53 protein-coding genes and 1 tRNA gene (1 of these 54 running past the window's edge) are annotated in these 57,671 nt (G+C 49.2%); 27 read left to right on the plus strand and 27 right to left on the minus strand.

The features are described 5' to 3' along the window. Window positions 1-146 precede the first annotated feature (146 nt). Complete coding sequence (locus LLG46_06470) at window positions 147-482, minus strand: hypothetical protein (GenBank protein ID MCE5322943.1); 336 nt, start codon at window positions 480-482, stop codon at window positions 147-149. Between the two features lie 227 nt (window positions 483-709). Between LLG46_06470 and LLG46_06475 the strand changes: the two genes are divergently transcribed. The 4 genes from LLG46_06475 to argC all read left to right on the plus strand — a co-directional run bounded on the left by LLG46_06475 (window position 710) and on the right by argC (window position 7,075). Then, window positions 710-1,195 (plus strand): Lrp/AsnC family transcriptional regulator, encoded by a 486-nt coding sequence (locus LLG46_06475; protein ID MCE5322944.1) that lies wholly within the window; start codon window positions 710-712, stop codon window positions 1,193-1,195. Between the two features lie 78 nt (window positions 1,196-1,273). Further along, the gene (locus LLG46_06480) at window positions 1,274-2,431 is read left to right on the plus strand and encodes an aminotransferase class I/II-fold pyridoxal phosphate-dependent enzyme (protein ID MCE5322945.1); all 1,158 of its coding nucleotides are present in this window, start codon (window positions 1,274-1,276) and stop codon (window positions 2,429-2,431) included. A gap of 317 nt (window positions 2,432-2,748) precedes the next feature. Next, entirely contained in the window at window positions 2,749-6,144 is a 3,396-nt protein-coding gene (locus tag LLG46_06485; GenBank protein ID MCE5322946.1) for a hypothetical protein, read from the plus strand. Between the two features lie 4 nt (window positions 6,145-6,148). Next, window positions 6,149-7,075 (plus strand): N-acetyl-gamma-glutamyl-phosphate reductase, encoded by a 927-nt coding sequence (gene argC / locus LLG46_06490; GenBank protein ID MCE5322947.1) that lies wholly within the window; start codon window positions 6,149-6,151, stop codon window positions 7,073-7,075. Between the two features lie 49 nt (window positions 7,076-7,124). On the opposite strand, the gene LLG46_06495 is transcribed toward argC, so the two are convergent. The 5 genes from LLG46_06495 to melA (LLG46_06515) form a co-directional block, all read right to left on the minus strand. After that, window positions 7,125-8,153 (minus strand): hypothetical protein, encoded by a 1,029-nt coding sequence (locus LLG46_06495; protein ID MCE5322948.1) that lies wholly within the window; start codon window positions 8,151-8,153, stop codon window positions 7,125-7,127. Between the two features lie 361 nt (window positions 8,154-8,514). After that, window positions 8,515-9,021, minus strand: coding sequence for a nitroreductase family protein (locus LLG46_06500; GenBank protein ID MCE5322949.1), 507 nt, complete (start codon window positions 9,019-9,021; stop codon window positions 8,515-8,517). Window positions 9,022-9,133: 112 nt separating this feature from the next. Then, window positions 9,134-10,063 carry a glucosamine-6-phosphate isomerase gene (locus LLG46_06505; protein ID MCE5322950.1) on the minus strand — a complete coding sequence of 310 codons (930 nt, stop codon included), beginning with the start codon at window positions 10,061-10,063 and terminating at the stop codon, window positions 9,134-9,136. Window positions 10,064-10,091: 28 nt separating this feature from the next. Beyond that, window positions 10,092-11,411, minus strand: a complete 1,320-nt coding sequence (gene melA / locus LLG46_06510; protein ID MCE5322951.1) for an alpha-galactosidase — start codon at window positions 11,409-11,411, stop codon at window positions 10,092-10,094. Between the two features lie 25 nt (window positions 11,412-11,436). Further along, window positions 11,437-12,753 (minus strand): alpha-galactosidase, encoded by a 1,317-nt coding sequence (gene melA / locus LLG46_06515; GenBank protein ID MCE5322952.1) that lies wholly within the window; start codon window positions 12,751-12,753, stop codon window positions 11,437-11,439. Window positions 12,754-12,994: 241 nt separating this feature from the next. On the opposite strand from melA (LLG46_06515), the gene LLG46_06520 reads away from it, so the two are divergent. The 3 genes from LLG46_06520 to pyk all read left to right on the plus strand — a co-directional run bounded on the left by LLG46_06520 (window position 12,995) and on the right by pyk (window position 16,355). Continuing rightward, a tRNA-Gln gene (locus LLG46_06520) sits at window positions 12,995-13,070 on the plus strand. A gap of 268 nt (window positions 13,071-13,338) precedes the next feature. Next, a complete protein-coding gene (locus LLG46_06525) occupies window positions 13,339-14,739 on the plus strand; it encodes an ROK family protein (GenBank protein ID MCE5322953.1) in 1,401 nt (466 codons plus the stop codon). Between the two features lie 200 nt (window positions 14,740-14,939). Further along, window positions 14,940-16,355 carry a pyruvate kinase gene (pyk, locus tag LLG46_06530; protein ID MCE5322954.1) on the plus strand — a complete coding sequence of 472 codons (1,416 nt, stop codon included), beginning with the start codon at window positions 14,940-14,942 and terminating at the stop codon, window positions 16,353-16,355. A 168-nt stretch (window positions 16,356-16,523) separates the two neighbouring features. On the opposite strand, the gene LLG46_06535 is transcribed toward pyk, so the two are convergent. From LLG46_06535 to LLG46_06550, 4 genes are all read right to left on the minus strand, one after another. Next, on the minus strand, window positions 16,524-16,859 hold the full coding sequence (locus LLG46_06535) for a hypothetical protein (GenBank protein ID MCE5322955.1): 336 nt from the start codon (window positions 16,857-16,859) through the stop codon (window positions 16,524-16,526). Window positions 16,860-16,967: 108 nt separating this feature from the next. Next, window positions 16,968-18,599 (minus strand): hypothetical protein, encoded by a 1,632-nt coding sequence (locus tag LLG46_06540; GenBank protein ID MCE5322956.1) that lies wholly within the window; start codon window positions 18,597-18,599, stop codon window positions 16,968-16,970. Window positions 18,600-18,618: 19 nt separating this feature from the next. Then, window positions 18,619-19,299 carry a hypothetical protein gene (locus LLG46_06545; GenBank protein MCE5322957.1) on the minus strand — a complete coding sequence of 227 codons (681 nt, stop codon included), beginning with the start codon at window positions 19,297-19,299 and terminating at the stop codon, window positions 18,619-18,621. Beyond that, window positions 19,296-19,889 carry a sigma-70 family RNA polymerase sigma factor gene (locus LLG46_06550; protein ID MCE5322958.1) on the minus strand — a complete coding sequence of 198 codons (594 nt, stop codon included), beginning with the start codon at window positions 19,887-19,889 and terminating at the stop codon, window positions 19,296-19,298. The genes LLG46_06545 and LLG46_06550 overlap by 4 nt, the downstream gene beginning before the upstream one ends. 158 nt (window positions 19,890-20,047) lie before the next feature. Here LLG46_06550 and LLG46_06555 point away from each other — a divergent pair, with 158 nt between their 5' ends. From LLG46_06555 to LLG46_06565, 3 genes are all read left to right on the plus strand, one after another. Continuing rightward, window positions 20,048-21,037 (plus strand): hypothetical protein, encoded by a 990-nt coding sequence (locus LLG46_06555; GenBank protein MCE5322959.1) that lies wholly within the window; start codon window positions 20,048-20,050, stop codon window positions 21,035-21,037. 78 nt (window positions 21,038-21,115) lie between these two features. Continuing rightward, window positions 21,116-21,454, plus strand: coding sequence for a hypothetical protein (locus LLG46_06560; protein MCE5322960.1), 339 nt, complete (start codon window positions 21,116-21,118; stop codon window positions 21,452-21,454). 194 nt (window positions 21,455-21,648) lie between these two features. Further along, window positions 21,649-22,305, plus strand: a complete 657-nt coding sequence (locus LLG46_06565) for an MBL fold metallo-hydrolase (protein MCE5322961.1) — start codon at window positions 21,649-21,651, stop codon at window positions 22,303-22,305. Between the two features lies 1 nt (window position 22,306). Here LLG46_06565 and LLG46_06570 read toward each other — a convergent pair whose 3' ends face one another. Further along, window positions 22,307-22,807, minus strand: a complete 501-nt coding sequence (locus tag LLG46_06570) for a hypothetical protein (protein MCE5322962.1) — start codon at window positions 22,805-22,807, stop codon at window positions 22,307-22,309. A gap of 94 nt (window positions 22,808-22,901) precedes the next feature. Between LLG46_06570 and LLG46_06575 the strand changes: the two genes are divergently transcribed. The 6 genes from LLG46_06575 to LLG46_06600 all read left to right on the plus strand — a co-directional run bounded on the left by LLG46_06575 (window position 22,902) and on the right by LLG46_06600 (window position 31,397). Beyond that, window positions 22,902-24,641: an NAD+ synthase gene (locus LLG46_06575; GenBank protein ID MCE5322963.1), complete on the plus strand. Its 1,740-nt coding sequence runs from the start codon at window positions 22,902-22,904 to the stop codon at window positions 24,639-24,641. A gap of 533 nt (window positions 24,642-25,174) precedes the next feature. Then, complete coding sequence (locus tag LLG46_06580) at window positions 25,175-26,164, plus strand: LacI family transcriptional regulator (GenBank protein ID MCE5322964.1); 990 nt, start codon at window positions 25,175-25,177, stop codon at window positions 26,162-26,164. 101 nt (window positions 26,165-26,265) lie between these two features. Further along, the gene (locus LLG46_06585; GenBank protein MCE5322965.1) at window positions 26,266-27,489 is read left to right on the plus strand and encodes an ArgE/DapE family deacylase; all 1,224 of its coding nucleotides are present in this window, start codon (window positions 26,266-26,268) and stop codon (window positions 27,487-27,489) included. 221 nt (window positions 27,490-27,710) lie between these two features. After that, entirely contained in the window at window positions 27,711-28,784 is a 1,074-nt protein-coding gene (locus LLG46_06590) for a Gfo/Idh/MocA family oxidoreductase (GenBank protein MCE5322966.1), read from the plus strand. Window positions 28,785-28,796: 12 nt separating this feature from the next. Beyond that, a complete protein-coding gene (locus LLG46_06595) occupies window positions 28,797-30,164 on the plus strand; it encodes an aspartate aminotransferase family protein (GenBank protein ID MCE5322967.1) in 1,368 nt (455 codons plus the stop codon). A gap of 45 nt (window positions 30,165-30,209) precedes the next feature. Continuing rightward, on the plus strand, window positions 30,210-31,397 hold the full coding sequence (locus tag LLG46_06600) for a Glu/Leu/Phe/Val dehydrogenase (GenBank protein MCE5322968.1): 1,188 nt from the start codon (window positions 30,210-30,212) through the stop codon (window positions 31,395-31,397). Window position 31,398: 1 nt separating this feature from the next. On the opposite strand, the gene LLG46_06605 is transcribed toward LLG46_06600, so the two are convergent. Together LLG46_06605 and LLG46_06610 are read right to left on the minus strand one after the other, a co-directional pair. Next, a complete protein-coding gene (locus LLG46_06605; protein MCE5322969.1) occupies window positions 31,399-32,181 on the minus strand; it encodes an alpha/beta hydrolase in 783 nt (260 codons plus the stop codon). A gap of 174 nt (window positions 32,182-32,355) precedes the next feature. Next, the gene (locus tag LLG46_06610) at window positions 32,356-33,534 is read right to left on the minus strand and encodes a hypothetical protein (GenBank protein MCE5322970.1); all 1,179 of its coding nucleotides are present in this window, start codon (window positions 33,532-33,534) and stop codon (window positions 32,356-32,358) included. A 349-nt stretch (window positions 33,535-33,883) separates the two neighbouring features. Between LLG46_06610 and LLG46_06615 the strand changes: the two genes are divergently transcribed. The 8 genes from LLG46_06615 to LLG46_06650 all read left to right on the plus strand — a co-directional run bounded on the left by LLG46_06615 (window position 33,884) and on the right by LLG46_06650 (window position 42,128). Continuing rightward, a complete protein-coding gene (locus tag LLG46_06615) occupies window positions 33,884-35,173 on the plus strand; it encodes an oligosaccharide flippase family protein (GenBank protein ID MCE5322971.1) in 1,290 nt (429 codons plus the stop codon). Beyond that, window positions 35,170-35,727: an acyltransferase gene (locus LLG46_06620; GenBank protein MCE5322972.1), complete on the plus strand. Its 558-nt coding sequence runs from the start codon at window positions 35,170-35,172 to the stop codon at window positions 35,725-35,727. The genes LLG46_06615 and LLG46_06620 overlap by 4 nt, the downstream gene beginning before the upstream one ends. Window positions 35,728-35,778: 51 nt before the next feature. Beyond that, the gene (locus tag LLG46_06625) at window positions 35,779-36,354 is read left to right on the plus strand and encodes an acyltransferase (protein ID MCE5322973.1); all 576 of its coding nucleotides are present in this window, start codon (window positions 35,779-35,781) and stop codon (window positions 36,352-36,354) included. Next, window positions 36,351-37,568 carry a glycosyltransferase family 4 protein gene (locus tag LLG46_06630; GenBank protein ID MCE5322974.1) on the plus strand — a complete coding sequence of 406 codons (1,218 nt, stop codon included), beginning with the start codon at window positions 36,351-36,353 and terminating at the stop codon, window positions 37,566-37,568. The genes LLG46_06625 and LLG46_06630 overlap by 4 nt, the downstream gene beginning before the upstream one ends. After that, window positions 37,565-38,971 (plus strand): O-antigen ligase family protein, encoded by a 1,407-nt coding sequence (locus tag LLG46_06635; protein ID MCE5322975.1) that lies wholly within the window; start codon window positions 37,565-37,567, stop codon window positions 38,969-38,971. Before LLG46_06630 ends, LLG46_06635 begins: the two co-directional genes overlap by 4 nt. Then, window positions 38,968-40,041, plus strand: coding sequence for a glycosyltransferase (locus LLG46_06640; protein ID MCE5322976.1), 1,074 nt, complete (start codon window positions 38,968-38,970; stop codon window positions 40,039-40,041). The genes LLG46_06635 and LLG46_06640 overlap by 4 nt, the downstream gene beginning before the upstream one ends. Window positions 40,042-40,161: 120 nt before the next feature. Beyond that, entirely contained in the window at window positions 40,162-41,427 is a 1,266-nt protein-coding gene (locus LLG46_06645; GenBank protein MCE5322977.1) for a glycosyltransferase family 4 protein, read from the plus strand. Next, on the plus strand, window positions 41,424-42,128 hold the full coding sequence (locus LLG46_06650) for a sugar transferase (protein ID MCE5322978.1): 705 nt from the start codon (window positions 41,424-41,426) through the stop codon (window positions 42,126-42,128). The genes LLG46_06645 and LLG46_06650 overlap by 4 nt, the downstream gene beginning before the upstream one ends. A gap of 47 nt (window positions 42,129-42,175) precedes the next feature. Here the strand turns inward: LLG46_06650 and LLG46_06655 are convergent, their stop codons facing one another. Then, window positions 42,176-42,988, minus strand: coding sequence for a YjbH domain-containing protein (locus LLG46_06655; GenBank protein ID MCE5322979.1), 813 nt, complete (start codon window positions 42,986-42,988; stop codon window positions 42,176-42,178). Window positions 42,989-43,225: 237 nt separating this feature from the next. On the opposite strand from LLG46_06655, the gene LLG46_06660 reads away from it, so the two are divergent. Genes LLG46_06660 through gmhB form a run of 3 tightly spaced genes read left to right on the plus strand, consistent with a single transcriptional unit; the run spans window position 43,226 to window position 45,339 of the window. Beyond that, a complete protein-coding gene (locus LLG46_06660) occupies window positions 43,226-44,203 on the plus strand; it encodes a GHMP kinase (protein ID MCE5322980.1) in 978 nt (325 codons plus the stop codon). A gap of 9 nt (window positions 44,204-44,212) precedes the next feature. Next, a complete protein-coding gene (locus LLG46_06665; protein ID MCE5322981.1) occupies window positions 44,213-44,773 on the plus strand; it encodes an SIS domain-containing protein in 561 nt (186 codons plus the stop codon). Window positions 44,774-44,778: 5 nt separating this feature from the next. After that, complete coding sequence (gene gmhB, locus LLG46_06670; GenBank protein ID MCE5322982.1) at window positions 44,779-45,339, plus strand: D-glycero-beta-D-manno-heptose 1,7-bisphosphate 7-phosphatase; 561 nt, start codon at window positions 44,779-44,781, stop codon at window positions 45,337-45,339. A gap of 19 nt (window positions 45,340-45,358) precedes the next feature. Here the strand turns inward: gmhB and LLG46_06675 are convergent, their stop codons facing one another. From LLG46_06675 to LLG46_06735, 13 genes are all read right to left on the minus strand, one after another. Beyond that, window positions 45,359-45,925, minus strand: a complete 567-nt coding sequence (locus LLG46_06675) for a Fe-S-containing hydro-lyase (GenBank protein ID MCE5322983.1) — start codon at window positions 45,923-45,925, stop codon at window positions 45,359-45,361. Continuing rightward, complete coding sequence (locus LLG46_06680; protein ID MCE5322984.1) at window positions 45,925-46,767, minus strand: fumarate hydratase; 843 nt, start codon at window positions 46,765-46,767, stop codon at window positions 45,925-45,927. Before LLG46_06680 ends, LLG46_06675 begins: the two co-directional genes overlap by 1 nt. Window positions 46,768-46,778: 11 nt before the next feature. Further along, on the minus strand, window positions 46,779-47,555 hold the full coding sequence (locus tag LLG46_06685) for a prepilin-type N-terminal cleavage/methylation domain-containing protein (protein MCE5322985.1): 777 nt from the start codon (window positions 47,553-47,555) through the stop codon (window positions 46,779-46,781). Continuing rightward, the gene (locus LLG46_06690) at window positions 47,552-48,193 is read right to left on the minus strand and encodes a hypothetical protein (protein ID MCE5322986.1); all 642 of its coding nucleotides are present in this window, start codon (window positions 48,191-48,193) and stop codon (window positions 47,552-47,554) included. The genes LLG46_06685 and LLG46_06690 overlap by 4 nt, the downstream gene beginning before the upstream one ends. A gap of 15 nt (window positions 48,194-48,208) precedes the next feature. Beyond that, a complete protein-coding gene (locus LLG46_06695; protein ID MCE5322987.1) occupies window positions 48,209-49,861 on the minus strand; it encodes an NADH-quinone oxidoreductase subunit N in 1,653 nt (550 codons plus the stop codon). 70 nt (window positions 49,862-49,931) lie between these two features. Beyond that, complete coding sequence (locus LLG46_06700; protein MCE5322988.1) at window positions 49,932-51,473, minus strand: NADH-quinone oxidoreductase subunit M; 1,542 nt, start codon at window positions 51,471-51,473, stop codon at window positions 49,932-49,934. Then, window positions 51,440-53,512, minus strand: a complete 2,073-nt coding sequence (gene nuoL / locus LLG46_06705; protein ID MCE5322989.1) for an NADH-quinone oxidoreductase subunit L — start codon at window positions 53,510-53,512, stop codon at window positions 51,440-51,442. Before nuoL ends, LLG46_06700 begins: the two co-directional genes overlap by 34 nt. Before the next feature lie 75 nt (window positions 53,513-53,587). Continuing rightward, window positions 53,588-53,995, minus strand: a complete 408-nt coding sequence (locus tag LLG46_06710; protein ID MCE5322990.1) for a hypothetical protein — start codon at window positions 53,993-53,995, stop codon at window positions 53,588-53,590. Window positions 53,996-54,045: 50 nt separating this feature from the next. Then, window positions 54,046-54,264, minus strand: a complete 219-nt coding sequence (locus LLG46_06715; GenBank protein ID MCE5322991.1) for a type II toxin-antitoxin system HicB family antitoxin — start codon at window positions 54,262-54,264, stop codon at window positions 54,046-54,048. 120 nt (window positions 54,265-54,384) lie between these two features. Next, the gene (locus tag LLG46_06720; protein MCE5322992.1) at window positions 54,385-55,857 is read right to left on the minus strand and encodes a DUF2029 domain-containing protein; all 1,473 of its coding nucleotides are present in this window, start codon (window positions 55,855-55,857) and stop codon (window positions 54,385-54,387) included. 110 nt (window positions 55,858-55,967) lie between these two features. Beyond that, window positions 55,968-56,801: a YjbH domain-containing protein gene (locus LLG46_06725; GenBank protein ID MCE5322993.1), complete on the minus strand. Its 834-nt coding sequence runs from the start codon at window positions 56,799-56,801 to the stop codon at window positions 55,968-55,970. 23 nt (window positions 56,802-56,824) lie between these two features. Next, window positions 56,825-57,130 (minus strand): NADH-quinone oxidoreductase subunit NuoK, encoded by a 306-nt coding sequence (gene nuoK, locus LLG46_06730; GenBank protein MCE5322994.1) that lies wholly within the window; start codon window positions 57,128-57,130, stop codon window positions 56,825-56,827. 10 nt (window positions 57,131-57,140) lie between these two features. Further along, window positions 57,141-57,671, minus strand: the 3' portion of a protein-coding gene (locus LLG46_06735; GenBank protein ID MCE5322995.1) for an NADH-quinone oxidoreductase subunit J. Its footprint extends 6 nt past the window's final position; only the last 531 of its 537 coding nucleotides appear in the window; its start codon lies beyond the right edge, outside the window; it ends in the stop codon at window positions 57,141-57,143.

Here is a 57,671-nt window from a genome sequence, read left to right on the forward strand (position 1 = left end):
CCTTGCATGGTCGCCGGACGGACAGAACTACGGCATCGACAAAGACAAACGACTGTGGCTGGAGATGTGCGGCAGGTCCTATTAAGCAAAAAAGAGCGCACTGCCTATATGGCAGCCGCTCTTTTTATTGAAAATGAGTTCAGAGATTATTTTTTTGCTTCTTCCATAGCATCTATGAATTCGCGTAAACTGCTTAGCTTCTCAAGCTCGAAGTGCGCGTCAATGCATTCGTGGATGTCTATTCTGCCCATCTTTTCAAACCTTGGCTTATCTTCGGGTTTGATCTCGCTCGGGATATCATTGAGGATTCCATCTTCCCAGTCCTCCTGCTTTACAAACTGTTCACCGAGCTTCTTGCAGCGGGGGCATCGGTACTTGACATACACAAAACTGGGACCAATCAAACGAAGATAGTAGCCTGTCTGCATTACGTCCTTTGCAAGCACACGTTGTCCGCAGTTGCATTTGATCGCGGTTTTCATGTTTGAGCACACCTCCATGTTCTATCCATATTCCGGGGTTAGCTTCTTTGAGAACAGGAGAACTATCACAGGAATGAATTACATTTTCATTATATCACGCTAATCCGCCATTGCCAACTGAGCGGGGAAAGTTTCTTTATTTTTTCTACTGCTCGCGCATTTGCGAACGTTGACGCTGACGTGCCTTCAGTGGTATATTTTGATCAATATAAAAGTTAGGAACAGCTATGGACAAACAGATACTGAAGATTCTTGAGCGTGATGCCCGTACCTCCCCGGCGCAAATGGCCGTGATGCTGGGCAAGACCGAGGAGGAGATCGAAAAATCCATCAAGCAGATGGAGGAAGCCGGCATCATCAGACACTATAAGGCCATCATCGACTGGGAAAAGGCGGGTAAAGAACAGGTCTTCGCATTTATTGATGTGCGTGTCAGCCCGTCCCGCGGGGTCGGTTTTGACGATGTCGCCAGACGGGTCTATAAGTATCCTGAAGTCCATTCGGTATATCTGGTTTCGGGCGATTATGACTTGAGAGTCGTCGTCGAAGGCAAGACCATGCGCGATGTCGCATTTTTTGTTGCGGAGAAGCTCTCCACCCTTGAGGGAGTCCTTTCAACAAAGTCCAGTTTCCTGCTGAAAAAATATAAGATGGACGGTGACATTTTCGAGGAACCCGCAGCAGAAGAAGACAGATTGGCCGTCGCTCCATAAGTCGCTCATCAGTTGTCGACGCTTGATCGTCAGCAGGCAACTGATGATCGAGCATAAAAGAAACTGAGAGAGGCAGCAATGAAACCAATATCCAAAGTCGTTTGCACGACACCTGCGTCGGGAATACGCAGGTTCTTTGATATAGTATCCCAAATGCAGGATGTAATCTCGCTGGGGGTAGGCGAACCGGATTTCGACACTCCATGGCGGATAACCGAGGCCTGCATATATTCGCTCGAGCGAGGCAAGACTCACTACACCTCCAACTACGGCACCATCGAACTGCGGCGGGCTATTGCCGATTATCTGCGCAAGCACGAATATCTGTCATACAACCCCGACAATCAGATATTGATAACGGTAGGCGTAAGTGAAGGCATGGATCTTGCCATGCGCGCCATACTAAACCCAGGCGATGAGGTCATCATACCGGAACCATGCTTTGTGGCATATAAGCCTTGTGTCAGCTTTGCTGGAGGCGTGCCTGTGCCGGTCTGTTCTTATATGGAAAATGGGTTTGCGGTAGAACCGGAGCAGATCGAGGCTGCGATTACTCCAAAAACCAAAGCTGTCTGGATCAGTTACCCGACAAACCCTACCGGCGGGGTGGCTTCGCGCAATGCACTGGAGCAGATCGTCAAAATAGCAGTCAAGCATGACCTCTACATAATCTCGGATGAAATATACGACCGCCTCACTTACGACGGACGTCATACGTGTGTGCCAACCATTCCTGGAGCATACGAGCGCACGATCCTGCTCAACGGTTTTTCCAAGGCATATGCAATGACCGGCTGGCGGATTGGTTACGCATGCGGCTCACCGGATATAATTGAGGCGATGATGAAGATCCATCAATACGGCATGATGTGCGCGCCGGTGATGGCGCAGGTCGCCGCTCTGGAAGCCATAAAGAACGGTTACGAAGACAGCGAGAGCATGATCGAACAATACAGCCAGCGCAGACGGGTGATAGTACAGGGACTCAACGATGCTGGGCTTACATGCCTGATGCCCAGGGGAGCGTTCTACGTTTTCCCATCCATAAAGGAAACCGGCCTGAGTTCAGAGGAGTTCGCTGAAAAGCTCTTGTTTGAGGAAAAAGTAGCCGTTGTGCCGGGAAATGCTTTTGGTGAGTGCGGAGAAGGCCATATCCGCTGCTCGTACGCGACTTCTATAGAAAAGATCGAGCTGGCAATCGAACGTATCGCGCGTTTCGTGCGTAAATTGAAATAATCGCTTTCTGCCGGGGTGTATGTCAGCTTAACGGAATTTGTATTGAGGGTGAAACCCTCAAACTTCCACCAGAGACTCTGTCTCTGGGCTCTGCAAGGAAACCCGGTTTCCTTGACCTTCTGACCCGAACTTGATTGTCCCCCTTTTTGTGGGGGACAATCAAGTTCGAGATGGGGGTCCAGGGGCCACTCGGCTCCTGGCGGGTTCAAAGGGCAGCGCCCTTTGCGGGGGATTGGGGGCAAAGTCCCCATCTCAAGTCTCGGTAAATATGACGTATCCCCCAGCATAAGGGGAATATATCTCAAGGAAGGTCGCTTATGAAGTCAGGAAAGTTTTTCGCTCTTGCGCTTGTCTGCATGATGATGGCCGGTGTGCTTGTGCTACCCGCAGTGGCAGAAGAGCCAATCAAGGATCAGGTCAAGTGTTACACCACGTTTGACGACACATATCTCTATGTCGCCGTTTCAGTCGACTGCCCTGATATTCGGGCGACCCATTCGGCTCCAAATGCAGATGTCACCGGCGACGACAGCGTCACTGTGTTTGTCGATACCAGCGAGCAACGCTTCAGCAAAATCGGTCCTACGTGTTTTTCGATGACCGTTTCACCGGCGGGCGGCGCTCAGTTCAGGTCGGGCAGTGACTCTGGTGTGCTGGAACCAGAGACCATATGGACGTTCAAATACGGTAATAATGTGCAGGGCACTCTCAATAACGGTGACGATATTGACCAGGGCTACAGCATGGAGATGGCAATCCCATGGGCTGTGATGAACGTCAATAAGCTCTCGCCCGGCGATATGATGGGCTTCAACTTAATAGTCCGCAGGCATGGTGATAAACCCAACGACTTTGTGAGCCTTTCGCAGAATGTCAAAACTGAGGCGGATGTGCTCGACCCGGCAAAGTGGTCGAAGATAGTGTTTGCCAACTATTCCTTCGGCGTGGCGACCGCAAGTTGGGACAAGATACTCTCGGCGCGATATATCTCCCGTGCACCGCTCATAAATGGTGTGATTGCAGATAAAGAGTGGCACAAGAACACATCATACTCTATGGATATGCCCGTACCGGAGGGCTTTATATATGAGGCAAAGTTTCCGGTGCAGCCACTCATTATAGCCAGGTATGAATATAACTACCAGGCAGACAAGCGTAAAGCTGCACCCGTATCGGGCATAACAGCAGCAGACGGCATACCCGCTCTTATCGACTTTCCAATAGAAAATGCCGGGCCATGGTTCAGTTATGACAGAGTGCAGTGGCATAAACAGCAGCTTTCTGATATGATCGCGGCTGGCATTGATGTTGTTGCGCCGTTATATAGCGGCGATGCTGCAAGCCGTGCCGGATATGCTGATAAGGGTCTGGACTGCCTGGTGAGCGCACTTGAGGAACTAAGGGCTGAGGGTAAGCCTTACCCAAGAGTTGCTCCGGAACTTTGTTTGAGAGGCAATGAATCACAAAATGAGGCTTACGGTTTTATAAAGAGCTTCTTTGATCGCGTACCGAATGACTTCCGCGCGCAGGCTCAGACCACAAAACCTGGCGCTGGAAAGCTCGGTGCCATCGTGTTATTGAAACCGGATATGCCCCCCTTGCTGTCAGCATCCTGCAGCGAGCAGTTTGAGAAAGACTACGGCTGCCCGCTGGTATTTGATTCGGCTGATTTTGGTGCAATGAGCAAGGTCGTGCCTGGATTTGATAATTGCACGCTGGAAACCAATATTCCCTTTTTGTGTTCCAGAATGAATGGCGAGTTTTATGACAAACAGTGGGCATCTGCTGTAGAGAAGAAGTCGAACTGGGTGCTCTGCGACTCCTGGAACGATTTCTCCGCAGGCACAGACATCTGCTCTTCGCGCCAATATGACGGCAAATACACCGACGCCACGGCCAATAATTCAAAGCGCTTCCATGGCAATAAGGACTTCGACGCACAGTATCTCAGGGTGAGCGTGCCGCCTGTTCTCGGTTCCAAGCAGATTGCCCAGGCCGAGCTTGAGATCAAAAACATCGGCAACTCACCATGGCGGGTCTCCGAGGGCTATGCGCTGGCATACCGCTGGTATAAGAGCGGCAGATATTACGGCGAGAGCAAGGTGCGTGTGCCAATAGGCAAAGATGTTCTGCCGGGAGAGACCATTACGATAGATGCAGGAATCGCCACAGTCAACTCTCAGGGCACCGCCATTGCGGACGGCAAATGGGAGCTTCGCATCGAACTTATCAGAACGTCAGACGGCAAATGGCTCAGCGTGCTTGGCGACCAGCCGCTGGTGGTGCCGGTGACCATAGGTGAGGTTCCTGAATGGGGCGCGACATGGCTTACCTGCAAAGGTCCGGTGATGCTCGCTGCCAACCAGGACTATCCGGTGACTGTTCGAGTCTGCAACGACGGCACACAGCCATGGCTCAAAGGTACGGCAAAACTGGGATGCAAGCTCTATAAGGTGAATTATGACGGTTCCAGCGAGGAGGTTCCGATCAAGACTGTGCGCTGCATACTCACCAAGGACTGCAAACCGGGCGAGGTCGGAGAATTTTCGTTCGATCTCAATCTTGCCGGGGCTAACAAAAAGCCTATTACGCCGAGCGATCAGTCCGAGCAATGGGATTATCAGCTTCAATTCGACATATATAACGGCAAAAACTGGCTGGGCGAAAACGGCGTCCGCACATTAAGCCGCATTGTCGATATTTACGAGAAAGACTACGGTCCCAGGATAGTGGACTGCGACCTGCCGGAAACAATCGACGCAGGCAAGACATATGAAGCCAAGGTGGTCGTGCGCAATACAGGTGCGCAGAACTGGGACCGCAAGCGCACAAAGATAGGATATCATTGGTATTATCTGGACGGCTCAGAAATGCTCTGGGACGGCATCACAACCCCCATCAAGCAGAATATTCAGCCCGGCTGGCCGATTGTGGTCACAGCTCAGGTCAAAGCGCCTGAGTATGACGGCCAGTATGTGCTGGTTTGGGATGTAATGATAGATGATCAGTGGCTTTCGGCCGGACCGCTGAGCCGTGGTGGAGATATTCTGCCTGTGAGCGTGGAAGTCAGGAGTGGCAGGTTGGTTTTTGCTGACTTAAGCGGTCTTTGTGATGTTGCGCTCTCAAGCCCGGATACGGACAGGACATCAGGCGATTTCGACGGCAAGGGCTCGAGTTTTCCATCCGAGATGATCCCCCCGGACTCAGGCATGACCAAAGAAGTCAAGCGCATCTATCCGACCGGCTACAACTGGCTGAGCCAGGATCAGCCCGAGGGCAGGATCAGCTTTATGTATCCCGACAAGACTCCGGGCACCTCCGGCGCACTTGCCTGCAGCGGTCAAAAAGTGACGTTCGAGGCGGGATCATATAAGTCGTTGCACATATTGGCTGCGTCTACCAGTGGTGACACATCCGGCGATATATCGCTGGACTATGCAAAGAACCCACAGACTGTGTCACTGCAGATCAGCGATTGGAGTAAAGGGCCTTCTCATGGCGAGAAGATCGGGTTTGCCGCGAGGCATCGACACAGTCATGGGGGCGATGAAGTCGGCACTCCTTGCTATCTATACGAATATGCCGTCCCGCTTGATGAATCAAGCATACTGGCCGGAATAATGCTGCCAGAAAATCCCGATATCAAAGTGGTGGCCGTGACTCTCGAACGCGCGGAAGCTCCAGTCGCAAAACCTGATAATGCTAAGAGATAAACAGGTGAATTATAAGATATTTGTTGACGGACAAGAAGGAACCACCGGGCTGAAGATCCACGACTATCTTTCTGTGAGAAAAGATATCGAGGTACTCAAGATTGACCATGACAAGCGCAAAGACATCAATGCCAAGAGAGCGCTGTTAAATGAGGTGGACGTTGTTTTTCTTTGTCTGCCCGATGATGCAGCGCGCGAGTCGGCGTCTCTTGTTACAAATCCAAACACTCGCGTTATAGATGGAAGTACTGCTCATCGAGTCGATCCCGACTGGGTCTATGGTCTGCCGGAGCTGAATAAGCAGCAGAGAGAAAGAATACGCGAGGCCAAAAGAGTCACGGTTCCTGGTTGCCATGCAACTGGATTCGTGATTGCAATGTATCCTCTTGTTTGTCAGGGTATTGTCCCAAAGGATTATCCGGTTGTATGTCATTCCATTACAGGCTATAGCGGCGGCGGACGATCATTGATAGCGCAGTATGAAACAGCCACAACCGACCCGAAAGCGCCAAAGCATTATGCACTTGGACTGAACCATAAACACCTTCCCGAGATGCAAAAGGTTGTCGGCTTGGATAACCCGCCGGTTTTTACTCCCACTGTGGCGGATTACTATAATGGCATGACAGTCTCGATTCCGCTGATTCCGCGACTGTTAAGTAGGGTTGTCACACCAAGCGATGTGGCAGAAATTTTATCAGAATATTATGCAGACGAGAAATTCATACAGGTAATGCCAGCCGACCAAGACAGTATCGATACACTCGGCTGTAATGGCACAAACAGGGTTGAGCTGTTTGTTTTCGGTAATAAAGATCGGATTTTGCTGATTTCAAGGCTGGATAATCTTGGCAAAGGAGCCTCTGGGGCTGCAGTTCAGAATATGAACATTATGCTGGGTGTTGACGAGTCAGCAGGCATTGCTTGCTAACACAATGAAGGTATTGTAACCCAGTTGATCCCAAAGGCATTGTGTATTCTCATGCACTTCGACGTCTGGCAAACCCTGCCAAACCGACAATACCACACATTATTGCCAATATGCCGGCAGGCTCAGGAACTTGCGACAAGTTATAGGGAGTAAGCAGAGCGCCGGGTGTATTGGCTGCAAGTGAAGAAGTCAGGGTGTCTCCAAACTCCGACCAGGCTTCACGTCCTGATTCGTTGAAAGAGTTTTCAACTTCTGCGGTAATTTTAATCATTGTCTCCACGACAAGATAATCACCTACCGCTGCCTGCGCTGCGACATTCATCTGACCATCGACATCTGCACTTGTTGTGGAATAGTTCGTGTATCTGTCGCAGCCGAGATAGCTCTCCTGCATTCCCATTTCATATATGCTCGTTACGTCCGACCAGTCCAGATAGGAAGCCCCTCCGTTGAATGTAGAGAAATCTGCCTCGGTCAACTTGGATACAAACATAACTGCATCAACACTGGTGCTGCTCGCGTCAGCATTGTTCTCGTTTTGAAACTCGCCATTTATCGTGGCATTTGCTTCAATATCTACTATGTCTCCTGTCGAAAGTGTGCCATCCGACTGAACCTGCACCAGACGACTCATGTATGCATAACATGAGGCATACCCCCAGGTCGACGGCGGCGGATAAGATATATCATGACCCAACCATGGGACATATATGCTGTATGGCTCGGTGGGTCCTCCATAGTTTCGTGCACCTGTCCGAATGCCTATCGTGCCTGTGGCAGGGTCCACATTAGCGGTGCTCCAACCCATGCATGTCCCTGGGTTGATAATAATCCCAGTGGAGCCGGAAGTCCACCACTCGGATCCGCTCGTTAAGGACGTTGTGCCTTTACATTCCGAGGCCTCAATAGTCCAATTGCCGTAAGGACCAGGGTCGGCTTGACCCGAATCGGTTCTTGCCCCGCACTGCGTTTCGATTTCAGTGTAGCAGTAGTAAGGCCCTTCCAACGCCAGAGAGTTTGTAATGCATATCATACTAAGTATCAGCATAATGCTGAAGAATAATACAAACCTGACCATTGCCCGTCTCCCCTCTTGCTACAAATGACCATTGCAAGCTCTGCAAAAAGCGTGCCAAACTGTTATATTTAACAGCAGAGTTTCATATAGCACAAAGAATTTTTAACATTGCTTAAGCTGTAGTGTTCAATAATCTGATGGTGTTGAACATATTTTCCGCTTGATCGGGTGTTTGGCACGCATTATTCACGGGGAGCGTGAATAATGCTCTCGGAGCCCTTATTATGCGGGAAGCGCATAATAAGGGCTAGACGAAACATAGTAATAGCCGGCATATACAGCTTTTTAGCTTATGAAGTAGCCCATCTCAGGCGCAGGCACAAGATGGGCTGAATTGCAGTGGGAGCTATTGAGGATTTACTCAGCCCGTAATTACCAGGTCATCGAGTGTTTTTCGATGTTTTTCTCTGGGCACATCTGCCGGATATCCCAACGGAGTGAATATGGCCGGGACCAGATCATCAGGAATATTCAATACTTCGCGTGCTGCCTCAGGATCGAATGCTGCTATCCAACATGTGCCCAATCCCAGATCAGTGGCGGCTAGTATGAGATGGTCCATTACAATTGCGAGATCGATATCGGCATGGTTCTTATTGTCATAATTGCGAACCCACGCTTGGGATGGAACCGTGCATCCGCAGATGATAACAGGAGCCTGGACGAACCAATCAGCTTTATATATCTTTCTGAGTTCGTTTTCTCTGCCGCGCGTTTTAGCCACAATCAGTTTGAACGGCTGTATATTACATGCTGTTGGAGCCAGCCGTGCCGCATCAAGCACTTTTTGAAGTTTATCGTCTTCGACAGGCTTCGATGTGTACGCGCGCACGCTGTATCGTTTTGCTATAAGTTCGTCAAACTCCATGACAACCTCCTTTACCCGCAATTACGGACTCATACACTAACCCGCATTATTCACGAGAAACGTGAATAATGCTCTCGGAGACCCGTATTATGCGCTTTACGCATAATACGGGCTAATGCATTTCTACTTCACATCTGCCGATTCCGCCCCGGAAGTAGTTGAACTGCACATTCGGGTGCAGAGCCAGCAGAGACATAGGCACGGCGCTGTCGGCAATCTTTTTACCGATCATATATGCTGTCAGCCTCTGACCGAAGGGATTATCGTGCATACCCGCCTGCCAGATGGATATTTTCTCGGCTTTCCAGGTTTGGACGGGTCCGACACTCACAGCCTGATTCGGTACAAGGTCTACTTTTCCGCCGCCGGATGTGCGTGCATTTTGCATTACAGTCACTGGATGCAGGTCCACCACACGTGTCGAAAGCTTCAGGTATTCCTCCGGAGTCGGCGGGTTATCCTTATAAGCCCCCTCGCGCCTTACGGGGTCGTTGAACGCCCAGTGCTTGGTATCACCCTGGCCGCCCTGCATAATCGCACACCTGACTCCTTCCCAGCTCTTGACGTATTCCGCCGGGTCGGCCTTAGGGAAATGCATATTGGATGCAGGCATAGCCAGTTCAGGTTTGATCCTATTGAAACACAGTTCCTTGTCCGCCTTGGCAAACGAGAGAGGATGACCTTCGGGAGCTTCTTTGCCGTCGATTATCCACTCGTCCATTCCCCAGAAGTGACAGTCTTTGAGGTCTAGACCTATGGAGTTGACTATACGAGCAACCAAAGGTAGCTGCTCTGTAGGGCCTATGGGTCCACAGATACCTACGGGATTATCTGGTGTAGATTGCTTCCAAGCCTCAATATATTCCAGAGCCTCGGCGCAGTAGAACTCCTCGAGAGTGTCATAAAAGACGACTTTGAATCCGGGTCGGGACAAAGCGATCATATCATCTATGGTCAGCTTTGCCGCTTCATCCAGGATTGCCTGGTCAATAGTAGTATAATCCCACCAATCGGGGGCGATTTTGCTTAAAGGTCTTGCCATTTCCTTCTCCTGTGCAATAGTGTTTATCCTACTTTAGGTGCTTGAACTGCGGCAGCAATTCTTTGTTTGCCTCGAACATCTCGTCAACCATCTGCTTGGTTTCCTCCATACTCAAAACTGCCGAGGTTAATGGGTCGAAGAGAATTGCATGGAAGATCATGGTCGGGTCTCCGGCAAGGCATCCCTCGACTGCCAATTCTTCGCATCGTGCGCTGATATTGTTCAGCAGGGCAAGCTGAGCGGGCAGTGCGCCGACATGCATGGGATCAAGACCACGCTTTGACGCCAGCACAGGTACTTCGACACAGCAGCCCTCCGGCAGATTGTCTATCAGGTTGAAATTGCGCACATTGCCGTTGAACTGATACAGAGCGCCGTCACCAAACGTAGCATTGAAGATGAGAGAGGCATACTCATGACCTCTTTTGAGTTCCACAGGCTTAGCCAGTTCTTCTTTGATGTTATCACGCCACGTATCGGCAACTTTCTGATACTCATTAAGTATATACGCATGATGACCTGGATTCCAATAGGTGCCGTGCGTGCAGTATTTCTCGATTAGGTCAGGGCGCTTGCGAAACCATGCGACATACTCGGAGTTATGTCCACTGGACTCCGTGACATAATAACCCAAGTGTTTGAACATTTCATTGCGCACCTGCTCAGTATTCCATATCTCCGGTTTTTTGAGAGCCTCACGCAATAGAGGGTATGCGTCTTTGCCGTTCCACTTGTAATCGAGATACCATGCCTGATGGTTGATTCCTGCGCAGTGGTATGTGATCTCGTCTTTTGGTGCGCCGATCCACTCGGCAAGCATCTCGGCAGTGCCCTGGACACTGTGACAGAGTCCCGTGACATTTACGCTGCTGACACCCTGCATTGCCCTGCATAGCATTGCCATAGGGTTTGTATAGTTGAGCACCACAGCGTCCGGGCAGTAGCGCTCTATGTCTTTGCAGAACTCCAACATCACCGGAATCGTTCTGAGCGCCCGGAAGATGCCGGCTGGTCCGCGGGTGTCGCCGACATTGATATCGACCCCATATTTCATTGGTATCTCGATATCGCTTCTGAATACATCAACTCCACCCTGAAGTATGGTAATGACGACTCCGTCCGCTCCCTTGAGAGCCTCAGCTCGATCCGTGGTTGTTACAACCTTTGCCGGATAATCGCCTGCTTTGATGATATTGTCGACTGCAGATTTAATGAAGCTCAGACGCTCCTTGTCAATGTCCATTAATGCAATTGTGCTGTCCGCCAGTGCGGGGAATGTCAAAATGTCACGCACCAGTCCTCTGGTGAATACAAAACTGCCAGCTCCAATAAATGCGATTTTTGCCAATGTCCTATATCTCCTTACTTAAGACCTATTTGAAATGCTTGAACTGTGGAAGCCAGTTTTTATTGGCTTCAAACATCTTATCTACCATATCTCTGATCTCCTGCATGCTGAGGATTGCAGAAGTTAGCGGATCGAATAGAATTGCCTGGAAGACCATAGTCGGGTCTCCGGCAAGAGAGCCTTCGACCGCCAGTTCTTCACATCGCGCGGTGATGTTATTTAGTAATGCAAGCTGAGCAGGCAATGGCCCAATATGGATAGGGTCGAGCCCACGCTTTGAAGCCAATACCGGAACCTCCACACAGCAGCCTTCCGGCAGGTTATCGATCAGCCCGAAATTGCGGACATTGCCGTTGAACTCGAAGAGATCACCGTCACCGAATGTGGCATTGAAGATACTGGCAGCATATTCGTTACCCCGATTGAGGTCTATCGGCTTTTCAAGCTCATTTTCTATATTGTTTCGCCAGTTGTTTTGTCGCTCAGCATATCTTCGCACTATAAGACCATGCTCACCATAGTTACCGGTACCCGATGAGCAATACTTCTCGATAAGCTCAGGCCGCTTGCGGAACCATGCTACATACTCTGAGCTGTGCCCGCTCGACTCGGTGACATAATAGCCGAGATGGATAAACATCTCATTTCGGACTTTCTCTTCATTGTATACTTCCGGCCTCTTCATAGCTTCGCGGACCAGAGGATATGCGTCCCTACCATTCCATTTGAAGTCGAGATACCATGCCTGATGGTTCAAACCCGCGCAGCGGTATGTAGTCTCTCCCTCTGGAACTCCAATCCAGCGGGCAAGTATTCCCGCCAGCGCCTGAACGCTGTGGCAAAGGCCCGTAACATTTACATTGGTAGCGCCCTGCATTGCCCGGCAGAGCATTGCCATTGGGTTGGTATAGTTAAGGACGGTTGCGCCCGGGCAGTAGCGCTCAATATCCCGGCAGATATCCAGCATCACCGGTATGGTCCTGAGCGCTCTAAAAATACCGGAGGGCCCGCGCGTATCACCGATATTTATATCGATGCCGTACTTCATAGGGATCTCGACATCGTTTCTGAAGACATCGACCCCGCCCTGAAGAATGGTAATAACAACCCCATCTGCGTCTTTTAGCGCTTCAGAGCGGTCAGTCGTGGCTATTACCTTTGCCGAGTAATTGCCGGATTCAATTATCGTGTCCACTGCGTTCTTGACAAAGTCCAATCGTTCATTATCTATATCCATAAGAGCGATTGTGGTGTCTGCAAGAGCAGGAAATGTCAGGATATCTCGTACCAGGTCTCTGGTAAAGAGAAAACTGCCAGCTCCAATAAATGCGATTTTTGCCAATGCCCCATATCTCCTTAAGCTGCTTGCTTTTTCGGCAACATACCGGACTAACTATTGTGTTGAAAACTGAATGCTCAGATTCCTTCTATTTGCAAACATGATGTAAAATTTATTGTGGCACTTTCGGCCACTATCATGCGAGACAGGAGAAGATTATACTATATCGCCACTCAGGCATGTTATCTCAAATTCTATCCAAATCTTGACGTTCATTGCTGTATATGCTACTCTATATTGGTGCTGCCGGATAGCTCAGTTGGAAGAGCGACTGACTCTGGATCAGTAGGTCCAAGGTTCGAGCCCTTGTCCGGCAGCCAAAATTATTTCTTGGAACAGTTAATATACCCTGTCGATATGATCGGCAGGGTATAGTTATTTATTAGCCAAACCGTCACCACGAAAGACAACCAGGGAAAAACGAAATATTGATCATCTGTGCTACCAGATGCAATTGGGCATACTCAGGAAGAATGAGTCGGATTGACATCGAGCTAGCCTTGACAATGTGGCGGTCTGCACGTATGATGAGTTAGATAGGCCGCCGGATCCTCCCGTGCGGTTCGCGAATCACAAGAGGGGAATACAATGAGTAAGTTTTCTCAGCTTGCAAAGCCGGCTATCGTGCCGCCTCTGCATAAAGATTTCGCCCCTGCGGCAATTGTAAACCGCGCATTTTTGCGTATGGTCGAAGAGTCGGGCGAGGGCGTGAAACTGGTTATCGCGCTTGAAAGAGGCGATGGATCAGTATCCGTATTCAACACAAAATGCTTTGCCGAAGGCTCGGCAAATTCCGACCTCAATTTGCCGTTTGCAGAACGTGTGGTCAAGACACTGCTCTGGCAGCGCGGCGGATGGAAAGTCATTGTCGGTGGACCAAAGAGTGTCGGCGAACACATAAAGAATGTGTATTCATCCACCGGAGAACGTAAATTCGACGCCGATTTTATGGGCGGAGTGTATGAGAAGCCGTTTACTGTGGAGGTAACCGACGCGGACAAGGTTCCAGCGCCCTCAGAAGGCACCATGCCCCTGGGCGGCCACCTTGACGGATGCAGAATAGGTTTCGACCTCGGCGCAAGCGACCGCAAAGTCTCCGCAGTAATTGATGGTGAGGCGGTCTACACTGAGGAAGTCAACTGGGACCCTCGCAATGCCACAGACCCGGCTTATCATTATAATGAGATCAATACTGCTCTCAAAACAGCCGCATCACATATGCCCAGGGTCGACGCGGTCGGCGGAAGCTCGGCTGGTGTATATATCAACAATCGCCCACGTGTGGCATCTCTCTTCAGGGGTGTGCCGAAAGATAAGTTCGACAAGATCGCAAGTCTGTTTATCGACCTCAAGAAAGAATGGGGTGGGATTCCGTTTGATGTGGTCAACGACGGTGAAGTCACCGCGCTTGCCGGAGCCATGTCCTTGAAAGACGATTCAGTGCTTGGCGTGGCTATGGGTTCGAGTGAAGCAGGCGGATATGTGACTCCTGCCGGCGAGATTACATCATGGCTCAATGAGGTTGCATTCATTCCGGTTGACTATGGAGACAATGCTCCCGCGGACGAATGGTCTGGTGATTTGGGCTGCGGCGCGCTGTATTTCTCTCAACAGGCCGTTTTCAGACTCGCAAAGGTTGCGGGTATCGAGATTGATGAGGGCCTGGGTCTTGCCGAGAAGCTCAGATCGGTACAGGATCTGCTAAACGCAAATGATGAGAGAGCGATCAAGATTTGGGAGAGCATCGGCGTGTTTACGGGCTATGGCATTGCGCACTATGCGATGTTCTATGAACTCAAGCATGCGCTCGTCCTTGGCCGCGTAACTTCGTTCGATGGCGGAAACATCATTCTTGCTCAGGCAAAGAAGGTTCTCGAAACCGAGTTCCCTGAACTTGCCAAAAAGATAGAACTACATCTGCCTGATGAGAAGATTCGCCGCATCGGTCAGGCTGTTGCCGCGGCAAGCCTGCCGGTTATACCGCACTGATTTTGTAGGATCACAGAAACACTTAATAAGGGGAAACATGGAATCTAATTATCGTGTTTCCCCTTTTGTGCACCTATTACCTAAGATAATGTAACACAGCCTTTGCGGTAATGTTAAGTTGTTCTTACATGCCCCGTTTGAGCTTGACTGCCCGATGTTGTTTCCCGTAGCATGAAAACAAGAAAGATTGGAGATATGTCATGCGAAGAACCAAGATTGTATGCACCATCGGACCTGCGAGCAACTCACCAGAAAAAATAATGAAGTTGATAAAGGCCGGAATGAATGTAGCCAGGCTCAACTTCTCTCACGGAACCTATGACGAACACCTTGCTCAGATAAAACTTATCCGGCGAATATCTGAAAAACTCGGCAAGACCGTCGGGATTCTTCAGGACCTCTCGGGACCCAAAATACGCATCGGCAAGATAGCCAAGGCGCCTGTCATGCTCACCGCAGGGCAGACATTTACTTTTACATCATCCGACGTCGAAGGTAACGCCGAGCATGTCACGCTACCGTTTCCAAATCTTGCAGCTCAGGTCAAAAAAGGCCAGATGATCTATGTGGACGATGCCAAACTGGAGTTTAAGGTCACCTCGACTGATGCACAAAACATAGTTACAAAGGTCGTAATAGGAGGCGAACTCTACTCGAACAAGGGCTTCACCGTGCCGGGTGCTGATTATGATGTGCCGGGTGTGACCCAAAAGGATAAAAATGATCTGCGCTTCGGCCTGGAGCATGGAGTTGACTGGGTCGCCAGTTCATTCGTGCGCTCGGCGGATGATATCAAGCCTCTGAGAAAGGTGATGAGAGAGGTCGGCAAGCGTGTGCCCGTCATTGCGAAGATAGAGCAGCCTGAGGCCGTGCGCAATATGATCAGTATTATCGAGGAATATGATGGGGTCATGGTCGCTCGTGGAGACTTGGGCATCGAGCTGCCTATAGACGAGGTGCCGACTATTCAAAAAAACATTATCCGGCACTGCAACCGTCTCGGCAAACCTGTAATCACAGCTACTCAAATGCTCGACTCGATGATCTCTAATCCACGTCCCACTCGCGCCGAGGTTACCGATGTCGCCAACGCCATCATAGACGGGACGGATGCTACCATGCTCTCCGGCGAGACGGCAATGGGCAAGTTTCCCATAGAGACTGTGCAGATGATGGACAAGATCGCGCGCAGCACTGAAAAATCGCTGGACTATAAAAGCATCACCGAAAGGCGTATGGCATATCCGACTCACGACACGACCGAGGCCATTGGTGAAGCTGCGGCCAAGCTGGCGCATGACATAAAAGTATCCGCAATCGTTACCTGCACATATGGCGGCACAACAGCCCGTCTGGTGAGCAAATATCGACCTGAGGCTCAAATTATCGCGGCTGCCTCAAATGATGAGACAGCCCGGCGTCTGGCTCTTTCTTGGGGAGTCAGCCCCATTTTTGTCGAGATGGCTAAAGACACAGATGGTTTGATCGAAAACGCCGTAGAAGCTGCATGCGATAACAAACTGGTAAAGAAAGGTGACACCGTACTGGTAATTGCGGGAGTGCCCGTGGGAATCCCCGGCAATACGAGTTTAATTAGGGTTCTGACTGTGGAATAATTAGCAAATCTTGCAAGAAAGGGTATAAATCATACGGCCCGTATGCAACCGCCCCAACCCCGGAGTGCGGTTGTAGCGGGCCGTATTGGTCTTAGCGCGCATTATTCACGAGAAACGTGAATGATGCGCAGCCCGGACCCGAAATATGCTCGACGAGCATAATTCGGGTTAGGATTTTTCTTCCCAACTCGGAATACCCTCGGATTTACTCGGTGTGCCACCTGCTTGAGTGCCGCCAGCCGGGACACCGCCGGTCACTTTGGTTCCTGTGATGCCGCCGGTTGCGGATATCTCGTCTCCACTCTCGTAAAGGTCCTCTTCATCGATATCGAATTCCAATCCAATGAATCCTCGCCTGTGGGTCTTCTCAACATCCTCTTCACTGGTAAGTCCATAAGTGCCATGTCTCGTTCGTCCCTTTTCGGGTGTTTCACCTGCCGGTGTGCCGATTTGGGCACGTTCCTGCGCTGGGGTCCTGCCTTCCATATCGCGTTCATCTGTCATAGCCAACACCCCTTTCAGGAAAGATAATGAATCCATATTGTCTTTACCCTTCAGGCATGAGAAATATGTGAGCCGGACATCATTGACTTATGGACTGACGGCGGGATGCTAATATTTACTCTGTTGATTACTACCTGATTGACCCCAGAAAAGATGAACATTTCCAGGCTGCTGTTGTGCATCATCCTTTGGCGCTACGTAAACCCTGCCCTTTTCGGGAGTGGCTGTTATGGTTACGACAAAATCGACTTTGCCGATGTCGAGATTGATTGATCCTGCAGCTATGTTGTAGGGCTTGCCGACATCAACTGAAGCTGCCAGATTAAAAGACTTTGTCAATTGATTCTCTGGATGTTTATCAAATGGAAAAGAAAAACGTCCTTGACCCGATAAACCAATTGTGCCGTCTGCATTCATTGATGGTACAATTGCTGCCTGCAGTAGATTGATCACTGCATAATTAAGGGTTTCTTTCTTTTCAACCGGCTTGTTGGCCGATGTCGTATAGCCCACAGATGCTTCAAGATTCAACGCTATAGGTGTCTGCTCGGCTCCCACACTCTCAGTGCTTGTATCATAGACTTTAGGACCTTGTTCAGTAGCAACAGTAATCTTTGCCGCCAGCTTAAGCCGGACAGGTCTGGGCAGCGCGTTTTCCGTATCCAGCGCGCGTATAACATCCTCTGCAGATGCGATGTCATCTTCTGTTCCCCGAAGGATGATCCTGTTGCCGCTTGTAGCTGTTACAGTCAGTGGAATGATTGAGCGTGACTTTATAAACGGTGCAATGTCTCCCGCATTTACATACTTTAGGTCAATTACTTCAGTGGCCGTACCAGCGGTCATACCCGGCATCATATCCAGCCTTGCACCGGCATTAAAGCCACTTGACGCATTAAGCGCATCAGGTGTAACAGCACAACCCATCGCACCATTAAACATCTGTTGTGGTTTTGCAGAAATCAGATAGATACCGTTATCTATTCTGTAGACAAGCCCGGCTGTCTTGCAGACCGATTTGAGTGCAACTTCGAGAGGTGCATTTTTCAGCACGGCTGTTACGCTAAGCGCATCCAAACCCTGATCCATAGTGTAGCTGATTCCTGAATTCTCAAAAATCGTATGCAGAACATCAGAAAGAGGCATGTTTTTTGCCTCGATATTTATTACTTTATCGAGCGAGTCTATCCAAATGCGTTTATCAGCGAATTTAGCCTTGGATGGTCTTAATATTTCCACCAAAGCCCGACGAAAAGGAACGTCTGTGGCTGAGTATGTCACCTTCACGCCTGAAACGCTCTTGTCGATGCTCCATCCGCTCTCACCAGCCTTTTGGAAAAGAGTATTCAAAGCCTCTTCAATAGGAGTGTCTTTGAAATCAACACTGACGGATTTGCCCAAGCGCGCAGGGTCGACAGTTATGATAACAACTCCGTTATCCTCTCTGTAAGTAAGCCCTGCTGTCTTTATCAAGGCATCTAGCGCAGTGCGTAAGCGCATATCACGGATGCTGAATGATTGGATATATCCGTCTACAATCGAATCGACTGCATAATTTATTCCTGTGCCACTAAAGAGTGCATCAAGAGCTTTTCGCGTCGATACATCTTTCAAATCAATTGTAATAGGTGTTTGCCATGGATCAGTTTTTTGCTTTTCCTCGGCGCCACATATTGCACAAGAAGTAAGCACAGCCAATACAACCAGCAAAACACTCAATAGGCGTATATATTTCATCATGACAATTTCTCCTTATCGGTTAATCACCGGACTCGACGTCCACGTATACCATCACCATATTTCCAGACCGCAACCCCGAGCACTGCGTGATGTTACCGGTGGCAGGGTCACGTTCGGTGGTGCTGTAACTGTAATTATCATCAGGCACTTCATTGGTTACTGCCACAATCGTGACCGGCGCTTCAACAATTGGTTCGATGGCAGGTTGGGGCTGCTTTGGTTCGTCCTTATCCACACTTGCTTGAAGCTTACTTGACGAAGGCTTACGGTCAATAATCGGCAGCCTTTTCTTCGGGATGCTGTATTTTTTCCTGGGCTCGACTCTATGTGGAACACCAGGAGATTTGTAATGAACACCGGGTTCTTTTGGCTGTTCCTGCTTTACAGTCTCCACGTCGACTTTAGGACGCGGAGCAACAATCGAGTTGGCAGGCTCGGCTGCTTTTGGCAGCCTGGGAGCCATGGCAATCTCGCTTTCTGGCGGCACCGGCTTGTTCATAATAAACAAAACGAGGACCAGCGCAGCAACAGGAATCAACCCGAATGCATAAAACCACACAGATCTGCTCTTGGACGGTCGGCGCACGATTTTTGCCATTACAGCCTGCCTGCAGTCAGGCGCCGGAGGAACATAGTCCGTGCTTTTCAAAAGCTCATGCACCTCAGCGTCATCATCAATGTTGAAATGTCCACACTTCATTGGTCTTCCTCCTTCAGACAGGCTTCCAGCTTGTCTCGAAGCAGTTTTCTTGCTTTGCAACAGCGCACTCTCGCGCTTCCAACTGAGCAGCCGAGTATCCTTGCAATCTCTTCAAAAGGTCTCTCTTCAATCTCCCGCAGCACAATAACTGCCATGTAATTTGCCGGTAACTGCGCCATGGCATTCCTTACCACCATAGCGGTCGCCACTCGGTCCGCACATGTGTACGTCCGAATGTCGACAGAACACTCGATCAAGTCATCATCAAACGACACAAGGTCCGGCTTGATGCGTCTCTTTTTCGATAGACACAAATTTACTGTGATCCTGTGCAGCCAGGTTGAAAACCCGGCCTCGCCGCGAAATTTATGCAAAAACCTCCATGCCCTGACAAATGTCTCCTGCTGAACATCCGCGGCATCTTCCATATTACACAAAATCCTGTATGCCAGGGCAAACACCCTATCCTGATGAAGAGACATCAGGCGGTCGAATGCCCCGACATCGCCTGCCCGCGCCTGCTCAACCAAGTCTGTTTCCGACATAGACAATAAGAATACCCTCGGCTTCTCTTCTATTTCCTTAGACATCTGCCACGCGGAAAATGTTAACATACACGATTTGTCTTTCACGTTTAATAAGGGCGTTCCTTCGTTTTAGCGCAATAAATGGAACATAGCTGAGCAGAATAAGCGTCTCATATAAACATAGGAAATGTGATGGTGGTTTTGTCCGAAAGGAGTATGTTATGAAAACAAAAAATGGACTAACTATGCTTGTAATGGCTGCAACACTGATAACAGCAGCCGCAAGTCCTGCTATTACGGCTACGCTTGGGACAAAAGTTATCAAAGGTGCCGCAATTGGTTTTGCCGTCACCAAAGCAGCAGGGCCGCTCGATAAATTCATAAATACCGTGACGTTCCGCCACGGAATGAAAAGTAAGCTCGCCACAAAAGTGGTGCCGATTCTCAGCGTTGGTGAAAAGGGCTATATCGGGGGAGCGCAAGTAAGCGGCCCTAAGGCCAAGGTGGACAGCGTAAAAGCAGTATTTCAGTATGAGAAAAATTTGAGCAACAATAACTATCGTGCAAAAGTGCTGCTGCCAAGCGCCAGTCTGAACCCGGTTAAACTTAACCGCGTTGCCGGTGTGGGTGTCACGGCAATAATAGATGTTGCTCTTGATGGACGGCTGAAATATAACACTGTCGGCACCGGCATCCAGGCTGGTGATGTAATCAGGGGAGCCGCTGTGCTGGTGGCCGTAAAAAATGCGGGGTCGACCATCAATAAGGCACTCAATACAATTACGTTCAATAAAGGTTCTGTGACAAAGGTTGTCCCGATGGGCAGCGTCGGTGAAAAGGCGTATTTGGGGGCGGCGCAAATCTCGGCATCGAGCAAAGTCATCGGTTCGGTAAATGCGCTCTGGCAATATGAAGACCTTTTCAGCGGCGGCAAATTCAGGGTTAAGATACTTGTCCCGACAACCTCTTCAAACCCATTGAAAATGAAGCGAGTTGACGGAGCAGGTGTTACGGCTGTTGTCGACATGGCACTCTCAGAACAAAAAGATGTCACATCAAAAAATAACTCACGTCCGACCGTAAAAGAGATATTGAAATCACGTGTCACCAACAGTGAAAAAACCAACAATGACAATGGCAAGCACAAGGGCTGGTATAAAGGCGAGCCGAACGGTCCCAAGCCTTTTGTCGACGGCGACAAAAATAAATAGCAGCAAAATGAGGAACGGCGGGCAGGCATGCGCGTCAAATACTGAAGATGGCCATCCAAATCATATGGAGGATGCAATATGAAAAAAGTATTTGTTTGTATTTGTGCGCTAGCTCTGCTTAGTGTGTCACTGTTACCAACACTTGCAGCCACAAAAAAACCTGCGCCAAAGAAGGCAGTGCCGGCTAAAACAGCCGTAGCCGCAAAATGCGTAAAGCCTGCGGCACCAGCCAGAGTTGCAAAACCGGTATGTAAGATGATAAAAGTAAAGAAAGCTCCGGTAAAGGCACTCAAGCCTGCGAAACCTGCAAAGAAGGTCATGAAGTCTGCTGCCAAGCCTATCAAGCGGACACCAAAAGCTATAAAGCCGGTAGCCAAGCCTGCAAAAAAAGCAGTTAAGGCGTCAAAAACAAAGTAGTCGTATCACGTCGCTAGACAGGCAAATTGGCTATTAGCGTTACAAGATTTGCCTGTCTATTTTGTATATTTGCCCACGCAATTCCCTCATTTTGCCCGTCGCCCGCAATGATTCTTCAAGGTTGCACTCAGGCTTGCTCGTTGACAGCCGCCCGGCTTCGTCATATAATGCCGCTGTCAGAGAGGAAACACCAGATGCAGATCCGATTTTTGGGACATTCGTCATTTCTGATAACGACAGACTCTGGAACGAGGATTCTTACGGATCCATATGATCCCAGCGCATATCCTGGGACTCTGGCTTATGATGTCTTCAGCGAGCCTGTGGATATAGTCACAATAAGCCATGAGCACAAAGATCACAACGGCATGCATTTAGTGAAGGGCAGCCCTGTTATTATTCGCGGCAGTGGCAAGTTTGGCGCCGATGATGTGGATTTCCTGGGAGTCGAGACATATCATGATAATGAAAAAGGCGCCAGACGGGGAAAAAATACGGTCTTTGTCATGAGCGCCGAGGGACTGCGCATTGCACATATGGGCGATCTGGGTCATATATTGACCGCGGATCAAGCTGCTGAGATCGGGACTGTGGATGTAGCGCTGGTCCCGGTTGGAGGGTTCTTTACAATAGATGCTGTGCAAGCAGCAAAGGTCGCATCTCAGGTCGAGGCGAAAATTGCGATCCCTATGCATTATCGCACGGCAAAATGTTCGTTCAACATTACTGGTGTAGATGAGTTTATTGAAAATAAGCCGAACGTAATTATGCCTGCCGGCTCAATTTTTGAAGTGACGAAAAAAAGCCTGCCGGGCGAACAACAGATAGTGGTGCTTGAGCCGGAATTATAGATCAGTTACCAGTCTTTATCCCGGTCGCAGTGATACTGGCTTGTTCTTTCATCTTGCCGACACATCCGGCAAGCACATCGATCATCGTTCGGCGGATGGCGTCAGCCAAGTTAGGTACATCGGCCAGCCCTTTTTCTTTGTTTACAATATCGACAGAGGCCAAGTATGTGCCGATAAGTTCATGAGAAGGGATACTCATCTCACAGATTTTGGAGCAGAATATATTGAATGCTGCATCATAATAGCCCTTGGTGTTGCCCATATTGCCTACACTGAGCCTGATGTAATCGGCTATAAGCTCGGCTCTATAAAATTGCCGTTCTGAAGCCGTAAGCATCTCGAATCGACCTCGTGTAGAATTTACACCGCGCTCAAGGGCTGCGGCTTCGTATTCCATCATCTTGTTGATGAGATCACGAGCTTCAGCAGCGCTCGGTTTGCGTAGTGTCGGACCGGATACTGCACTTGAAGTGGTCGGAGCTTTTGTTTTTAATTGTGGCACTTTACTACACCACCCTTATAAGGATTTGGGCAAGCAGCCCTATGAAGTATATCGGCGTAATTGAACTAGGACTTGAGAGCTTAGGAGAATCGAATTGAGAAGCGACCTTTCACATAGCCTGCGTATTGCTCTAGCACAGCTGAATCAGACTGTCGGTGACATCGAAGGCAACACACGTAAAATAATAGATAACATCGCACAGGCAAGACAGTGCGGCGCCGACCTGGTCGTGTTTCCGGAACTGGCCGTGACCGGGTATCCACCGGAAGACTTGCTCTTGAAGCAGGGTTTTGTGGAAGGCAATGTGGCTGCCATGGCAGACATCGCAAAAGCAACGGAGGGAATAACTGCGATTGTGGGGTTTGTGGATGTGGCAAAAGATATCTACAATGCGGCCGCGATCATACATAACGGCGAAATTGTGGGGGTTCAGCACAAATTTTTCTTGCCCAACTACGGTGTGTTTGACGAAGACCGCTATTTTCAGTCCGGTACAAAAGCGCAGGTATATACCCTAAATCAGGTGACTTTCGGCGTGGAGATATGCGAAGACGCATGGTACGCGGGCGGACCGCATACGGTTGAGTCTCTGGTGGGCGGTGCGCAGCTTATAGTCGATATCAACTCATCACCTTTTCACCACAGTAAATGGCGATCCCGCGAAAGGATGCTGTGCACGCGCGCCAGCGACAACACTTGTGCTTTCATATACTTAAATGCAGTCGGCGGACAGGATGAACTGGTCTTTGACGGCCACTCGCTGGTTGTTGGGCCGACGGGCGATGTAGTGTTCCGATGCAAGGCTTTCGAGGAGCAGCTCGCGATAGTCGATCTGGATTTGTCTCTGGTGGAGCATCAAAGGCTTGTGGACCCGCGCAGGCGCAAAGCAAAGCTCAAAGGCTCATCAGAAGTATGTGTTCCGGAAGTTATGCTGGAAAGTGCTAGAAAGATTGAGCACAACGGCAAGCTGTCCGAATCGGCCTGCCCTCCTGGCAAAGTAGAAGAAGTCTACAAAGCCCTGGTGTTGGGCACTCGTGACTATGTGAACAAGAACGGCTTCAAAGAGGTTGTGCTGGGTATGAGCGGCGGTATCGATTCGGCTCTGACAGCCTGCATTGCCGTGGATGCGCTCGGTAAGGACCGAGTAAGAACGCTGATAATGCCCTCAGTCTATTCGTCAAGCGAGACACAGTCAGACGCCGAGACCATCTCAAAAAACCTTGCTATCAGGTATGACTGGATCGCCATCTCCGACATTATGGACTCGTACAACAGGTCGCTGTCGGATGTCTTTGAGGGCACGGAAACGGGGACTGCCGAAGAGAACTTGCAGGCAAGGATCCGCGGAAACCTGCTGATGGCTCTCTCAAACAAATTTGGCCTGCTGGTGCTCACTACCGGCAACAAAAGCGAGATGGCGTGCGGCTACTCCACGCTGTATGGAGATATGGCTGGCGGATTTGCGGTCATCAAGGATGTGCCCAAGACCCTTGTCTATAAACTGGCCGCATATCGCAATTCGATATCACCCGTGATCCCTGAGACGATCATAACACGTCCGCCGTCAGCTGAACTTAAACCCGATCAGAAGGATCAGGACACACTGCCTCCATATGAAATTCTCGATCCTATAATTGATGCTTATGTGCAGGAAGACCGCAGCATAAAAGAAATAGTCGCTCTCGGATTCGACGAGGAGACAGTGCGGCGCGTAGTGAAGATGATTGACCGAAATGAATATAAACGTCGTCAGGCCGCCCCTGGGGTCAAGATTACACCCAAGGCGTTCGGACGGGACAGAAGGCTGCCTATTACCAACAGGTATAGGGAGTAGCCTCCACCCAGCCGCATGTATTGCTCAGCGGAGGCTGAGTTTCGCTGGTTTATCCATTGAGACTACTGGCTTTTGTTCTTTTTCTTCTTTATAGGCTGAGGAGAACCCAGCTCTTCAAACGAACCGCCCTTTTGTCCCGAAATTTTGTTTTGTTTGGGTTTCTTCTGCTTGGCTTTCTTATTTGCCATGGCCATGCGCTCCTTAAAGTATCTTAATCCGGGTCTCCGAGAGCATTATTCACGTTTCTCGTGAATAATGCGGGTTAATGCGCTTCTACCCTCCATGCGAAAACACAAAACAACGCTCTAATTTCTGCATTCATGCGGATAAATGAGGCTCGGCGGGAGCCTCGCCCTCCCACTCTGTTGATGTGATATGCGATCAGACGACAAACGTTACACGATCAGACGAAAACCATCTTCGGGTAATAAGCTGTTCCCAGAAACTGAGCTTGTAAGTGTTGACATTGATATCAGGTTGAGATATACTGCGCACAGTGCGCCACTGTGCAATATCAGCAAAAGGTGATAAAAGTGTCCAAGAGCAGAGTCGATCAACAAGCTATCGCAGACAGGCTCGGCATCTCGCGAAGCACAGTCACGCGCGTGCTCGGCCATGACCCGCTCCACCGCATATCGCCGGATACCAGAAAGCTGATCCTCAAGACCGCCCGCGAGATGGGATATAACCCCAGAAGACGGCGCACCGGCAATATCGCGTTTGTCGTGTGTGGAGAGATGGCTCCTGCGCAACATGAACTGCACCTCGCGATCTGCAGTGAAGCGTTTCACAACAGCTACCGCATTTTTCTTGTGGGCATGCCCGAGTTTGCGTCATACAACCAGATTAAAGTGTACGTCAACCCTCTTGCGGCGGACGGTGTTATCCTGACAGGAAAGTTCAGCATGGAATTGGCTCGCAGCTTGGCAGACGTGATGCCGACAGTGCTGCTTGATGATAGGTCCCAAACACTCGATATGGATATGGACAGAGTTCGGGTTGATTATGTAGATCTGGGATATGAACTGACACGGATGATGATAGATGTGGGACACAAACGCATTGCAGCCATTGTTCAGTTTCCCGATGACGTGGCATGGTCCGGTCCTATGGAGGGGTTTCGCAAGGCTTATGAGGAGGCCGGCCTTGTCGCGGACATATCGCAGGTGCGGCACAAGTCCCGCGTTGTCTACACCAAGCTGCTGAGTGACTTGCTGGCCACAAAGCCGACGGCCATATTTGCCTGGACAACATCCGACCACGCAATAATTCTAAGCACTCTGAGCGCTATGGGCTGCCGGGTTCCACAGGATATAAGCTATGTCGGGTGGGCACAGTCGTATTCGGCTGCGCTGCTGCCTTTTCCCGCAATCACATGTCTCGACGACATCTATCCGGCTATGGCCAGGACAGCAGTCCACAGGCTCTTTGACAGAATGGAAGACCCGCTGATGCCGCCGGAGAGTATGACAGTGCCTGTGGGTATTAGAAGAGGCGAAACGCTAAGTAAATTACGCCCATAAACTTGTATCAGAGATTGCACTTTAACACATACGGATTCTATGCTGAGAAGTGCAATTTACTTAGCGTAAATTGTTTAGCTCAAAGAAAGGACCAGTATCTCGTGGATATTAAGCAACACCTGGCATCGCAAAAGGAAAGCGCTGCAAAGCTCTTGCAGGAGCTGATTTCAATTAAAAGCACGGCGTGCTGCGAGCATGAAGTGCAGAAATTCTTATTCGATTATCTGAGCAAGCAGGGCTTTGCACCGCAGTTTGAGGACATTGACGAAAAAATAGTCGATGACCCGGATTATACGGTTGTGCCGGGACTTAAAGACTATCATGGCCGTCCCAACATACTCGTGAACCTGCCCGGCTCAGGGGGCGGCAGGAGCGCGATTATCAATTCTCACAGCGATGTCGTGCCCGCAACCGACGAAATGTTCGTGCCGAGGTATGAAGACAGCATTGTATACGGCAGAGGAGCCTGCGACGCAAAGGGGCAGGTGCTCACTGTCATTCTTGCGCTCGAAACATTGAAAGTGCTCGGGCTGAAGCTGAAAGGTGATCTGCAGGCGCAGTTGGTGATCGAGGAAGAAGCTGGTGGAAACGGCTCGCTCTCAGTGATAAAGCAGGGTCACAAAGCGGATGTTGCAGTAGTGCTGGAGCCGACGAGCCTCAAGGTGCATCCTGCCAATAGAGGAGCTGTGTGGTATAAGCTGGCGGTTGACGGCAAATCGGCGCATATGGGCAAGTATTGGGACGGCATCAGCGCGATTGACGAGATGGTAGGTCTCATCAAAATACTCAGAGAATATGAGCAGGCACTGCGTGAAGAGTCGAAGGGCAGCCCTTTGTTTCCATTCGAGCCAAGCCCGGTGAATGTGAATATCGGCCAGATAAACGGCGGCGACTGGCCTGCTACAGTGCCCGCAAACTGCTGGATCGAGGGTGGAATAGCGTTTTTACCCAACAGGCGGATTGCACAAATATATGATGAAGTGCATGGCCTCATCGACGCAAAGGCGAGTGAGTGGGCAAAGCAGCATTACACATTCGAGTTCTCGCGGCTGCATAACGAGGCATTTGAGACGGATGTGAATCATCCGGCAGTGAAATCGTTCTGTGAAATCGCCGGGTCTGTGCTTGGACCGGAACCGCTGCTGGGCTGGATTGCATCATGCGACGGCAGGCTTTTCTATCACACCGGTCAGATGCCTACGATAGTCTTTGGCGCGGGAGACCTGGGTTACGCGCATTCTCTCAACGAGCAGGTCAAGATGGACGATATACTGCGCGCAGCGGAGGTTTTGACACTCTTCTTGATCGACTGGTGCGGTGCTTAATAGCGGAAACACTGAAGAATATTTATCGCTAAGAATGCGAATACATTCTCTGTTCGGGCTGGATATCCGATCCAGCCCGGAAAAGAACTCCGCGATTTCAAATCGCGAAATTTCCTTGCGGTCGCAATCAGATATTGCGCCCGAACAAAGGAGTATAAATCACACCCGCATTCCTAATATATATGGTTTCAGATTTACTCATAGCAGGAGGACTTAATTAGATGTCAATAAAAGTGGCAGTGGTGGGCGCAGGTAAGTTCGGTCAGATGCATCTGGACGCATTCACTCAGCTCGGGTATACGAATGTTGCCGAACTCGCCGCCATTGCAGAAGCAAACCCAAAACGCGCGGATCAGCTGCGCAAAGAATACAATTGCCCGATATACACGGACTATAACGAGATGCTCGCAAAGGCGGATATCGATGCAGTGAGCATAGCCACCCCCGATCATCTGCACAAAGACATTGCAGTGGCTGCAGCCAGGGCAGGCAAGCATGTGCTGGTCGAAAAGCCGCTGGATATCACTGTGAAAGGATGCGATGAAATCATTCAGGCGGCCAAAGATTCGGGCGTGCTGCTCCAGGTGGACTTTCACAAGCGATATGACCCGGACCATCAGGCTGTCGAGCGCAGAGTGCAGGCGGGCGAGCTTGGTGATATACTCTATGGCAGCGTATATATGGAGGACCGCATAGAGGTGCCGAGCAAATGGTTCCCGCACTGGGCGCCGAACTCGTCTCCGGCATGGTTTCTTGGTGTTCACTTCTATGATCTCATTCGATGGATTGTAAAGAGCGAGGTGAAGAGCGTATATGCGACCGGCACCAAAAACACGCTCCTCAAGGACTACGGCGTGGACACATATGACTGCATCAATGCAAAGATGACATTTGAAAACGGATCTGCATTTACGTTCGATACATCATGGATCATGCCGCTGGGCTTTGAGGCGATTGTTAACCAGGCACTGCGCGTTGTCGGCACAAAAGGGGTCTTTGAGTGCGACAGTCAGGACAGGGGAACCCGATCCTGCATCACCGACGAGGGCATGGCGACATATAACAACAACTTCACACGCAAACTCGAAGACAAATACGGACGCAAGATTCTGCGCGGTTATGGCATCGAAAGCATCGAAGACTTCGCATACAATGTCTCTTTCCTCAAAGGTGGCGGCTCGATAGACAAGATAAAAGGCTGCTGGGCATCCGGTGAGGACGGAAGAGAAGTTACACGCATTGCTGTCGCCGTCCATGAAAGCATCAAGACTGGCGAAGTGATTAAATTGAGATAACAGGGGAATAAAATGGCTGTGTATGATCTTACACCTGTGGATGTGCCGCAGGTCAATACAAAATACAGGACTATAAAGACAAAGATTCCGGTGCCGGAGTCGCTGCCTATACTCGAAAAACTGAGACAGTGCGAGCCGCAGAGTATGTCCGGCCAGCCGCCTGTGATCTGGCACAAGGCAGACAATTTTATCATTGAAGACCGCTGGGGAAACTGCTGGATAGACTGGTCGAGCTGTGTGCTGGTCGCCAATGCCGGTCATGGCCGAAAAGAAATTCGTGATGCCTTGAAAAAAGTTATAGACCAGGGTCTGCTGGCAAGCTATGTGTTTGTGCACGAGCAGCGCGCTGAGCTTTGCGGAATTCTCCAATCGCTTGCTCCTGAGCCTGAAAAGTATCGTGTGTTTCTCCTCTCGACCGGCAGCGAGGCCACAGAGAACTGTATCAAGCTCTCAAAGACATATGCTCTGAAAAAGCATGGGCCTCACAAAAAATATTTCGTCTCATTTAAGAATGCATTCCATGGCAGAACCATGGGCGCGCAGCTTGCAGGCGGGATGGACAGACAGAAGGAATGGATGGTCGACAGAAATCAGACATTTGTCCAGGTACCATTCCCGGACGGCTATAAAACTGTAGACCGATCATTCGATCTATTCCTTAGCACTCTTAAGGAGAAAGGAATCAAGCCTGAAGACATAGCCGGAGTTATGACTGAGAGCTATCAGGGCGTGGGACCGGATTTCCTGACTGTGGAGTATGCTCAAAAGCTGCAGGAGTTCTGCCGCAAATACGATATCGTGATGACATTTGATGAAGTGCAATCGGGTTTCGGGCGCACCGGCAAGTTGTTCTGCTTCGAGCATTATGGAGTCAAGCCAGACCTGATCTCATGCGGCAAAGGGATATCGTCATCGCTGCCGATATCGGCTGTGATCGGGCGTGAAGACATTATGGGTCTATATCCGCCAGGGTCGATGACATCCACTCACTCAGCTTCGCCTCTGCCTGTGGCTGCCGCTGTTGCCAACCTCAAGCTGATATTGGACGAAAAGCTCACCGAAAGGGCTGCACAACTCGGAAAGATTATGAACCCCGAACTTGAGCGCATCCAGAAAAAATACCCGGATAGACTGGGATGCTTCCATGGCCTCGGGCTGGTTGCTGGTATTCAAGTGGTAAAACCGGGAACAAAGGAACCAGACCCTGTTACTGCTACAGCCATAAATCTCAAATGCATTCATAAGGGTCTGTTGATGTTTGCGCCTGTAGGTATCGGTGGGGAATGCCTTAAAATTGCGCCTCCACTTACGATTGCCGAAGATGCGCTGCACGAGTCTATCGATGTGTTTGAAGAAGCGGTTAATGAAATTCTTGGATAAACGCTGAATGCAAAGAAGCAATGGATCATCAAAGGAGATGATGAAATGAGCGTTGTGGATTTTGATCTTGTTTCACGGTATATCGACATCAGCCCGGAAGCGGTGCAGCTTCTGAGCAAGAGCGAGATGGAACTGTATTCTAACCTAAGCCTGAAGTGGGACGGACACATTATTCAGGCGGATTCGTTTATTGTGCAGCACAGCAGTGTGAGGGGGCCGGCAAAGGGCGGCATCAGAATGTGGAATGATGTCAGCATCGAGGAAACTCGTCGGCTTGCTGAACTGATGACCTATAAGTGCGCACTTGCCAAAATTCCCTTCGGCGGCGGCAAGTCGGGTATCAGGATAGACGGAAACTGCCTGAGCCCGGAGGCAAGGCGCGCGCTTCTTTCTGAATATGTGCATGTATTCGGACCGTATCTTCATTCCGGCGCATACGTCCCTGCGCCGGACATGGGGACTGGACCAGCGGATATGGCTACTATCTATGGCTGCACACACATCCTCGAATCGGTTACAGGCAAACCGCCGCGGATAGGAGGTCTGCCGGGCAGGGCAGAGGCGACTGGTTACGGCGTGGCAACCACGGTAAAGCTCGCTGCAGCCGACATTCTCGGTAAAGAAATAAAAGACCTCACCGTAGCAGTCCAGGGCTTCGGCAATGTTGGCAGATGGACCGCAATATTCCTGCATGAATGGGGCGCGCGAGTTGTCGCTGTTTCGGATGTGTCAAAAGCTATATACTGCGAGCATGGAGTGCCGATTGACAAGATAAAAACAGTCCGCGACCTCGAAGAGCTGGATTTGCCTGCAATCCCAAGGGATGATCTGCTATATCTGCCTGTGGATGTGCTCGTTCCGGCTGCAGCAGGTGGGGTTATCACTGACAAAGTCGCAAGTAAAGTCCGGGCAAAACTGATAGTAGAGGCAGCCAACGATCCTACAATGTCCACTGCCGACACGGTGCTTAATGACAGAAAAATAATGGCGGTGCCTGATATTCTTGCAAACTCAGGTGGCGTAATCGCATCTTACATAGAGTGGCGCCAAGCGAAATCGGGGAGTCTGACAGATAAGCGTGAGACCTATGAAGTCATAGAAAGACAGATATCACGCTCATATGCCGAGGTCTCGGAGTTTGCCGTGAGCAAAAAAGCATCCTACAGGCATGCGGCATGGGCACTGGCTGTGGATGAGGTCGTGCAATCGATGCGTGATCGGGGATGGGTGTAATTCAAAACAGTGCAATCTTCTCGGCCAGATAGTCGTCAATAATGGCATTGAAAAGATCATGTCTTGTGTGGAAGTAGAAGCGGTCTGTACCTTCGATTATTTCGAGGCTTGCATTCGGTATGCTCTCTTCCAATACCTGTGAGCCTGCCAGGATATACGCCGCATCATCTGTGGAAGCTGTCACAAGCGTGGGGACTTCAATCTCACTGACTAAGGATGTCAAGTCTGTATTTCTCAAAATATTCATGCGCTTAGCCAGTGTAACATGATCTATTTTAGACAGGCATTCGGTGAGAATAGCGTTTGGTTCGGCTGCGCAGGGACCAGCTTTGCGTCCGAACCACCGTTTCCACCATCTGACAATGGCGCTCTCTAGTTTGACTTCTCCTGGAAGCATGTGCGAGATAAACTCGTCGTCTGACAAGCGGGGAAATGATGGCGAGGTGGAGCACAAAATCAGTGCAGGACAGCATTCGGGATGCATTGCGGCAAACTGCATAGCTATCAATCCACCCAGACCATGACCGACGACCACTGCGGCATATATTCTCAGTCTATCAAGCAGACGGATCAGATCATCAGTCAGAATATCGTGAGTATAGGCGGTTTGATTTCGAGACCGACGCATGTCGTAGCTGATTATGCGATAATGGTCAGCCAGCCCCAAAGCCTGATAATAGAACCAGTCCTTCGCTCCGGCAAGCCCAGGGACAAACACTATCGGCATACCGCTACCGGTGTCGTTGTAGTTGACCCGCAGGCCATCCACGTTAATTGCCGGCACTTGTTGCCACCCCATCAAGAGCATTTACACAGCAATATAATACTCAGGCAGACCAATACGTGTCAATAAAAAGGCTACTGACTGCCTTGGGGACGCGATGTAGTATGGCGTGGTGTAGATAAAGTATATCGTGCTCATGATATATGGCCTGGACCACCCGGTTCAGGCCATAATTTACCTTTTTGCCGGAGTATTTTCTATGGGTCTTGCATAAGTGCTTCTATTGGTTCTCGAACGCTTTTTCCGGTTTATTCTACTGCGGATAAGCAAAACCACTGACATAATCAACATTCCAACAAGAAATCCGAAAATTGCATTTGACGTATTGCTTGGGGCGACTTTCTCGGGGTTTGGCCGGGCTCTATCTATAATTTGATAGTCGCCGTCTTCGCCTTTTTGTGTAATTTGCGCGATCTGATATTGTTCAGTGAGGAGTTCGTATGTCTTGCTCAAGACTGCGACTCTGCGTTGAATTCGCGCATATTTGGTTGCAGTCTCAGGCAGTTTTTCAATTTGTAAAGTGAGTTTTGTGCGCTCGTTTTGAATATAATCCCGTGTAGCCTCAAGCGACTTCTGTGAGACTTCTTTATTAACGAGATCGTCAAGATTGCCTGCTGTTGCCAGCTCGCTGTATAGGCCTTGAAGTTTGGTATTTACATCCAGCAGATCAGCATCGAGTTTGCTGAGTTTGTCGACCATGAGCTTGGTTTGTTCATCGATCGAGGCAACCTGGTTTTTTTCTAGAAACCGGCTCATATCGTCTTCTGCTTTTGCAAGATCGGTTTTGGTCTCATCAATACGCTCTTCTATGAAATCAGATTTACGTGTTGATATTCTGATCACCATTACTTCCATTTGATCGAGCATGGCATTTGCAATGTCTGCAGCAAGTTTGGGCTGCTGAGCGCGGACAGAAAGACTGATGCTGCCATTTTTATCTTGATTTATAGTTGTTGCACTAGTTAGAGCCTCAACAGCAGCAGATTCTGGATTCAGACCATTCGGACATTTTTTCATAAAATGCCTATTGTCAACAAGCTTCAAGCGTCTCACGACTTGTCTTTTGAGCGTATTGCTTTGAAGAATAGTAAGGAAATAACCGCTTTGGCCGCTGCTGGCTCCTAAGCCAGCAATGGGAAGACTATTTACCAGGCTGGATACTGAAGAGTTCTGTTGGACAAAAAACGTTGCTTTGGATTGGTATATTTCAGGAAGTGTGCGGCTGTAGAAGAAAGCAATCAATCCACAAAAGATAGCGACAATGAGTATAAACTTCCATGCCACAAACACAGGACGAGCTAGTTCTACTAAATCAATCTCATTATCGTATAAATTCTCAGTCTTACTTTCCACTAGGAATACCCTTCCCGGCAAGAACACTTTGTGATCATCGGTCAGCAAATTCTACTTGTCTTACATTTGTTTTGTCAAGCAATATAAGATGCGAAATCAGCTACATGGTACCCAATGCAAAACGCTCATAGGCAGGCGTGATTCGGTTGGACAGCGTGTAAGCGATTTGTTATACTATTAAGGCTGAGGGCGATATATATAAGCTATGCATTGCTTGAGAGATCATGCTGATATGTTAGTATCATTATCAGAAAGCATTGTATGTAATCAACTAAATGTTACCAAATACGAATTATATCGCGTAATCAAGATGCTTGAGTAGAACATGGGCTTCGTTCGAGGAATCATTATGCGAATTCTGCCCAAAAGTGAATTCGCACGCCACATAACAATGCTGTCGGCTGGGTCTCTAGCCTCACAGGTAATATTGTTTGTGATTACTCCAATCACTACACGTTTCTATACCCCGGCCGATTATGGTGTGCTTGGAATTTTTACCGCAATACTTAACGTGATATTGCTCGCATCCAGCGGACGCTACGAACTTGCAATTACGATACCCGAAAAAGACGGTGATGCAATAAACCTGTTTAGCTTATCGGTTATTCTAAATACGTTTACGGCAGTTATTGTAGGTCTTGTTGTCTGGTTATGGGGCAAGCAAGTCTTGTCGCTTGTAAATGGTTCGGCGCTGGCTCCATATGCATGGATGCTTCCGGTAAGCATATTTGGAGGCGGGATATATCAGTCACTCACATATTGGGCTGTGAGAAGCAAACGTTTCAGTGATCTGACAAAAACAAAGCTTCACCAAAGCATCGGCGGCGGTGTAACCACGCTTGGTTTGGGTTACCTGCAAATTCGACCATTAGGGCTTCTGGTTGGCCAGTTTGTTTCAATGTCTTTCGGTTTGACAACACTGCTCCGACCACTCATTAAGAATCATAAAAAAGAGCTTAAGTCAAGTAGTATAAGGGAGATGGGCAGGCTAGCGGTCAGGTATAAGAAATTCGCATTGCTGAGCGCACCGTCAGCATTGCTAAATAATGCTGCATCGTTTCTTCCGATTCTCCTGATATCTTCGTTTTATGGTACGGAAAAAACCGGGCTCTTTTCACTTGCGATGAGGATAGTCGGCATTCCCGGTATTCTTGTAGGTGCAGCTGTTATGCAGGTATATATGGGTGAAACTGCAGAAATTGTACGCAATGATAGAAGCAAGCTTGCCGGTATGTTCAGCAACGTAACACGCAAGCTCGTAAGGATTAGTGGGCTTGTAATATTGTTTGGCTGTGTGTCGCCATATATATTTGGGTTTATATTTGGCCATAACTGGCAGAATGCGGGGCTTTATGCTGCATTTCTGTCGGTTAGCGCGGCTGCTCAACTGGTTGTTTCTCCTATATCCACAGTAGCGATATTAATGGAGAGGCAGGATTTGCAGATGATAGGAGACCTGACAAGGAGTATATTGGTAGCCATAGCGTTAGTGGTTCCGCATACCCTTGGTTGGACAGCGGAAGCGACAGTTGCAACGTATGCTCTGACAATGGCTTTAACATATGCCGGTTTCTACCTAATGTATCGATGGATTGTATGCAATGCGAGTGTTGGAGATATGGGTGGGATCACATCGTGAAGAGTCTTGCTAAGAGATTGTTTTCTTGTATTGTGCCTCTGCTACGTCTGGCAGCATCTCCTTTTTTTGACTCGAAGTATCTAAGGGGCAGATATTTTGATTCTTCCATAATAGGATGGAGATGGGCTTGGAGGTCTTTTTGGCTGCAGAAAATCTTGGGCTTTAACAGACACGTGCCCTGGCCTGTGAGCCCGTGTATCATGGTGGCTTATCCGAGGAATATTGAGTTCCATCCTGACGACATCAACAACTTTCAAACCATTGGGTGCTATTTCCGAGCATCTGAAGCAAAGATAAAGATCGGCAGGGGATCTTACATAGCTCCCGGTGTCGGAATAATAACCGCAAATCATGACATCGATCGACTCGAATGCTCTGCTCCGGGTCAAGAAGTCGTTATTGGAGAAAGATGCTGGATCGGGATGAATTCAATAATCCTCCCAGGCGTCACACTTGGACCTCATACCATAGTGGGAGCAGGAGCGGTCGTCACCGGCAGCTTTCCTGAAGGACATTGTGTGATTGCAGGTGTACCCGCCAAACAAGTCAAGTAAGCAAATTGAGTGCTATAATTATAGGTAAAATAATCTGAGGGCTGCAACCTAATGGGGCTAATATATAAGTTGCTTTCGCTTGTGGTCGGTTATCGATTCAGGAGAAGGGCTGCATGCGGCAATAATACCGAGATCGGATGGACGGCCAAGGCCATAAGCCATAACAAGAGGCAAATACAAATAGGTGCCAATTGTGCCATTATGTCGGCTTGCATATGTAATAGCGAAGGAAACATAGAAATAGGACCATACACCACTGTCAGGTATAAGTCAGTTATAGGTTCTGCAATAGGAATTAAAATCGGATCTCACTGCATCATATCCAATAATGTGACAATCTACGACCATAATAGCCACCCGACTGATCCTGATGTCCGCAAGAAAATGTGTGAGAGCGGGTTTAACAGCAGTTTATGGGATTGGAAATATGCGGACAAGAAACCCATAGTGATTAAGGACAATGTGTGGATAGGACAAAACGCATTGATCTGCAAGGGGGTCACAATAGGCGAAGGGGCGGTAGTGGCTGCCAATGCCGTGGTCACAAAAGATGTGCCGGCTTACTCCATCGCGGCTGGAAACCCTGCAAAAGTAGTAAAAACACTTCAGCCGCAGAATCGTATATGAAGATCATATTTTTAACTGCAAATCCGTTTCCTTCGTATTCCGGAGGAATAGAGAACTGGTTGTATAACATAATCAGGGTCTTGGATTCAGTGGATGATATACAACTGGTAATTATCTCACCGGAGTCGGATGAAAAACCATTTTATGATCTTTCGCCTTTCACACACCTTTCGCTTGTAAGGACTCAACGGAAGTCAACAACAAAGTATTCAGTTAAATTACCACGTCCTCTTCGACTGGTTGCCTCTAATATGCAGAGCATAAAATGGATAACCCAATCATATAAGGCGCTTTGTGCGACTGCGAAAAAGGGTGATGTAGTAGTAGTGCTCCATCCAATACCCGGCATGCTGCCGGCAGCAGGATTGAAACTGACAAGACGTACGCAGCGAGTTCTATGTTCTGTTCGTGGAAGGATTGGACTTGATCTTGAGGCTATGGGACATCCGTTGGTTGCGCGCATCTACAAGAGTATTGAGAAATTCTTGCTTCGGTATTCAGACGCTGTTCACAGCAATGGACGCGATACTGCAGATTATCTGTTGAATGAATTGGGCGTGGAGTCGACAGTGGTTTCAAATGGTGTAAACTATAACCAGTTTGCTCATCCACAACCTATCTTTGGCAACAACACTTTATGTGATATTGAAAAGCAGAGGCTTTCAGGAATTCGATTTGTGGCCACAGTAGCAACGTTGAGGGATGTCAAAGGCATTCGATACATAATCGAGGCCGCAGCAGTTTTGAAAGAGAAATATGCAAACAGTGTACGCTTTGCATTTATTGGTAAAGGCGACCCAACTGCCTATAAGGAATATGCGCATAGTCTCGGTGTTGAAGATATGATGTTCTTTGCGGGTGAGCAGAAGGAGGTGAGCGCATTCCTCCAACAGATAGATGTATGCGTGGCAGTATCAGGTGGTGGCGGAGTCAGTAACGCGGCAATTGAGATGATGGCTGCAGGTAAAGCCATAGTAGCTTGGAACAATATGACTTATAGTCAACTCCTTGAGCACGATCAAACTGGATGTTTAGTTGATGAGTGGAATTCTCAGTCACTTGCGGCCGGCATAGAAACTTTGTTGGATGATCCATGCAGAGCGGGCCGGCTCGGCAAGAATGCACAAACCAAAGCGGCAGATTATGACTGGAGCAAAATTGCGTCGGCATTTTTGGAAATTGCATTAGGTGGATGCAAGGAGAATTCCAAATGAATGCGACGAATGCAATTCAAAGACTATCAGCCAGGAAAATCAGCATGGTGTTGATAGCTATATTTGCGTGTATTGCAGTGGGTCTTCTGATGGCTCTGCAGATTCCTTGCGTCCCTGTCATATGCTTCCTGGCATTTGTTATCATTTTAATAGTTGTGATTGAGCATCCGGCGTATTTAGTCTCGTTGCTTGTCATAACATACCCCTTGGAATACTCCAAAACATTCTTTCCTTTCTTGTTGTTGGATAAAAGTATTGATGGAGCCAGTGTCTCAATTATTGACCTTTTTCGGTTGACCGCATTACTTACAATAATAGTGGCTGCTTTTCTGAGTGCGAAGACATTCAAAAGTATCCGTCCGCGCGGCCATGTAGCGTTGATTATGGCTCTATTTATCCTTTATTATGCATTTTCTGCAATAATAATATCATCAGATCATAAGGGATCGATGATAGAGCTATTCAGGCTCATTTTCAATGTCGCAATGTGCGGAGCGATTATTTATCTGCTGAACAATCAAAAGCGGATCGAACTATTTGCAGCAGCGATTATCTATACAGGCTTTGCGATTGGGCTCCTAAGTATATTTCAATATGCTACAGGCATCTATATCTGGAACAGTGCCCTTACGATATCCGGTATGAACCGCGTTAATGCCACCTTTGGCGACCCAAATATTCTTGCAAGATTTATACTGGAGGCTTTTGTATTCTATCTGTGCGTCTATAAACAGCATAAGATTGTCAAGCTGCCTGCTTTTCTTGCTTTTCCGGTATACTTGCTCGCATTATTTGTCACCTTTTCCCGAAGCGGTTTCATTGGGTTGTTGTTTGTTATAGTCATCCTTGGAGTATATGGAGTTTGGAGAGTTAATTTAAAATCATCACTGGCGCTTTTCGGATGTTTGGTGATAGCTGGAACGTTTACATTAGCCAGCAAGGAGTTTACGAGCAGAATTGGTTCATTTTCTTCAGGGATATCTGCATTTGGTGCAAGAATCGCTTTGATTAATACAGCCGTAAGAATGTTTATAGATCATCCTATTTTCGGTGTGGGCATTAATACATTTCAATCATGCGCATCAATGAACTATACGAATTTATTGCCATATGGCGGAAACTATGTAGCGAAATCACATACATCATTATTGACAATTGCAGCAGAGCTAGGGTTAGTTGGTATAATACTCACTGTTGCGCTGTTTGTATCGCTATATAGGCTGACCAAAAAAATAAGCAGCGGTTCAAGGTTGTGGTTCATCGGCATCGCCTCATGGGTATCAATTCTGGTTATTTTATTGAGTTCTCAATCTGAAGGCCGCTTGCTGGATGATCCAATGCTTTTTATGCTATCAGGAGTAATTGTTGCAGCGTATCGCAACTTCACAAGGAAGCCATTATGAGACTTGCCATACTCTCCGATGGAATATCGTCTCATGCGCAAAAGTGGGTTCGCTCTTTAAGCGAGCGTGGGCATGATGTCCATCTCATTTCTATGGAGAATATGGAAGATCCTGGCGATGTGCGTGTACATCTTCTGCCTTTCAAACGGCCTTTTGGCTATTATCTGAATGTAGGCATTCTCAGGCGCCTGCTCAAAAAGATACAGCCGGACTTGCTGCATGTGCATTATGCCAGCGGAAACGGTACTCTGGGGCGTCTTGCCAATTATCGGCCTTGTATTTTGTCGGTCTGGGGGAGTGATGTGTTTAAGTTTCCATATCAGTCCCGGTCGCGTTTCAATATACTTCGGCGAAACCTGGAGCATTATGACTATATATTATCCACAAGCAGTGCAATGGCGGACCAGGTGACTGACCTCTATCCGCACCTTGCCAGGCCGACAGTTATACCGTTTGGAGTAAACACGGCGCAATTTCGGCCGATTTCGCCGGCCGGCAAGAACGATTTCGTAACTGTAGGGATTATTAAGTCGTTGAGGCACTCATACGCTATCGATATATTGCTCAAAGCATTTGCCAAGGCAAGCTGTGATGACAGCTTGAAGATGAGATTGATGATCGTTGGAAACGGATCACTAAAGAGGCAGTTCGTTGACTTGGCACAAAGTCTGAACATCCAAAATTTAGTTGATTTCGTTGATCGTATACCGCATCATGATGTGCCTCGATATATGAACAGGATTGATATATTTGTCAATGCCAGTCGATCGGAAAGCTTTGGAGTTGCGGTGTTGGAAGCATCGGCCTGCGGCGTGCCTGTTATCACAAGCAGCGTTGGGGGACTGCCTGAGGTCACTGTCAATGGTGTCACCGGGAAGATCGTTCCAGCAGAAGATGTTGATGCGCTTGCTGACGCGATACTGCTGCTGGCAAGAGACGAATCTCTGCGTAAGGAAATGGGGGAAAATGGGCGCGAATTCGTCAAGGAACACTACGAATGGTCTGCCTGTGTAGATCGGATGGAAGAGGTCTATAAGAACATTTTGCAGGGTGTTGATATCCACAAGTAGAAAACAATCATATTGTTTAGATCTAGTCACTTAGCCGGCAATCATCTTGTCTGATAGCAGTTGCAGTCGATATGGTTACAGATTATATGGTTGAGTGGGATGTTTTTTGGGAGATGTAGTTTGCACGTTTGGTTGCTCAAAATAAGCGAAATTCTGCCTCTTAGCGATGATGCAAGAATGATGCGTGCAGGAATGCTGGCAAAGTCGCTTCTGGCAAGAGGACATCAGGTCACATGGTGGACCAGCGCATTTGATCACATGAAAAAGGAGATGCTGTATCCAGAAGATACGGTTGTTACACCGGAGCCCGGCTTTACACTCAACATCCTCAAAGGCAGAGGCTATTCAAGGAATATCTCAATTGACCGCTATTTGGACCACCGTCAAGTCGCAATGAAATTCAGACAGATGTCGCGCAAAGCAGATCCACCGGATATTGTGGTTGCGGCCATGCCTGACCATCAACTGGCGCTGGAGGGGGTGAGATATGCTAATGAGGTGGGGATCCCTATAGTGGTGGATACAAGAGATCAGTGGCCAGACACTTTTCTTGATGTGCTGCCATACAAGTGGCTGAAGGTATTGGCCCAGTTTCCGCTTGCCGGAGAGTGCGCGAAGCTGAGAGCAATTATGCGTAATGCTGATGCAATTGTAGGCATAAACGCCACACTTCTGGATTGGGCACTCGATTATGCCGGAAGGTACGCAACACCTAACGATAAGGTCTTCTACCTTGGTGCTCGCAGGCCAATAGATTTCGACCTCGCAGATTTTTCTCCAGATTTCTTGGATATGCTGGCAAAGATCAAGGACAAGTTTGTAGTCACATATGTCGGCACATTTGGCAGAAATACCGATCCTTATGTGATCGCGCAGGCCACTGAGTTGATAAATAAGAGTGAGAATGAGGCTAATAAGTTCGCGTTCGTTATCGCCGGCACGGGCACATCATATGAAAAAGTATTGCATCTGTCCAAAGGACATGACAATATTTATGTGCCGGGATGGGTCAATGAGAAACAGATATCGGCTCTGCTGAGTATTTCTTCCGCCGGAGTGATTCCATGCTTGGAAGCATTCCCGAATAAGGCGTTCACTTATATGAGCGGCGGACTTCCAATACTGACATCAACAAATGGAGACCTGACTCGTATGGTTAATAACGAGAAAATGGGACTCTATTTTAAGCCCAATGATCCCACTGATCTTGCACGTTGCATCTGCAAACTGAAAGATGACCCGGCTTTGAGGGATGAAATGGCATCAAATAGTCTGCGCATATTCAACAGCAGCATGAACTCTGATGTGATATATGGCGAGTATATTGATCATATCGAGCGAATCGCAGCACAGCATGCATCTAAGCAGGAAAGCTTAACGAGATGATTAAGCGAACGATTGACATAGTTGTCTCGGCAATGGCTCTTATTGTTTTGAGCCCGATTATATTGCTTACTGCTATCGCAGTATGGCTTCAGGACCGACACTCACCGTTATATATTGCCTGGAGGGTCGGCTTTAACGGACGTGAGTTTGGCATGATCAAGCTGCGCTCCATGGTTGTAAACAATGACCGTGTGGGATCACACATTTCAGGCAACGACCCGCGAATAACGGCTTTCGGGCGGGTTATGAGGCGCTGTAAACTTGACGAGTTTACCCAGTTCTGGAATGTGCTTAAGGGCGAGATGAGCCTGGTGGGACCGCGTCCCGGCCTCAAACGTGAAACAGATGTATTCACACAGACCGAGCGAAAACTCTTGAGTATCAGGCCCGGAATAAGTGACTTCGCATCGATTGTTTTTGCCGATCAGGGTGAGATACTTAAGACGAGTGACGACCCCAACCGTGATTATACGCAGCTCATCAGACCTTGGAAAAGCAGACTGGGCTTATTCTATCTTGAGCATGCGTCTATCATGCTCGATCTGAAGGTATTGACACTTACAGCAGTCGCACTCATAAACAGGAAACAAGCCCTGCGAGGAGTTCGGGCGATCTTACTGAATGACAATGCCGATGAGGAATTGATCCGCATTGCATCGAGGCAGGATCCGCTTGTTCCGGCTCTTCCACCTGGTGCATAGATATGCACTGACCTATGTTCTATATTGCCCCGCAGTAAATTACGTGATTACTGATAAATCAGATATAGTCCGATCGGCACCGCCCATGTGCTGTTTGTTGTACCTGTCGCACTACCTCCGAAGAACGGTCCACATTTGCCGTTAAATCCTGCCACTATTGTAAACGGGCTATATCTGCCTTTCGGCCTCCATCCCAGTCCTGCGTTGATCTGATAGCCGTCATATTCACTTGCGATGCTCAAGTGGTTATTGATCGGATATGAAAGACCCACGAACGGTCTGTTCAGGAACTTTCCTGCTCCATAGCCGAGCGTGGTATATATTGGTTTATCATCGATATCGAACTTTTTGGTGGCGACGGCATAATACCCGACTTTGGTATTCATTTTTTGCCTATATTGTTTCCACTCTTTATTAAGCAGGTCCTGAATACCAACCGCAACAGCGGGTGTCTTATCGGTTTCCTTTATGCACTGGAGTTGAAGGCTCACAGCTTTACTGTCATCGGCAATCCAACTGCTCACAGCCATAGCCGAACCGTAGAGTCTTGGCCAGCCTCCGAATCCGAACGCAAGGACGCCTGTGCCGTTTTGCTCAGCATCATTGTAATAGACATCAAGATGCTCACCGCTAAAAGCCCCCAGGCTGGTATAGCCATTACCCGGTGTATATGCCACAGGAATATTTATCTGCATCGCACCCTGGCCATCCGGCTTGCCGTCCTGGTTAAGTGCTATGCAGCCTCCGGGAAGCGGCGAGACATTTGCGTATTGCGTGACGGGAACTTTAATAGCCCAGCAGGCTGTTGAGAAGATAATACAACCCAGCATGGCGCTTACTCGAATGCAATTTGAAATCATTATCATGCCCCATAATGTGTAGGCTAAGCAATTTACGCTCCGCTAACTGCACGTCTCGGTCCGGTCCATTATATCTCCGACACGAGTTCAAGGAGGTATTTTGCTCAGGTTACTTGATATATCATAGCATCATACAGCCAAACTCATCAAGATTAATAGAGTTCCAAGACGATGCATTTTCTTGAGTGAGCGCTACTGCATATGGTAAAATACCTAAGAAACAGGAGGTGTGCGGAATTGATTATCACTCAAACTCCTCTAAGAATCAGTTTTGCGGGTGGTGGAACCGACTTTAAGGGTTTCTATGATAAAGAATACGGATCAGTTGTCTCCACCGCAATAGACAAATATATCTATGTTATAGTCAAAGAGAGATTTGACGGCCTGATCCGCGTGGGGTATACACGCACCGAGATGGTCGACAATATAAAGGAAATCCAGCATGAGTTGGTCCGCGAAGCCATGAAGATGGTAGGCATCGCGAGCGGGATTGAGGTCTCAACGATGGCTGATATACCATCCGAAGGCTCGGGGCTCGGTTCGTCGAGCACTGTGACTGTCGGACTGCTCAATGCGCTTTATGCATATAAGGGCGAAGCGATTACTGCCGAGACTCTTGCGCGGCAGGCTTGCAAGATTGAGATCGATATTCTTGGCAAACCGATAGGCAAGCAGGACCAATATATCGCCGCATACGGCGGGATAAAACATTTTAAGTTCTATCCAAATGAGGAAGTCGAAATATCTGGAATAGAACTTGATGAGAGTAAGCGCCAGCGCTTGTGCGAAAGCCTGCTGCTCTTTTACACTGGAACAACCCGAAAGTCATCGGACGTATTGACTGAACAGAAGGGCAATATTGCATCTAAGATGGCTCTGCTAACACAAATGAGAGACCAGGCTGATGACCTCGCAAGGCATCTAAAACATGGGGCTATAGCGTCACTTGGTCAGACACTGCGTGACGGATGGGCAAGAAAGAAACAGCTCGCCACCGGAGTATCAAATCCGCAGATAGACGAACTCTATGAGCTTGCAATATCGGCAGGAGCCTTTGGAGGCAAAATTACTGGAGCTGGAGGGGGCGGATTCTTCTTGGTATGCGTTCCGCCGGAAAACAGAGCCGCAGTGCGCAAAAAGCTGTCTAATTTGCGCGAAATGCCGATTAACTTGTCTCGCGACGGATCGAAGATTATCTTCAACGTGAGAAGATAGGAGCGTGAAATGTCCTCGATAACCGATTATTTGGACCTGGTAAATAAGGCTATTTCTGATCTGCCGGAGAAATCGATCCGAGACATCGTTGATATTCTTAAGACCGCTTTTGCCGAAGGCAAACAGGTCTTTATGCTCGGCAACGGCGGCAGCGCCGCCACTGCAAGTCATGTGGCGGAAGACCTCCAAAAAGGAGTTAAAGAGTGCACAGGCAAGCGCTTCAGGGTGGTCTCGCTCACGGACTGCACGCCCCTTATATGCGCATGGGCAAACGACAGCGGCTACGATTGCATATTTGCCGAACAGCTTGACAGCTTTCTTGATCCGGGGGATGTGGTTATTGCGATCAGCGGCAGCGGTAACTCACCGAACGTAATCAAAGCAGTCGAAAAGGCAAATGAGATGGGAGCCATCACCATCGGCTGGACCGGTTTTTCGGGTGGAAAACTGGCAAAGGTGGCACAAAAGTCTATAGTCGTGAGCAGCGACAACATGCAAAGGATCGAGGATATTCACCTGATAATCGGTCACTTGATCTTTACTTGCATGATGCATGAATGCAGTAAGTAGGGCGTATGAGAGTTGTTTTTCTGGATAGGGACGGGGTAATAAACGAGGACCGGGACGATTATGTCAAAAATCTCAATGAGCTGAAGGTCTTTCCATTCACTCCGAATGCTGTTAAAAAGCTCAATGATGCAGGTTTCAAGGTGCATGTCGTATCCAACCAGCAGGGAGTTGCGAAGGGTCTGATCCGAGAAGAAGACCTCAAGGCCATGCAGGCCGAGATAACCCGCCAGGTGGAGGCAGTCGGTGGCAAAATAGCAAGTTTTTCTTATTGCAAGCACCTTGCCTCGGAGAAATGCAATTGTAGAAAACCCAAAATCGGGATGCTGTTGGCTGCTGCGTCAAACTATAATATCGACCTCAAAAGCTCCTACATAATCGGCGACAGTGAAAAAGACATCCAGGCAGGCAAAGCCGCAGGGTGCCGGACGATACTGGTAATGAGTGGAGCGAGCGATGCGCAGTCTGTAAAAGAGTTATCGTGCAGCCCTGATTACATAGCTGACAATCTCGCCAAAGCTGTAGATTATGTGATTGAAAAAGCAGATTTCTCATTGCATTCTGAGTAATCTGTTATGCAGACATAGGTCAGTCGCCAAGGAATGATTTGGCGTATCTTTCCTGGTTCTCGCTGTAGAAATCGCGGCCGTGGCAGTCATTGATTACGATCAAGGGCAGGTCCTTCACTTCCAGTTTGCGTATAGCCTCGCATCCCAGGTCTTCGTAGGCGATAACCTCACAAGAAATGACACGCTTTGCAAGCATTGCCGCCGCTCCACCTGTGGCGGCAAAGTAGACAGCCTTATGCTCCTTTATGGCATCCACCACTCTCTGATCCCGCTGACCCTTGCCTATCATTCCCTTTAGGCCAGCTTCAAGAAGCTCCGGCGTGAAGGAATCCATTCGACCTGAAGTAGTTGGTCCCGCGGAGCCGATAGTCCGGCCGGGCTTCGCAGGCGTTGGCCCCACATAGTATATGACCTGACCTCTGATATCGAACGGAAGAGGCTTGCCCTGCCTGAGAAGTTCGACAAGACGTGCATGGGCAGCGTCGCGCGCGGTATACACAATTCCTGACAAAAGAACATGATCGCCCGCTTTAAGATTATCGATCACATCATCTTCCAGGGGTGTCGTCAGGCGGATTGGATTCATCAGAGCACGATCTCCTTGTGACGTGCTGCATGGCACTGGATAGTAATTGCTACGGGCAGGCTGGCTATATGGCACGGGTAGGATTCTACATGCACTGCCAAAGCAGTCACTCTTCCCCCAAGACCCGCCGGTCCGACACCTGTGCTGTTGACCGCCTTAAGTAAATCCCGCTCGATTTCGGCATCTATTGAGTTGGGATTAGGCTCACCCACCTTCCGCAGGATTGCCTTCTTAGAAAGCAGTGCAGCCTTTTCGAGATTACCTCCCAGACCAATACCCACTATGATCGGCGGACATGGGCTTGGTCCCGCACTGCGTACAGCATCAACCACAAATTTCCTGACGCCATTAAGCCCATCGGAAGGTTTGAGTACACGCGCTATGCTCATGTTTTCACTTCCGCCGCCCTTTGGGGCAATGATAATCCTTAGACTGTCACCGTGAACTATTTGGGTGTGGATAACAGCCGGAGTGTTATCACCCGTGTTAATCCGATCCAAAGGGTGCTGAACAATCGATTTGCGCAGATTGCCCTCTTCATAGCCCTGTCGTACTCCCTCATTGATCGCATCGTACATAGAGCCGCCTACAATATGCACATCCTGGCCAAGCTCGACAAAGACAAGTGTAAGGCCGGTATCCTGACAGATTGGAACACGTTCTGCTTTGGCAATTTCAGCATTCTCGATGATCTCGTCAATTACAGTCTTGCCAACGGGAGACTCTTCTTTGCCCCATGCGTGTTTGAGTGAGGCAAATACATCATCCGGCAGCACATAGCATGCCTCGATGCAGGCCTCCTTGACATGTTTAGTAATCTCCCGAGCTTTGATCTCTTTCATTGCTGGCATTTTCAATCTATATCTTTCCCATAAATGCCGTTTCTCGTCAAATTGATATCAGGCAGTAAACGCGGCCTGGTGACCAGAGGGCTTGTGGCTGGATGAATTTGTTTGGTCGGTACAAATTTCACATGTCCATCCGGGAAAAGGCAGTTGCGCGCACCGCTCCAGGGGTCATTGCCTGTAGTTGCCGGGTCGTCATACCAGCCGACTTTGTTATTCGAGCTGTGCAGTGTCCAGTATTCGGCCACTAATACCTTTTTGGAAACAAACCTGACTTGTGAGCTTTTTATGGCCGTGCAGGGAAACTCAGGAGTTTGCGTGGTATATTTGCTCGACCGCAGATAATCGCAATCAGCCACAGAATCGACCTTACTCGGTGTCATATAAAATGACGCAGAATAAGCATACGACGTACCTGCATATATACCCACCGCATTCGGGTCGGAAGGACATGTCAAAATCATATGCTTGGAACCTTCATATGAGATGCTTCCGATTACTGCATACTTGCGAAAAGGCTCTCTCCAATTGGCACCCGCCCAAAGATACTGAGGGTCGGGATACGGAGTCTCCGGTTTATCGGATATACAAGGATAACAGCCATTGTGATCTGAAAGGTACATGTCAAAACCTTTGGATATCTGAGACAAATTGGACTGACAGGCAGAGCGCACAGCCGATCTCTTTGCATCGATGTAGACAGGTGCAAGGACTGCTGCTATTATGGCGATGATGCCGATCACAACGAGCAGCTCAATAAGTGAGAAGCCATGCGACTTGCTCACTTGAACTTGCCCTCCTCACGCAGTCTGTAGTACTCATAAGCAAGCCATGTGCTGGACATATCGACGGCAGTTGCGAATTTCTCGAACATTCTGGCGAAAGCGCGCTTGTGCGCATCACCGGATTCATCGGAATAATTGAACTTGACCACAGCCTCATGAACAATTCCAAGGCCCCATCTGACAAATCTTGCCTTGTTCTGTGCAAACTGCCTCTGCTGAAGCCTTGCATAACCTCGAGTGATTTTTTCGGTGACTTCTTCCCATGCCAGCTCAACCTGGCGCTCCTGTGCGCGCTGTGCACTGACAGTTTCTGCGGTAGCTTCACGCGCCTGCGCAAGTTTTTTTTGGGCTTCATAGTCTGCAAGAGTGGTCCCTTCGATAGTCTTCAGGCGGACCTTCTTTTTCAAAACTTCACTGATCGACTGCTCTATGATAGCAAGATGCTGCGCACTGCGGAGGTGACCAGCCATAGGAGCATCAGCATTGCTGAAACCCAGGATGAACTGGCCATGCTCGACAGTTATACCAACCGCCTTCTCCAGCGCTATATACAGCGTCGGGGCGATGACTCTGTCTTTAACCTTCTCCTGCGCGACTTTCCATACGTTGATTGCTTCTTGTTGTGTTATTTCTCCCATTGCAGTATTTCCGTTCTATCGACTCGAAATAATATGGACCAGATTATTAGCATAAACGGCTTTTGCCGTGATATCCGATGCGGGCTTGGCAAATATGGCCAATGCAAGAGTCAGAATAAGCATTATTACGATAGCCGAATTGACAGCCGTGCCGCCGACAACCTTGATCTCTTCCCTTGCAGGCATAAAGAACATGAGGCGCACGACGTTCAGGTAATAATATGCCGAAATGACACTGTTTACAACGCCCAAAATTGCCAGGACAATCATTTCCGGGCTGCCTACATTGATCGCACTGCCAAAGACAAAGAGCTTGCCGAGGAATCCTGCAGTGGGCGGCACACCTGCGAGGGATACCAAGAATATGGCCAGAGATGTCGCGTAAAAAGGCGCATGCCTCATCAGCCCGGCATAGCTATCTATTGCGTCGCTCTTCAGGCGCTTGCCGACTGCGACCACAACAGCAAATGCACCGAGGTTCATAAACAGATATGCCATTATATAGATCAGCACACCCTGTATATCCATTGGAGAGCCGCCCGTCACGTCTGCTCGCACGGATGCATTAGGCACACCTAATGCCGACCCGTCACGGTTGAATGTGTGCATTGCGGCCAGCACGCCGATCATCATATATCCGACCTGAGCGATGCTCGAATATGCAAGCATGCGCTTGATATTGCGCTGCCAGATGGCCACCAGGTTGCCGTAGAACATGCTCAGTGTCGTGAGCACCACCAATATCCAATACCAACTTAGTGAGGCTGCACTTGATGGTGTAGCCACAACAGTAATAAAACGGATAATGACTGCCAACCCGGCTGCTTTGCTTACAACCGAGAGGAAAGCCGTGACCGGCGTAGGAGCGCCCTCATATGTGTCGGGAGCCCAGAAATGGAACGGCACAAGAGCTAACTTAAAGCCCATGCCGACAAGAGTAAACATAATCGCGACCCAGCCCACTCCGGTAAAAGCTGCCTTATCGGCAGAAAAACCTGCTGCTATCGCGCTAAGGGATGTGTTGCCGCCTGTTATACCAAACAGAATAGACATGCCGTAGAGCATTATAGCCGAGCACGCCGCGCCATAAAGGAAATACTTGAGTCCGGCTTCGGCTGAACGCCTGTCTGACTTGGCGTACGCCGCCAGCACATAACTCGACAGACTCAAAAATTCGATACTCAGATATATCGCAATCAGGTCGGACGCGGCGGATGCAAGGCTTGCTGCGACTGTCGCGAACATCAGCAGACTGTAGTATTCCGCCTTGTGAATCTGATGCTCACCGAAGTGATCCAGCGAGAGGAGCATCACGACCAGTGTCCCTGCTATTGCCACGAATGAGAGTATTGCTGCAAACGGATCGACTGTAAGCTGCGCGTGTCCACCGGCAGTTACAAACAGCCCGACTGCCGGGAAGTCCGTGAGTACGCCATTGATTGGAGCCTGTAACGTCCTGCCGACAAGCCCGAGTGACCAACAGATCACAGCTCCCGAGAGCACTAGTCCGAAAAATGTCAGCACAGGAGCGGCATACTGAGTGGGGAAATAGTGATCCAGACCCTTATCAGGCCGCTTGGACGCAACCACACCCAGCAGCAATACAATGATTGCCGAGACAGTGAGCCATATGGCCGGTGATATTAGTATTATGTTGCCTATTTGCATAGTTTTACATTCTCAACTGAGTGACTCCCGCTCCTGCATATTGGGATAGGGAATAGACATTATCCGGCCTTTACGGATGAAACACACCTATAATCGCGCTCGACGCATTGCTGAAGAACGCCATCACCGGTCCCGGAATCACACCGAAGAAGAGTGTCAAAGCCATCAGCGGAGCCACGCTCACGATCTCGCGGCCGTCGGCGTCCGGCATCTTGTCCCACTTCGGATTGAGCGGACCAAGCAGCACTCTCTGGAGCATCCAGAGCATATATGCAGCCGTCACTACAATACCGATCAGCGCAAGACCAGCCAATAGCGGGCTGGCCGCATATGTGCCTGTGAGGACCGAAAGCTCTGCGATAAAACCCGTCATTCCCGGCAGACCAAGTGATGCAAAGCTGCAGAATGAAAGCATTCCTGCATAGATCGGAACTTTGACTCCCAGGCCGCCGAATGCGCTCAAATCTCTTGTGTGGGCACGCTCATAGACTACACCGACCAGAAGGAAGAGCGCACCCGTGATCAGGCCATGGCTGAAGTTCTGCATCTGAGCGCCATTAAGTGCCGATTCTCTGGTGATGAACGTCCCAAGGCCGCTTGCTGCAACCGCGCAGCCGAGAGTTACATAACCCATGTGGTTAACCGACGAATATGCAATCAGTTTCTTGAGGTCCTTCTGAGCCATGGCTACAAATGCGCCATAAATAATCGCAACAACCGACACCACAGCGATAATCCACCAAAACCTGGCAAACTGCCCCGGCATCATTGGCATCAAAACCCGCATAAAGCCGTAACTACCCATCTTGAGCAAGACTCCTGCCAGGATCACTGAACCTGCAGTTGGAGCCTCCACGTGAGCGTCGGGAAGCCATGTATGGAACGGGAACATCGGCACCTTCACTGCAAAACCGAGGAAGAGTCCCCAGAATACAAGCGCGGCAATGCCCACGGGCACTGCGTCGCCGTTTGCCATAGCCTGCTGTGCCATCACCAGCATGCTGAATGTGTGTCCGCCGCCCGCCGCGTTTGTATGGAAATACATTGCCAGGATCGAAAGGAGCATTGCCATACTTCCGACCATGGTATACAGGAAGAACTTGATCGCGGCATATTCTCTGCGCGGGCCGCCCCAAATGCCGATCAGGAAATACATCGGGACCAGCGAGACTTCCCAGAACACAAAGAAGAGCACGAAGTCCATAGCCGTAAAGACACCCAGCATACCCGTCTCCAGGAGCAGGAACATCCAGAAATACTCCTTTGGCCGGACCTCGATGAAGTGCGAATAGATCAAGCTAAGGGTGGTAAGCAATGTCGTCAGGAAGATGAGCGGCACGCTCAGCCCGTCCACACCCATAGCAAAGTTCACGCCGATGCTCGGTATCCATGGCACATTGATTGCAAACTGCAGCCCATGCGGGAACTGCGCGCCGCTGTGTCTGTACGCAAACCAAAGCCAGATCGACATAATCAGCGGAATAATGCTGATAAGGATCGAAAGACCCTTAATAGCGCTGGGCTTCTCCTTTGGAATAAACATTATGAGCACCGCTCCCGCGAGCGGCAGGAATGTGATTAATGGAAGAATCCAGTGATTGGTGGAATCCATGATACCTCCGAGTGATGGCCTAATACGGCCGCAGCCAAAGCAATCACGCTCATCAGCGCGATCGATACAACCAATAGAAAGACATACTGCTCCGTTACGCCTGTCTGAATGTAGCGCAGTCCGCGCCCGGCAGTGCCTGTTATCCAGCCAGTCAGGTTGACCAAGCCGTCAACGATATTCCTGTCGCACCATCCCCAAACTTTTGATATGACAAGTGAAAGATAACCGACGCCGTTTACTATAACATAGTCGATTATCCACTTATCGAACCAGAACAAGATGCCCGCGACGAGCATAATTCCACGAATGACCGTGGCGTGATATATCTCGTCGATGTAATATTTATTTTCGACTATATTAGCCAGCCAGCCGAATACGGGCTCCAGCTTTTCAATCTTTATGACATGCCACTTCCAAATCATTGTGGCAAGCAGTATTCCCAACAGAGCAGCGCTTGTCCCAATCAAGAACACAGGGACATGGAAGCCGTGCGGCATGTGCGCACTATCGAGCACATTTTCGAGAACCATTTCATAGTGGTGTCCAAGTACGGGAGCCATAGAGTGCTCGAAAGCATTCTCGAACGGCGTTCCGACATATCCGGCGCATATCGCCAGCGCAGCAAGGATCGCCAGAGGCACAAGCATCACCTTCGGGCTTTCGTGCGCGTGAATCTCATGGTTCTTTGGCTCGCCATGGAAGGTCATATAGATCAGACGGAACATATATGTGCTGGTGATGAATGCGCCGATGGCGCCTGCCCAGAAGACAATCTTATTGGTGTGGAACGCAACCGTGAGAATCTCTTCCTTGCTCCAGCCGCCTGCAGTCACAAACGGGATTCCGCACAACGAGAGCGTAGCAATAAGAACTGTCCAGTATGTCCAGGGCATTTTGTTTTTGAGTCCGCCCATCTCGCGCATATCCTGAGTGCCTGTGCCATGGATCACACTACCCGAGCCGAGGAAGAGCTGCGCCTTGAAGAACGCATGCGTCATCAGGTGGAAGATGGCGGCCACATAGCCGAACACACCCAGAGACATTATCATATATCCGAGCTGGCTCACAGTCGAGTAGGCAAGCACCTTTTTGATATCATTTTGAGCAATGCCGATAGTGGCCGCGAATAACGCGGTGAAAGCTCCAATATACGCGACTACTGTAAGTGCGATCCCACTGGTGTCAGCAAGATATACCGGATACATCCTAGCGACCAAATATACGCCTGCCGCAACCATTGTGGCGGCATGGATCAATGCCGAGACCGGAGTAGGACCCTCCATGGCATCTGGGAGCCAGACATGCAGTGGAAACTGCGCTGATTTTCCCACAGCCCCGCAAAAGAGCAGCAGCCCTGCAAGCCCGGCCAGAGGAATTGCCCATGGTCCGATATGCACCAGCGCCTGCATTTTATCCAGGTTCTCGAACACCCCGCTTGAGCCGAAGAGATTGAACGAGCCTGTTTTGATAAAAAGCAGCATCATACCGGCCATAAACCCGACATCGCCGACTCTGGTCACCAAAAATGCCTTCTTTGCTGCACGCATTGCAGAGGGCTTTTCAAACCAGAACCCGATCAGCAGGTAGCTCGTCAGGCCGACAAGTTCCCACGCCATGAACATCAGCAATATGTTATTAGCGATCACCAGCGTGAGCATCGCTGCAGAGAATAGCGAAACATACGCAAAATATCTCGGGTAGCGCTTGTCGCCGTGCATATAGCCGACTGAGTAAATCAATACCATCGATGCGACAATCGTCACCACCAGCAGCATTACGCACGAAAGCGCATCCACACTGAATCCCATATCGATATTGAAGCTGCCGACCGGCATCCAGGGAATTGTCACGCTCAGCGGGTCTTCATGTACTCCGCCGACAAACCATGTTGCTGCGACCCATGCAGCACCCACCAGTGAGAGGAGCATACCGGTTATGGCGACATATGCTCCCTGTCCGGGCAGTTTTTTGCCGAACGCGATGATGAGCGCGAAGGCGACAACCGGCAACACGGGTATCAGCCAAGTGTAATCAATCATTCGCTGCGCTCCACTTCTCGGGTTGCGGGTTTTGAGTTATGAGTTTTGAGTTATTCATGTATTCAGTTTGCGTTGTTATTTATTGTTATCCTGAATTGAAGGAGGCGGCCCTCCTAACAAACGAAAAGCAAATGTCTTAGGTTCATCTATGGGCAAAATACCGATATCTCTTCTTATTGCCCTTATAAATTGGCTTAAAAGTAAATCATGCTCTTCTTTCAGTATGTGGCCTTTTGAATTTGAAATGCCATCCCAGAATGCTAAAAACGCATCAATGACGTACTGTGGAGCGGCTAATCCAACAGTATTAAATGCCTGAGCCATTCTTAGGTGTGCATCTCTACTATTATTATCAATAGCAACATCAGATATTGCTGAGAGCAATTCATTATAATGCTCCAGCTTGCGTTTGCGCCAGTCAGCTTCGATCTCTTTCTTCCTGGTAAAGTAATATGTCAGTGTCGGAACAGCTACTCCGACCAAAACACTTCCGATAACAGTAAACGCTGTAGGCCACACTGAGCTTTGCATCTTTACGCCACTTTATAAATCGCAGGTCGGTATTTTGGCCTTGGCACGGGTTTGCCCTCTGCACGAGCGGCTTCCAGCCACGCATCCTTGGCTGTCTGCACCTCGGCCAAAGCCTCTTCGGGAGTCTTGCCGAAAGCTGAACACGCCCGAAGATCAGGAATATCTGCGATGTATCCATCATCTTCTTCACTATAGAATATGTTGATATGATAATCTTTCATCTGCATTACAACAAACGTTCCGTATATGTCATTCCGAGGAGGAACGACGAGGAATCTGCTGTTTGCAATACGATCCAAAAGCAGATCTCTCGCTCCGCTCGAAATGACAGCATGCGACCACTACCCAAAGACCTGTAAATCTTTGATATTCTTTTGATGCTCAGCCAGGTCCACTACAGGCAGACTCGACACTATCAGCATAGCCAGCCCCACGATCCTGTGAAAGCTGAACGGCCACACATCAAAAGACGGCGGGAGCAGTATCAGCATGCTTCCCAGGCCGACAAGCCATGGTCTTCGCCTGTGCTGGCATATGATCGCCCATAAAATAACAGGCACAGCCAGCACATAGTGATGCTCCCAAACCAATGGCGATAGAACAAGCGCCAGTGCCAGTAGATCAACTGCATGTCCCGTAAACCGAATAGTATCGGCCTGGCCGATATCGCCACAGGTTTTTGCCTGTAATGCAAAAGACCTCTCTCGTACCACGATCCTGGATGTAGTATATATCAATGCAGCAATTGCTGAAAGGCGCCACAAGAGCAATGCTATCACAAAAGCGCCCCGACTTGTAACGCCGGTCGACATGAACCATGCTGACCGCACAATGATATTATACAAACTGTTATCACGGCTTGTTGAAAACACTGGAAATCCGCTTGGGAAACCCCTGAAGAAATCCAGATACCATAGCCATATATCGAAATTTCTGCGTAAGCCTACATCCAGAGCAATAATAGCAAACATCGCAACTGCAAAGCCGGCCAGCGTGCGCCACCGCCGCGTGATGATAACAGGCAGCAACAGTACTACCGGATACAGCTTAATACACACACCAAGCGCGAGTACCGCTCCTGCCAGAAATGGCCGTTTCTTTCCCATAGCCAGGACATATAATATTGCAACCAGCATCAACAGGTTCGCCTGGTTCCATCTGAGTGTTCGGATTAATGGGATATCGAACACAAACACCGCAGCCACAAGCAGCACAGGCAGAATCCCTTTGCCGCCGAGCACTTTTACGAACCTTACACTAAGCAAATATGCTGCTATCGCAAGAAAGAACTGAGCGCATTGCCATAAATAAAATATAGATGAACATATATCTGCATCGGACGCTCTGGCTCCGATTGCATCCGTGATCCCAACTAAGGCTTGATGCACACCGGCCATTGCTTCAGCAAGCACCGGAGGATACAAATAGCCAGTGCCGCTATATGGGTTCTGACCAGCCAAGACCTTTTCCGCTGCTGAACGGTAGCATTCATAATCGCCCGTTTTGCGTGTGCATTCGCTGATGAGCATCGCCATATGCGAGAAAACCAGTACGAACAGCACAACCGATACAATGCCGACCAGACCGGCAGATCTGCGTCTTTTGATCTCTACATAAGCAACAACTGCCAGCGCAGCCATCGAGCAAAAGCCGAACAGCTCGAACACCTGGTAAGACTTGCCACATGAACTGCCTATACTCGGCAGGCCGCTACAAGCCATAAGCAGTGGCAATATGGCTATACACGCTGCAAGCACACCATACAGCGCCCACGTTTTCCAATCGTATACAAAACTGTCATTGCCGGTGTCCATTGAAACCGACCCCTAAGTAAATCACGGTTGGTCACTTGCGTATCACTATAGTTTTTTACGCCGGTAAAACCACATACAATCGTGCAATTTACTGACCGTAAATTGCTTAGCTATAGTCCTGCAACGTAGCTGAACCCCCAGCAATATTCAGGCTGACTGTCGGCCATAACTCCAAGGTCTATAACAAAGCCGGGAAGCACATCAGGATATATCCGAAAACCGGTATCAAAGATGAACCGTCCAGGGTGATCGCTGGTGCCCTTCTTGTCGGCATGATAATACATGTCTCGGAAATTCAGATAGGGCGAGTCCCACATGCCCTCGGCCACAAAACTGATACTGGGCGACAGTGCCATCTCCATACCAAAGAGAGCCGCCAGTCTCTGATCATCTTTCGTAATGCCTAATGTGCCGTCCACAAAGCGACCGGTATCCTGCTTATAGACAAGCCTTTTGGTCGCAAGCAGGAAGTACTTAGTGCCGTTATTTACGTCAGTAAACGGGCCGACATCCTGCATGTCATTGAATATATCTCTCACAGCCAGCGCCACAGCCGGACGGCTCTTTGTCTCATCACAAATACGCCACTTCGCGCTGAAATTGCTGAAGCTCTCGTTCGATAGAGTAGGAGTGAAGTTGTCACCGGCAGTCAGCATATCCCTTATGTAACTGCCCGATATCTCCACACGATCCGAAAGACCATATGTCATTGTTGCCCGTATTTGTCTGTCAAGGAACCGGCCATTACCTATAAACTCGGCATGTCGAGACTCGTTATATCCCATGGCAAGCTGTCCGCGGCCTAAACTGCGAGCAGTCGGCACTACATAAAGACCCGAAAGGCCATGCCATGATGTGGTCGTTATCTGATACGTCTGCTGCTGAGCAAAACAAGCCGCGCTCAGCAACAAAAGCACGACCACACAAGCAAAAACCCTTCGCATCCATTCTCTCCTGGAAGTTTCTTTTACATCTTCATCGCGCTGATCTTGTCGGCGTCGATGTGCTGTTCGTTTCTATATATGTTGATTACGATTGCTAGCCCAACGGCAGCCTCGGCAGCAGCCAGAGTAATTACAAACACTGCAAAGACCTGACCTGCAATCACGGGCAGTTTCAGGTACGATCCGAACGCGACCAGATTAAGGTTGGCTGCGTTGAGCATCAGTTCTATCGAAAGCAGCATTCCTATTGCGCTGCGGCGTACCATCATGCCGAATAGCCCTATGCAAAATAGCATTGCGCCGACAGTCAGGATCCAGCTTATCGGGATGCCGTATGCGCTATGCATCTTCAATATCCTCCTTGGCTATCACCACAGCCCCGATCAAAACTGCCAGCAGGACCACGGACGCAAGCTCGAACGGAAATACATACGGCTGGAGCAGCGCGGTTGCCACCGCGTCTATTCCCGCGCCCGACTTGGCGGGTCCGCCAGCTGATATTTGTCTGACCCATACCGAGTTTGCGACGGTCACGAACAAAAACAAAAACATAACACCCGCTGCGGCGGCAGCAAGCAACGGATTATAAATAGCCTGTGAGAACCCGATCTTCATGACCCTGTGCGACAGGAATATCGCCAGGATAATCATAGTCGTGATCGCGCCGACATATATCATAACCTGCACGGCAGCCAAAAACGGTGCATTCATCAGAGCATATATACCGGCAACACCAAATAGCATCAGTCCAAGACACAGCGCCGCGCGCAGTATGTTGGGCAGCAGCACCACGCCTATTGCCGAGAGCACAGTAATGCCTGCAACGGCTATGAAAGCTACCTGATATCCTGTTATATAGAATCCAAATAT

The organism is bacterium (assembly GCA_021371935.1).
GTDB lineage: Bacteria > Armatimonadota > UBA5829 > UBA5829 > UBA5829 > UBA5829.

Coding starts and splice junctions, on each gene's coding strand:
- LLG46_06470 (MCE5322943.1), bottom strand. CDS start 482: ATGAAAACCGCGATCAAATGCAACTGCGGACAACGTGTGCTTGCAAAG.
- LLG46_06475 (MCE5322944.1), top strand. CDS start 710: ATGGACAAACAGATACTGAAGATTCTTGAGCGTGATGCCCGTACCTCC.
- LLG46_06480 (MCE5322945.1), top strand. CDS start 1,274: ATGAAACCAATATCCAAAGTCGTTTGCACGACACCTGCGTCGGGAATA.
- LLG46_06485 (MCE5322946.1), top strand. CDS start 2,749: ATGAAGTCAGGAAAGTTTTTCGCTCTTGCGCTTGTCTGCATGATGATG.
- LLG46_06495 (MCE5322948.1), bottom strand. CDS start 8,153: ATGGTCAGGTTTGTATTATTCTTCAGCATTATGCTGATACTTAGTATG.
- LLG46_06500 (MCE5322949.1), bottom strand. CDS start 9,021: ATGGAGTTTGACGAACTTATAGCAAAACGATACAGCGTGCGCGCGTAC.
- LLG46_06505 (MCE5322950.1), bottom strand. CDS start 10,063: ATGGCAAGACCTTTAAGCAAAATCGCCCCCGATTGGTGGGATTATACT.
- LLG46_06525 (MCE5322953.1), top strand. CDS start 13,339: ATGAGTAAGTTTTCTCAGCTTGCAAAGCCGGCTATCGTGCCGCCTCTG.
- pyk (MCE5322954.1), top strand. CDS start 14,940: ATGCGAAGAACCAAGATTGTATGCACCATCGGACCTGCGAGCAACTCA.
- LLG46_06535 (MCE5322955.1), bottom strand. CDS start 16,859: ATGACAGATGAACGCGATATGGAAGGCAGGACCCCAGCGCAGGAACGT.
- LLG46_06540 (MCE5322956.1), bottom strand. CDS start 18,599: ATGATGAAATATATACGCCTATTGAGTGTTTTGCTGGTTGTATTGGCT.
- LLG46_06545 (MCE5322957.1), bottom strand. CDS start 19,299: ATGAAGTGTGGACATTTCAACATTGATGATGACGCTGAGGTGCATGAG.
- LLG46_06550 (MCE5322958.1), bottom strand. CDS start 19,889: ATGTCTAAGGAAATAGAAGAGAAGCCGAGGGTATTCTTATTGTCTATG.
- LLG46_06555 (MCE5322959.1), top strand. CDS start 20,048: ATGAAAACAAAAAATGGACTAACTATGCTTGTAATGGCTGCAACACTG.
- LLG46_06560 (MCE5322960.1), top strand. CDS start 21,116: ATGAAAAAAGTATTTGTTTGTATTTGTGCGCTAGCTCTGCTTAGTGTG.
- LLG46_06565 (MCE5322961.1), top strand. CDS start 21,649: ATGCAGATCCGATTTTTGGGACATTCGTCATTTCTGATAACGACAGAC.
- LLG46_06590 (MCE5322966.1), top strand. CDS start 27,711: ATGTCAATAAAAGTGGCAGTGGTGGGCGCAGGTAAGTTCGGTCAGATG.
- LLG46_06595 (MCE5322967.1), top strand. CDS start 28,797: ATGGCTGTGTATGATCTTACACCTGTGGATGTGCCGCAGGTCAATACA.
- LLG46_06600 (MCE5322968.1), top strand. CDS start 30,210: ATGAGCGTTGTGGATTTTGATCTTGTTTCACGGTATATCGACATCAGC.
- LLG46_06615 (MCE5322971.1), top strand. CDS start 33,884: ATGCGAATTCTGCCCAAAAGTGAATTCGCACGCCACATAACAATGCTG.
- LLG46_06625 (MCE5322973.1), top strand. CDS start 35,779: ATGGGGCTAATATATAAGTTGCTTTCGCTTGTGGTCGGTTATCGATTC.
- LLG46_06630 (MCE5322974.1), top strand. CDS start 36,351: ATGAAGATCATATTTTTAACTGCAAATCCGTTTCCTTCGTATTCCGGA.
- LLG46_06635 (MCE5322975.1), top strand. CDS start 37,565: ATGAATGCGACGAATGCAATTCAAAGACTATCAGCCAGGAAAATCAGC.
- LLG46_06640 (MCE5322976.1), top strand. CDS start 38,968: ATGAGACTTGCCATACTCTCCGATGGAATATCGTCTCATGCGCAAAAG.
- LLG46_06650 (MCE5322978.1), top strand. CDS start 41,424: ATGATTAAGCGAACGATTGACATAGTTGTCTCGGCAATGGCTCTTATT.
- LLG46_06655 (MCE5322979.1), bottom strand. CDS start 42,988: ATGATTTCAAATTGCATTCGAGTAAGCGCCATGCTGGGTTGTATTATC.
- LLG46_06665 (MCE5322981.1), top strand. CDS start 44,213: ATGTCCTCGATAACCGATTATTTGGACCTGGTAAATAAGGCTATTTCT.
- gmhB (MCE5322982.1), top strand. CDS start 44,779: ATGAGAGTTGTTTTTCTGGATAGGGACGGGGTAATAAACGAGGACCGG.
- LLG46_06675 (MCE5322983.1), bottom strand. CDS start 45,925: ATGAATCCAATCCGCCTGACGACACCCCTGGAAGATGATGTGATCGAT.
- LLG46_06680 (MCE5322984.1), bottom strand. CDS start 46,767: ATGAAAGAGATCAAAGCTCGGGAGATTACTAAACATGTCAAGGAGGCC.
- LLG46_06690 (MCE5322986.1), bottom strand. CDS start 48,193: ATGGGAGAAATAACACAACAAGAAGCAATCAACGTATGGAAAGTCGCG.
- LLG46_06695 (MCE5322987.1), bottom strand. CDS start 49,861: ATGCAAATAGGCAACATAATACTAATATCACCGGCCATATGGCTCACT.
- LLG46_06700 (MCE5322988.1), bottom strand. CDS start 51,473: ATGGATTCCACCAATCACTGGATTCTTCCATTAATCACATTCCTGCCG.
- nuoL (MCE5322989.1), bottom strand. CDS start 53,512: ATGATTGATTACACTTGGCTGATACCCGTGTTGCCGGTTGTCGCCTTC.
- LLG46_06715 (MCE5322991.1), bottom strand. CDS start 54,264: ATGAAAGATTATCATATCAACATATTCTATAGTGAAGAAGATGATGGA.
- LLG46_06720 (MCE5322992.1), bottom strand. CDS start 55,857: ATGGACACCGGCAATGACAGTTTTGTATACGATTGGAAAACGTGGGCG.
- LLG46_06725 (MCE5322993.1), bottom strand. CDS start 56,801: ATGCGAAGGGTTTTTGCTTGTGTGGTCGTGCTTTTGTTGCTGAGCGCG.